Below are 56333 nucleotides of genomic sequence, written 5' to 3' on the forward strand. Positions count from 1 at the left end.
CGGGTCAATCACCGTCATCATCTCGGTGATCTGTTGTCGGCGGCGTTGGCGCACTACCGCGCCCGCCGCGAAACCGAGCTGCGGGAACACCGGCGGCAGTGGATGCGGGTACCTACCGGAGATGTCGACACCGGAGAGGTTCCTTAGTGGCAGATCCGCGGCCGCAGGAAAGGCGTCTCACCCGTTCTGCGCCATGTGCGCGGCGCGTTCCTCGGCATGGAACTCCCACGGCGCCTGAGGCAGCACCTCGCCCGTTTCCAGCAGCGTCTTGAGGTTGGCGAGCACGGCGGGCCAGCCCTGGCCGATCGCGTGCAGATCGTCGGCGTTCCGCAGCTTCCGGTGCACCACGGTGAGTTTGACGATGTCCCGGTGCGGTTCGATCTCGAATGTCACGACGCTCGGCTCGAAGTCCGGGTTATCGACCCGTGCGGGGTCGTCGAAACCGAACGTCAGACGCCGGGGGCGGTCGGCCTCGATCACCCGGCCGGCGCAGTCCGCGATGCCCGAGCCGTCGGTACGGACGTGCTCGACCCTGCTGCCCGGCGTCCAGTCGGAGACCTGGGCGTGCCCCCAGTAGCGCGCGGTCAGGTCGGCGTCGGTGAGTGCGTGCCACACGTCCTCGGCGGTGGCGCGGATGTAGGTGGTGTAGACGTAGTCGGGAATGGTGTGTGCGTCTGTCGAGGTCATCGCGAGCTCCTCCGCGCGTCGAGCGATCGCGTCCAGGGCGAGCACCCGGGGTTCGTCGAACTTCGAGATCCAGCGGTTCCGGATCTCGTGGATGGGAACAGGATTCGGATAGTGCAGCTTGCGGCGGCCGTCCCGGATCGTGGTCACCAGATTCGCGAGCTCGAGAATTTCCAGGTGCTTGCTCACGGACTGGCGGCGCATGTCGAGGCCGTCGCACAACTCGCCCAGGGTGCTCCCCGGATGCGCGCGCAGCGAATCGAGGAGGCTGCGGCGGGTGGGGTCGGCGAGGGCCTTGAACACCGCATCCTCATCCACTCCTCCAATATGCAGCCAATCGGCTGCATATGTCAATGCTCGTCGTAGAGCCGATCGATCACGTCCGCGAACCGCTCGAGGACCACTGCACGCCGCGGCGCGCCGGTCTCGTCCCGATCACCGGCGCCGAGCGGCCGGTCCACGATCGCGACCCGCCGGATGCGTTCCCATCTGTTCAGCTCGCCGTTGAGCTGCTCGACGGCCGCGTGCACGTCGGCGTCAGGGGCACCGGGAAAGTCCGGGTCGCCGGGAAAGACCAGACCGATGCAGTGGGAGCGACCCTCGCCGACCACCACGATCTCCGCGCCCGGACACAACGTGCGGAACCGCTCGGCGATCGCGTTCGGTGCCACGTACTTTCCGGTGGTCGTCTTGAACACGTCCTTCTTGCGGCCACGCATCGAGACGAACCCGTCGGGGTCGACCGTCGCGCAGTCGCCGGTGTGGAACCAGCCGTCGGCGTCGAGCGCGGCCGCGGTCGCCACCGGATCGGCGTGGTAGCCCGTCATCAGGGACGGACCGCGAATGAGAAGTTCGCAGTCGTCGGCGATCCGGACCTCGGTGCCCGGCAACGGCAGACCCACCGAGCCCGGTTTGTGCGCGTCGGGACGGTTGACACACACCGGCCCGGCGGTCTCGGTGATCCCGTATCCCTCGAACACGGGAACGCCGAGATCCTCCAACCGCTTCGCGAGGTCGCGTGGCAACCGCGCCGACCCCGAGATGAGAAACCGCAGCCGGCCGCCGAGCGCCGACCTGTCCGCCGCAGCGGCGGCGCCGATCTTCGCGAGCACGTGCGGCACGGAACCGAGGAACGTCGGGCGCACCGACCGCAGATTCTCCACGACCCGATCGGCCCGGCCGTCCACCGCGGTGGGCAGGCCCACCTGCATCGCCACGAACAGCAGCGCCCGGCCGAACACGTGCGACAGCGGAAGCCACAGCAACTGCAGGTCCCGCGGGCCGATCATGCCCACCTCCGCCATGGCCCGCGCCGTGTACGCGACCGCGCCGTGCGACAGGATCGCGCCCTTGGCGCTTCCGTCGTCGCACGCGGTGTAGATCAGGCACGCGGCCGAGTCGGGGGTGACCTCCGCGATCCGGGCGTCGACGGCGTCCGGGTCGGTGTCGAGCAGCGCATCACCGTCCGCCGCGAGTTCGGCGAGCCGATCGAGGTGCAGCACGCGTGCGTCCACGTCCCGGTCGGTGACGGTCAGCGCCGCGTCGCAGTGCCGTGCCAGGTTGCGGACCTCGTCGTCGCGGGTCGGGGCATACACCGGCACCGAGACCGCGCCCGCGCACGCGACCGCGAGATCGGCGAGGATCGCCCGATAGCTGGTGGCCGCGCGGATCGCTATCCGGGCGCCCGGTGCGACACCCCGCGCGACGAGCCCGGCCGCGAGTGTCGTGACGCGCGAACCGACCTCCGCCCACGTCACACTCGCCCAGCCGCCGGAATCCGGGAATCGGTAGGCCTCGCTGCCCGGAGTGTCGGCCACCCGGTCGAACAGCAGACGGGGCACAGTGCCGCGAGCAGCGTCGTAGTGTGCTGCGGACCCCACGGGCACCTCCTGCTTCCTGCTCCGAAATCGTAGCCGCCGGTGCACGACAGCGGGCCGAGTGCCGGCCCCCGATATCGTGGGGCGGTGAGCACGACGAACCCCGAAGCCGGCCCCCTGATCACCGCGCTGCGCGACGTGCTGGTCGGCCCGCTCACCGACATCGGCCAGCGCTTCTCGGCGCTGCTCACCGATCTCGTCGCGCACGACGCGCTCGTCGTCTTCACCCGGGAATGCACGGGCCGGCCCCGGAAGGTCGCGGGCGACCCCGCCGTAGTGGACCGGGTGACGATCGCCGAACTCGACCGTGTCCGAAGCGAACTCGTCGCCGGTCAGATCAGACGCGGCCCCGCCGTGATCGGCGGCCGCAGCCGGGAGGTGTGCGCGATCCTCGACCGCACCGACACGCTGCTCGTGCTCGTGCCGCGCGGATCATGGCCGCCGGCGCAACGATTCGAACTCGTCCGGGCGTTGTTCACCGTCGTCGCGACCGGGATCCAGCTCCAGGTACAGGAAGCGAGCCCGGCCTATCTCGCCGAGTCGCGCGCGGCGTCCACGGAACGGGCACGCACGGTCGCCGAACTCACCGAGGCGCATGCGGTGACACTCGAGACGATCCTGGCGACGCTCCGGTCGAACGATCTCGACGACACCCGCGCTCGCACGACCGCCCGGGAGACGGCGACGAACGCGCTGATCGGACTTCGTTCGGCGGTGGATCGTCACCGCGAGTTCGCGGAGGAGGCCGTGACCACCGCGTTCGCCAGAATGCACGGTGAACTGCGCGGACTGGTTCGGCACCGGCCGTTGACGCTGGAGATGGTCGAACCCTCGGCGCACGGTCGCGGGATGCCCGGTGAGGTCGCGCACGCGGCGCGGGCCGTCGCACGCGGTGCGGTACTCGCGCTCGCGGAACAGCCCGGGGTCACGCGGATCCGGGTGGCGTGGCATTGCGACGGTGAGAGCCTGTCCATCGACATCCGCGACGACGGAGACGGCCGGCTCGACGCCGCCGAACTCGGGCGCCAGCTCCGTGATCGGGCCGAAACCCTCGGTGGCAGTATCGAATCCGAGGCGACACCCGGCTGGGGTTGCCGGGTCGCGGCACGGCTGCCGCTGGATCTGGCGGCGCCCTCGCCGGGCGGTCCGGCTCTCGACGCACTCGCCGAACTCGGTCCGCGTGAGGTCGAGGTGCTCGAACACCTCGTCGCGGGCCGGCGGAACAAGGCGATCGCCGAACGGCTCGGCGTCAGCGAGTCGACCGTGAAATTCCATGTGGCGAGCGTGCTCAGGAAACTCGGCGCCGGCAGCCGTGGCGAGGCCGCGGCGCTCGGCGCGGAGGCCGGGGTCAAAGCCGCGCTGTAGGGCCGCGTTGGGCGGAACGTCAGCGGTGCAGGGCCGTCCAGCGCCGCGCGCGGCTGGCTGCGTTGGTACGGACCCGGCGTTCGGTTTCGGACAGTCCACCCCACACGCCGTAGGGCTCGCCGACGGACAGGGCGTGCTCGCGGCACATCTCCAGTACGGGGCATCCGGCGCAGACGAGCTTGGCGCGCAGTTCGCGCTGTTCACGGGCGTGTCCGCGTTCGCCGTCGGGGTGGAAGAACGCCGACGACTCGAATCCGCGGCAGGCCGCGTCGCGTTGCCAGTCCCACACGTCGGTGTGGGGGCGGGGGAGGGTCACCGTGTTGACGATCGACATTGCACTCCTCGGGGCCGGGGGCGAACGTGAATCCGACGTTAGCCGAACTTAGAACCGTGCACAACACCACTTAGGTATTTTTGAGGACAAAGTTCGATCTGGTCTTTCGAGTAGGTCGATCAGTCCGTTCGATCAGGTACGCGGGCGGTCCGGGCTGGATACGGTGGGCCCAGGTCGCGATACCGCCTTTACAGCAGGATCGATCCACAGCAGAAGGAGACACCGTCATGCCGCAGACAGTTCGGGGCGTCGTTGCTCGCGCGAAGGGTGCACCCGTCGAGGTCGTGCCCATCGTGATCCCGGATCCGGGACCGGGCGAGGTCGTCGTCGCGGTGGCCGCGTGCGGGGTGTGCCACACCGACCTGCACTACCGGGAGGGCGGCATCAACGACGAATTCCCGTTCCTGCTCGGCCACGAGGCCGCCGGCGTCGTCGAATCGGTCGGCGAGGGTGTCGAGTCCGTCGCGGTCGGCGACTTCGTCGTCCTGAACTGGCGGGCGGTGTGCGGGCAGTGCCGCGCCTGTAAGCGCGGTCAGCCGCAGTACTGCTTCGACACGTTCAACGCGACGCAGAAGATGACCCTCGAGGACGGCACCGAGCTGACCCCGGCGCTGGGCATCGGCGCCTTCGCCGACAAGACCCTCGTGCACGCCGGCCAGTGCACCAAGGTCGATCCGACCGCGGACCCGGCCGTCGTGGGCCTGCTCGGCTGCGGCGTGATGGCCGGTCTCGGCGCGGCGGTGAACACCGGCGGGGTCACCCGCGGCCAGTCCGTCGCCGTGATCGGTTGCGGCGGGGTCGGCGACGCCGCGATCATGGGCGCTCGCCTGGCCGGTGCCGGCACGATCATCGCCGTCGACCGCGACGACAAGAAGCTCGAGTGGGCCACCGACCTCGGCGCCACCCACACGATCAACTCCACCTCGGTCGATGCCGTCGAGGCGATCCAGGAACTGACCGGCGGCTTCGGCGCGGACGTCGTCATCGACGCCGTGGGCCGCCCGGAAACCTGGAAGCAGGCGTTCTACGCCCGCGACCTGGCCGGCACCGTCGTGCTGGTCGGCGTCCCGACCCCGGACATGACCCTCGAGATGCCGCTGATCGACTTCTTCTCCCGCGGCGGCTCGCTCAAGTCCTCGTGGTACGGCGACTGCCTGCCCGAGCGGGACTTCCCGACCTACGTCGACCTCTACCAGCAGGGCCGGTTGCCGCTCGAGAAGTTCGTCACCGAGCGCATCGGCATCGACGACGTGGAGAAGGCGTTCGAGACCATGCACCGCGGTGAGGTGCTGCGTTCGGTGGTGGTCCTGTGAGCGTCTCGCCGATCCGCGTCGACCGGGTCGTCACCTCGGGCACGTTCGCGCTCGACGGTGGCGAGTGGCAGGTCGACAACAACATCTGGCTCGTCGGCAACGACGACGAGGTCGTGGTCATCGACGCCGCGCACACCGCGCAGCCGATCGTCGACGCGGTCGCGGGCCGGAAGGTCGTGGCGATCGTGTGCACGCACGCTCACAACGACCACATCACCGTCGCCCCGGAGCTCTCCGAGCGGCTCGACGCGCCGATCCTGCTCAACCCGGCCGACGACGTGCTGTGGGAGATGACCCATCCGGGCGTCGCGCACGGCACGCTCGAGGACGGGCAGCGGATCGCGGTCGCCGGCACCGAGATCCAGGCGATCGCGACGCCGGGACATTCGCCCGGCTCGACCTGCCTGTATCTGCCGGAGGCGGGGGAGCTGTTCACCGGCGACACGCTGTTCTCCGGTGGTCCCGGTGCGACGGGCCGGTCGTTCTCGGACTTCCCGACGATCATCGGCTCGATCCGCGACAAACTGTTCGCGCTGCCTGCCGAGACGGTCGTGCACACCGGGCACGGTGACGGCACCACGATCGGTACCGAATCCCCGCACCTGGAGGAGTGGATCCGGGCCGGATCCTGACGATACGGGCAGTGCGTCCGCCGGTCGGCCCTCGCAGCCGGACGGACGCACCGCCGTATGATGTCCGGATGGACGAGACCCTGCCGCCGTGCCCCGAATGTTCGTGCGAGTACACCTACGAGATGGGGTCGTTGCTCGTGTGCCCGGAGTGCGCGCACGAGTGGGCGCGTACGTCCGAGTCGGCCGAGGACACCGCCGACGGCGTGATCCGGGACGCGGTGGGCAACGTGCTGGCCGACGGTGACACCGTCACGGTGGTCAAGACCCTGAAGGTCAAGGGCAGCGCCACGGGGATCAAGGCGGGCACCAAGGTCCGCAACATCCGCCTGGTGAACGGCGTGGACGGGCATGACATCGACTGCAAGGTCGACGGATTCGGACCCATGCAGCTCAAGTCGAGCGTGGTCCGAAAGGCCTGACCCGGCGCCGTTACGCTCGATCCATGGCGAACAAGAAGATTCCCGTCATCGTGGTGGCGGGCTTCCTCGGCTCCGGGAAGACGACGCTGCTCAACCACCTGCTGCGCAATACCCGGGGCGCGCGCATCGGCGTGATCGTCAACGACTTCGGTTCCGTCAACATCGATTCGATGATGGTCGCGGGTCAGGTCGACTCGATGGTCTCGCTCAGCAACGGCTGCCTGTGCTGCGCCGTCGACGTCAGCGACATGGACGCGATGCTTGACAAGCTCGCCCACCGGTCCTCGGATCTCGACGTCATCGTCGTCGAGGCGAGCGGTCTGGCCGAGCCGCGCAACATGATCCGGCTCGTCACCGGCTCGGCGAACGAGTACATCACGTACGGGGGACTGGTTCTGGTCGTCGATGCCGCCGAGTTCGACGACGCCTGCGCCCGCCATCCCGAACTGGAACAGCACGTTGCACTCGCAGATCTGTTGCTGCTCAACAAGACCGACCGCATCGACGAGGACGCGCACGACGAACTGCTGGGGCGGCTGTGCGCGCTGAACCGGCGCGCGGCGGTCGTCTCCACCGAGCATTCCCGGATGGATCCGGGCCTGTTGTTCGATATTCCGGACCGTCCGGAACCGCAGCCGGGGGAGCAGCTCACCCTCGACAGCCTGCTCTACGACGAGCACGAGGGTGAACACACGCACCTGCACGACGGATACGACGCCGTCACGTTCACGTCGGCGAAGCCGCTGCATCCGCGGCTGTTCGTGGATTTCCTCGAGGCGCAACCGGCCGGGGTGTTCCGCATCAAGGGATACGTGCACGTGGCCGCGGGCCTGCGCAGCCGCGCCTACCTGGTGCACACCGTCGGCGACTACATCCGGTTCGAACCGGCCCGGAAAGGTGAGGCGCCCGCGACCACCGAACTCGTCGTGATCGGCGCCGACCTCGACGCCGATTCGGTGTGCGAGCGGCTGGAGGGTTGCGTTCCGGTGGAACCGGTGTCGGCGGACGCGATGTACGCCGTCCACCGGTTCACGCCACGCTGACCCGGTCTGCGAAAAAGGTTACCGCGCAGCCGAATTACGCTGCGCGCGACGCCGGGCCGCGCCCTGACCCGAACCGGCCTGGCCGGACCGGCTCTGTCCGGATCCGCCCTGACGCGTGCCGGTGCCCTGACGCGTGCCGGAGCCCTGACGCGTACCACCCTGACGCGATCCACCCTGACGCGATCCACCCTGACGGGAACCTTCGCCGTGGCGGGCGCCTCCGCGACGGCCCTGACCGCCCGAGCGCTGCGGCCGCGACGGGGCGGCAACCGCCTTCGGGGCCGGCGGCACATGTGGTGCGACCTCGCCGACGAGCTTCAGCACGTGCTCCGAGTCCGCGGTCACGCGGATCGGCGACACCGTGATCGCGGCCTTGCGCATGATGATCTGAAGGTCCTTGCGCTGGTCCGGAAGTACGACCGTCACCACGTCACCGGTGCTGCCGGCGCGCGCCGTGCGGCCGGACCGGTGCAGGTACGCCTTGTGCTCGGCCGGCGGATCGACGTGCACGACCAGCTCGACGTCGTCGACGTGCACACCGCGCGCCGCAACGTCGGTCGCGACCAGCACCCGCGCCTCACCCGACGCGAACGCCGCGAGGTTCCGGTCGCGGGCGTTCTGCGACAGGTTGCCGTGCAGATCCACGGCCGGGATACCCGACTCGGTGAGCTGACGGGCCAGCTTGCGGGCCTGATGCTTGGTGCGCATGAACAGGATCCGGCGTCCGGTCCCCGACGCGAGGGTCCGCACCAGTGCCTTCTTCGAGTCGACGCTGTCGACGTCGAACACGTGGTGGGTCATCGCCGCGACCGGCGAATGGGCCTCGTCGACCGAGTGCATCACCGGGTCGTGCAGGAAGCGCTTGACGAGCTTGTCGACACCGTTGTCCAGGGTCGCGGAGAACAGCAGCCGCTGACCGTTCTGCGGGGTCGCGTTGAGGATCCGGGTGACACCGGGCAGGAACCCGAGATCGGCCATGTGATCGGCCTCGTCGAGCACGGTGATCTCGACTGCGTCGAGCGTGACGAAGCCCTGACGCATCAGGTCCTCGAGGCGACCCGGGCACGCGATGACGATGTCGACGCCGCGGCGCAGCGCCTCGACCTGCCGGTTCTGGGACACGCCACCGAAAATGGTGGTGACGCGCAGGCCCGTGGTGTGGGCGAGCGGTTCGACCGTCGCGGCGATCTGGGTCGCCAGTTCGCGGGTCGGAGCCAGCACGAGACCGCGCGGCCGTCCCGCCGCGCGCGACGAACCGCCGGCGAGGCGGGCGGTCAGCGGAATCGAGAACGCGAGGGTCTTGCCGCTGCCGGTGCGGCCGCGACCGAGGACGTCGCGTCCGGCCAGAGTGTCGGGGAGGGTGTCGACCTGGATCGGGAACGGCGCGGTGATGCCGTTGTCGCCGAGGGTCGCGACGAGCGTCCTCGGGACACCGAGATCGGAAAAGGATGTGGTCAAGGTACGGCGCTGCCTTTCGATGCGGCGTGTGTGCACGCGACCGGAAGTTCCGGTGGTGTGCGGTGGATCGCCGCGAGGAAGGCCGATGCTGCATTGCGTGCGGGCCGGGCACGATCCCGGGCCGCCGGTATCCCACGACGGTGAGTGTCGTCGTGACACTCGAACCGGGTCAGCCTACCGCATGTTCAGGACGCCGCCGGACGCGTCTCAGAGTCCGACCCACTCCGACGCGCCGTCGGTGAACGCCTGGCGCTTCCAGATCGGCACTTCCCGTTTGATGCGTTCGACCAGTTCCGCGCAGGTGGCGAACGCTTCCGCGCGGTGCGGGGCCGCGACCGCCGCGACGAGCGCGAGGTCCCCGATGGTGAGATGGCCCACTCGGTGCACCGCGGCGACCGGCAGACCCGATTCGGCGGCCACCTGTTCGCAGCAGTTGCGCAGGAAGGTCTCCGCGTCCGGGTGCGCCTGGTACTCCAGTGCGGTCACGGACTGCCCGCCGTCGTGGTTGCGGACGACGCCGGTGAACACGACGACGGCGCCGTGCTCGGGTCCGGCGACCGCGGCATCCACCGCTGCCGGGTCGAGCGGCTCCGACGAAATCCGTGCCAGCAGTTCACTCATGAGCTCCGCCTCCCGAAACCTGCGCGAGAAGATGATCGAGGATCGGTTCGAGCGCGGCCAGTCCGTCCTTGACCCCGCCCGGCGACCCGGGCATGTTCACCACCACGGTACGGCCGACCAGTCCGGCGACCCCGCGCGAGAGCACCGCGTGCGGGGTGACGTCGAGACCGCGGCGACGGATCGCGTCGGCGACGCCGGGCAGTTCCCGATCGAGCACGGCCAGTGTCGCTTCCGGGGTCGCATCGGTCGGGGACGCGCCGGTGCCGCCGGTGGTCAGCACCAGGGCGGGCGCACCGGTGAGCGCGTCGGCCAGTCCCTCGGCGATCCGCGCGTCCGGGTACACGAGGGGTCCGCGCACCGCGAATCCGCGCTCGCTCAGCCACCGGACGATGACCGGTCCGGTGGTGTCCTCGCGGGTGCCGGCCGCGACCCCGGTCGACGACACCAGCACCACCGCCGAACGTTCCTGTGGTACTGCAGAATCCGCAGCGGGTGACTCGTCGCGGGTCCAGTGTCCGCGCTTGCCGCCCTCCTTCGAGATCAGCCGCACCCCGTTCATCACGGCCGCGGGGTCGACGGCCTTGACCATGTCGTGCAGGGTCAGTCCCGCGACCGCGACCGCGGTCAGCGCTTCCATCTCGACGCCGGTGGGCCCCTTCGTCTTCGCGGTCGCCTCCACGGTGATCGACGTGTCGGTGAATCCGAACGACACCTTCACCGACGACAACGCCAGTTGGTGGCACAGCGGGATGAGTTCCCAGGTGCGTTTGGCGGCAGCGATTCCCGCGATGCGCGCGGTCGCGAGGACGTCGGCCTTGGGCATGTCGTCGGCCCGTACCAGCGCCACCACCTCGGGGGTGGTGACCAGCTCACCGGCGGCGACCGCGACCCGGGTGGTGTCGGCCTTGGCGGAGACGTCGACCATGCGGGCCCGGCCCTGGTCGTCGAGATGACTCAGATCGCTCACAGCGGAAGTACTTTCACGAGATCCCCGGCGCGGAGGGAGGTGGTGTCGGCGGCGACGTCGAGCAGCGCGTCGGCGCCCGACATTCCGGCGATGAGGTGTGATCCGGGTCCGGACACGACGGTCACGCCGTCACCGTCGCGGCGGGCCCGGAAGAACTGGCGCTTACCGGCCACCGAGGTCAGATCGGCGGTGAGCGGCAGCGTCAGCGGCTCGATCGCGGGCAGTCCCGCGGCGGCGCGCAGCAGCGGCCGGGTGAACACCTCGAACGAGATCAGCGCGCTGACCGGATTGCCGGGGAACGCCAGAACCGGAATCCCGTCGACGACCGCGGTGCCCTGCGGACCGCCGGGCTGCATCGCCACCGACACGAACTCGCCGCCGCGGGGACCGAGCACGTCCTTGACGACCTCGAAGTCGCCCTTGGAGACGCCACCGGAGGTGATCACGACTTCGGCGACGTCCGCGGCGTGCGTGAGCTTCAGGGCGAATTCCTCGGCGTCGTCGTCGCTGTGGTCGACGGACACGACCTCGGCTCCGTTGGCGAGCGCGCTGGCCGCGAGCGCCGGCCCGTTGGAGTTGAAGATCTTGCCCGGACCGAGATCGGTGCCGCCGAAGACGAGTTCGCTGCCGGTGGAGATCACGGCGACCCGCGGCAGGGCGCGCACCGGAACCTCGGTCATGCCGACCGCGGCGAGCGCGGCGATGTGCCGGGGCGCGAGGACCTGTCCGGCCGGGAGCAGTTCGGCGCCGGCGGCGATGTCGCTGCCGCGTTCGCGCACATAGGTGCCGGCCGTGACGGACCGGTGCACGGTGACGGTGGCCGGTTGCCCGTCGGTGGAGCTGTTGTCGGTGGTGTCCTCGACGGGGACGACGGCGTCCGCGCCCTCGGGGATCGGAGCGCCGGTCATGATCTTCCGCGCGGTGCCCGCCTCGTGGACGGACATCCCGGCACCGGCGGCGAGCACTCCGCGCACCGGCAGCGTCACCGGCACGGTCGCGACCGCGGCGGCGTCGACGGCGTAGCCGTCCATCTGGGAGTTGCGGAAGGCGGGCAGATCGATGGGTGCGAGGATCGGTTCGGCCAGCACCCGGTTCAGGGCCCGGGCGAGCGGCACCTTCACCGTCGGCCTCGTTCGCAGCGGCGCCAAGAGCGCCGCGACGTGCTCCACGTGTTCCTCCACGGACCGCCTGCCGCCTGTCATGCCCGCAATCCTAGGCACACCGCGCGCGGAGACCGTTGCGGTAGGCCGTGCGACGCGCAGGCGGGGACCCCGGACAGCCTCCGGCGACCGGCCGGGGGAGGTGTCTTCCGCCGCGAATCGGACGGGAGCGGCATACTGGCGTCATGACGGCGGTGATCCGATGACGACGATCGATGTGGGGATTCCGTCCGTGCGAGTCGCCACGGACGACGTGTCCGATCGTCCCGACACACCGGAACTGGTGGACCGCTTCGGTCGCGTGGCCCGCGACCTGCGCGTGTCGATCACGGAGAAGTGCTCCCTGCGCTGCACGTACTGCATGCCGGAGGAGGGGTTGCCCGCGATTCCGCGCGAGAACCTGCTCACCGCGGCGGAGATCGTCCGGCTCGTCGGGATCGGGGTCCACCTGCTCGGCATCGAGGAGGTCCGCTTCACCGGCGGCGAACCGCTCATGCGCCGCGACCTCGAGGAGATCATCGCCGGATGCGCCGAGGTCGCGCCGGGCACTCCGCTGGCCGTGACCACGAACGCGGTCGGGCTCGCGCATCGCGCGGCGGGGCTGGCGGCGGCCGGTCTGACCCGCGTGAACATCTCCCTCGACACCGTCGACCGCGACCACTTCGCGCGGCTGACCCGCCGCGACCGCCTCGATTCGGTGCTCGCCGGCATCCGCGCCGCCAACAGCGCCGGATTCACGCGGGTGAAGATCAACGCGGTGCTCATGCCCGACACGCTCGCCGGCGCCGCCGACCTGCTGCAGTGGTGCCTCGACGAGCAGGTCGAACTGCGGTTCATCGAGGAGATGCCGCTCGACGCCGACCACGCGTGGGCGCGGGAGAACATGGTCACCGCGCAGCGGCTGCTCGACGTCCTCGGGGAACGGTTCGAGCTCACCGAGACCGGCCGGGAGGATCCGTCCGCTCCGGCGGAACGGTGGCTGGTGAACGGCGGTCCCGCCACGGTCGGGATCATCGCGTCGGTCACCCGGTCGTTCTGCTCGGACTGCGACCGCACCCGCCTCACGTCCGAGGGCACGGTGCGGTCCTGCCTGTTCAGCGACACCGAAACCGATCTGCGGGCGGCGTTGCGCGGGGGTGCGAGCGACGAGGAGCTTGCCGCGGTGTGGCGCGGCGCGATGTGGAACAAGTGGGCCGGGCACGGCATCGACGCGGCGGACTTCGCCCCGCCGCAACGCAGTATGGGAGCTATCGGTGGGTGATCAGGTGACCGGCATCGAGGTGCGGTACTTCGCGGCGGCCGTCGACGCGGCGGGCCGGGAGAAGGAAACCGTCGAGCTGGCGTCGCCGGCGGATCTGGGTGCGTTGAAGGCGGCGTTGATCGAGCGGCACGGCCCGGACATGGAACGGGTCCTGAAGGTGGCCGCATTCCTCGTCGGATCGGGTCCGGACGCCGAGCTCACCCGCGACCTCGCCCGCCCCACCGGGGAGCGCGTCGACGTGCTGCCCCCGTTCGCCGGGGGATAACCCACCCGGTCAGCCGGCGGTCCGCTCCGCGAGCCACTGCGTGAAGGTGATCGTGCCGTCCCGGTGGTCGGGGACGAGGTTCTCCCCGGCACGCCAGAAGCGTCCGAGACCACCGGGCAGCCGGATCGGTGCCACCACCCCGCGGACGCCGGCCGCGCGCTTCCACTCCCGCACGAGGTCGTGCATCGGCAGGATCTCCGGACCTCCCACGATCTGCGGGACGCCCGCCCGGCCGGGTTCGTCCGGCGGAGCGTCCGCGGCGTCGGCGAGCGCGCGGGCGACGTCCCGGACGTCGATGGGCTGGAACGCGGTGTCGGTGAACGCGGGTAGCAGCCCGACCCGCGCGGCCGGGCCGCACAGCATCGGCACGAAGCTGTGGAACTGCGTGGCCCGCACGATCCGGGTGTCGAGGCCGGAGTCCCGGTAGCGCCGTTCCTGCTCGCTCTTGGCCCGGTAGTAGGCCAGCGGACCGCGATCGACGTTCACGATCGACAGCAGCACCATCCGCGTCACGTGCGCGGCGCCGGCCGCGGCGAGCAGATTCGCCGCGCCGGTCGTCAGCACGGGCCGCGCCCGCCGCGATTTGCCGTCGGTGGTGTCGACCACGACGTCGACGCCGGTGAGCGCCTCGGCCAGCCCCGACCCGGAGATCAGGTCGGCAGGGGCCGGTTGCGCACCCGCGATCGGGCTGCCGCCGCGCCGGCTGAGCACCCGCACGTCGTGGCCGCGGCCGAGCAGTTCCGCCACCACCGCCGCGCCGGCCTCGCCGGTGCCACCGGCCACCAGTACCGTCGCCATCGTTCCCTCCCGTCGGGCGGGTGCGGGACCCGTCAGCGCCACCAGGTGTCGTACGGCGTGACCGGGACGGTGCGCTTGTGCCGGGTCTTGAGGAAGACCTCCTCGACCTTGGCGGCCAGTTCGTCGGTGACGGGCTTGCCCTCGAGGTAGTCGTCGATCTCGTTGTAGGTCATGCCGAGCGCCACCTCGTCCGGCAGTGCCGGACGGTCGTCCTCGAGGTCGGCGGTGGGAACCTTCTTCCACGTGCTTTCCGGCGCGCCGAGTTCACGCAGGAGTTCCGCGCCCTGACGCTTGGTCAGGCCCGTCAACGGCGTGAGATCGACACCGCCGTCGCCGAACTTGGTGAAGAAGCCGGTGACGGCCTCCGCGGCGTGGTCGGTGCCGACGACGAGATAGCCGAGTTCCCCGGCGATCGCGTACTGCAGCATCATCCGCTCGCGGGCCTTGATGTTGCCGCGCACGAAGTCGCGCAGCCGGATCCCCTCACCGAAGATCTCCGCCATCGCCTCGCCGGCTTCGGCGGCGCTCGCGTCGGCCCCGGGCTTGACGTTGACCCGCAGCGACCGGTCCGGCCGGATGAAGTCGAGCGCGATCTGCGCGTCGTGTTCGTCGGCCTGCTCACCGTAGGGCAGGCGAACGGCGACGAACTCGACGTCGTAGTGTTCGGCGCGCAGTTCCTCGACGGCGAGCTGCGTCAGCCGGCCGGCCAGCGTGCTGTCCTGGCCACCGCTGATCCCGAGGACGAATCCTTTGGCGAACGTGCTGCGCAGGTAGTCCTTGAGGAAGTCCACCCGCAGCCGGATCTCGGCCTGCGGGTCGATCGTCGGCTTGACGCCGAGTTCTTCGATGATCTGGGCGCGAAGGGTCGTCATTCGCAAAACCCTAGCGGTGTCGTTGCGGCGCCGCGCGCCTATGTCCGGCACACCGGGCAGACTCGGTGCGGTGAACAGCGACCGTGTCTTTCGCAAACACGATCCGGATGCGCACCCGGACTTCTACCGCGCCGAGGCGGCCGGTCTGGAATGGCTCGCGCGGGCCGGGCTGCGGGTGCCGCGGGTGCACCGCGTCGACGCCCGGTTCATCGAACTCGAGCGGATCACCGAGACCGCGCCGGATGCGGCGGCGGCCCGGGAGTTCGGGGCACGCCTGGCGATCGCGCACGATGCCGGAGCCGATGGGTTCGGTTGCGCGCCGGACGGATTCGACGGCCAGATCTTCATCGGCAGTCGACCGATGAGCAGCACGGTGCACGCGAGCTGGGGAGAGTTCTACGCGATGGAACGCGTCCTGCCCTTCGTCGGGATCGCGGTCGAGGCCGGTCACGTGACCGCGCGGCAGCTGCCCGACATCGAGCGTGCGTGCGCGCTCGTCGCGTCCGGGGCCTTCGACGACGACGCACCGCCCGCCCGGCTGCACGGCGACCTGTGGAACGGCAACGTGCTGTGGTCGCCCGAGGGGGTGGTGGTCATCGATCCCGCGGCACACGGCGGGCACCGCGAAACCGATCTCGCGATGCTCGCGCTGTTCGGCTGCCCGTACCTGGACGACGTGCTCGCCGGTTACGACTCCGCGCATCCGCTGCGACCCGGGTGGCGCGAGCGGGTGCCGCTGCACCAGCTGCATCCGCTGGCGGTGCACGCCGCAGGATACGGTTCCGGGTACGGGCGAGCGCTGCACCGGGCGGCGCTCGCGACACTCGACATCGGAGAACGCACGTGAACGGGATTCTTGTCGTCGCCGCCACCAAGAGCGAGGCCGCCCATGTGCCGAAGCGCTTCGAGACCGTGATCACGGACATCGGGAAGGTCGCGGCGGCGGTCGCGGTGACCGAGGCGCTGGCCGCGTATCCGCGGGACGCGCGGCCGCTGGTCGTCAACATCGGAACCGCCGGTGCGCTGCATTCGCACCACGGCGGCCTGTACGTGCCGTCGACGGTGATCAACCACGACATCAGCAGCGAGATCCTGCGCAGCCTCGGACATCCCGTGCAGGACGTGCTCGAGCTGCCCGACGGCGACGGCACGGTGCTGGCCACCGGGGACGCGTTCGTCTCCGACGCCGAGGTGCGCGACGCGCTCGCGACCCGCGCCGATCTCGTCGACATGGAGGGGTTCGCGATCGCGTTCGCCGCCGCCCGTATGGGCGCGCGGTGCCGGCTCGTCAAGCACGTCAGCGATCACGCCGACGAGTCCGCGCTGGACTGGCCGGCGCAGGTCGACGAGAGCGCCCGGATTCTCGCGACCTGGCTGGCCGACCGGTACTGAGCCGCTACCGGGCGGTGAAGCCGAGCCCGTCCACGCCGTTGGGGGCGGTGATCCGCATCGTGGCGGCGTCGATCTCGTAGACGGTCTCGCCGGCCAGCACCGCCAGCACGTGGTTCTCGACGGCGGCCACCTCCGGATCCGGGCACGCCATGCGGGTCGTGGCGAGCGGCCCGAACGTCAGGGTGCCGTCGCCGATCTGCGCGGTGCCGGTGAACCGGTTGCATCCGGTGCTGCCGCTGACCGACCCGTCCTCGTCGACGAGCAGGCTGGGCGCGGACCGCTCGAGCGCCACCGACGTGACGGTCGCGTCCGGGGTGTACATCGTGGTGGCGACCCATTCGGTGCCGGTCAGCGGCCGGTCCGGGTCGACGACCTTCTTGTCGGTGAGCGAGACGGTCACCGCGTCGCCGGTGAGGGTGAGCACGTCGCCGTCGACGGACCACTGTGGATCGGCGTCGAACAGTCCGGTCAGCCACGCGTCGGCGCCGTCCTTCGGGGGCGGGCAGGCCATCATCGTGCTCGCCAGCCGATCGGTGCGCAGCACCCCGTCCGCGAGATCGACCTCGCCGACCGCGCGGTTGCATCCGGCGGTGGCCGCGATCCGGCCCGGCTCCGGGAATTCGACGACGAGCGGCCCCTCGCCGGGGATCGGGGTGCCGGTGACCTCGGTGGAGACGAACGTGCGGCCGATCAGGGCGGCGGGGTCCGTCGCGGACGATGTGGCGTCGGCGCCCTCGTCGCTGCTGCAGGCGGTCGCGACGACGGTGAGGGCAAGTGCGGCAAGAACTCCGAAGGTGCGGCTCATGCCGTCACAGTACGGTCCGGATCGTCCGAATCGGGGGAGGCTGCGACGCGGCGCACCAGATCGGACCAGTTGTCGGAGAGCCGGTCGAGGCTGTAGCCGAGGTTGCGCCACTGGTGCAGCACGAGGGTCGCCTCGAGGGATGCGCACAGGGAATGCGCCAGCAGCGGCACGTCGCCGCCGACGTCCGCGGCCCGCAGCAGCGTCTCGATGTGAGTGCGGGTGACCGCCCGGGCGGGTGCGTCGAACCGGTTGGAACTGGACGCCTCCGCCGCGCGCAGCAACTCGCCCTGCACCTCGACGAGGGCGATGCGGGCCCGACCGAACGCGATCAGCCGGTCGACGGGATCGGCGCCGGGACCCAGCGGCGGGGGACCGGTCATGAACGCTTCCTGGAATTCGCGTTCGGTGTGGTCGAGCAGCGCCTGCATCAGGCCGCCGCGCGATCCGAAACGGCGGAACACGGTGCCCTTGCCGACCCCGGCCCGGGCCGCGACGGCTTCCATCGTCACGGCGTCGACACCGCGTTCGCTCACCAGGAGGGTCGCGGCGTCGAGGAGAAGGCGCCGGTTGCGGGCGGCATCGCATCGCTCGGCGGTGTGCTCGTCGTCCGCCCGGGGCAGGGGGATGGTGTTCACGTCATCACAATAGCCGCCCCGGGAATGAAAGTGGACCGCGGTCCGTTTATGCTTGTCGTGGGTAACCGGCCCACCCCTGGATCAAAACGAAGGATGACCCATGTCCCAGACGCGCATTCTCGCTCTCGTCGGCAGCCTCCGCTCCGCCTCCGTCAACCGTAAGCTCGCCGAGGCCGCCGCCGAACTCGCACCCGAGGGCGCCGAGGTCGTCATCTACGAAGGCCTGGCCGACGTTCCCTTCTACAACGAGGACATCGACGGCGAGAACGCCCCGGCCGCGGCGGTCGCGCTGCGTGAAGCCGGTGCCGCCGCCGACGCCGTCGTGCTGTTCACCCCCGAATACAACGGCACCATCCCGGCCGTGCTGAAGAACGCCATCGACTGGCTGTCGCGCCCCTACGGCTCCGGCGCCATCGCCGGCAAGCCCGTCGCGGTCGTGAGCGCCTCCCCGAGCGGCAACGCCGCCAAGTGGGCGCTCGAGGACACCGTCAAGTCCGTCGGCATCGCCGGCGGCAAGGTCGTCGAGGGCGGTTCGCTGTCCGTCGGCGGCACCATCGGCAAGTTCGGTGAGGCGCACCCGAAGGAGCACGCCGAGACCGCCGGCCAGCTCACCGAGGTTCTCGTCAACCTTCTCGCCGCCGAGAAGGCCCTCGTCGACGCCTGACATCTCCGCCGCACGTCACAGGCCCCCGCATCGCATCCGCGATGTCGGGGGCCTGCGTCGTCCGGTACCGCGCCGAGCCGGGTTTCCGGCCCCGAATCGGGGGAACTCCATCCGGAGACACACGGATCGGAGGGAACATGTCGAACGGCGCGGACCACCCGGAGACCGGCGACCACTGGCACACCGTCACCCTGCGCGTCGACGGACACGAACGGCGCATCGTCGTGGACGTGCGCACCACCCTGCTCGACGCCCTGCGCGACCGCATCGGCTGCATGTCCCCGAAGAAGGGCTGCGATCACGGCCAGTGCGGTTCGTGCACGGTCCTGCTCGACTCCCGTCGCGTCGTGACCTGCCTGGCCCTCGCCGTCTCGCACGACGGCGCCGACATCGTCACCGCCGCCGGACTCGCCGAACGGCCGACACATCCGCTGCACGACGCGTTCGTCGATCACGACGCGTTCCAGTGCGGCTACTGCACCCCCGGCCAGATCTGTTCGGCGACAGGCATGCTCGCCGAGTTCGACCGCGGCGACCTCAGTGCCGTCACCTCTCCGGGCGGTTCACCCGAGCTCGACGACGCCGAGATCCGGGAGCGGCTGAGCGGCAACCTGTGCCGCTGCGCCGCCTATCCCAACATCGTCGCCGCGGTGCGCAGCGTCGCCGCGAACCGGGAGGCCAGGCCGTGAGACCACTGCAGTACCTCCGGCCGGAGAATCCCGAGGCGGCGGTCGCCGCCATGCACTCCGCGCCCGGCGGCGCGTACCTCGCCGGGGGGACGAACCTCGTCGACCACCTCAAACTCGGCGTCACCGCCCCCGATCTGCTCGTCGACATCTCCCGCCTGCCGCTCGACGGGATCGAACCGACCGCCGACGGGGGAGTGCGGATCGGCGCGACCGTCTCCAACACCGACCTCGCGGTGCATCCCACCATCCGCGACCTGTATCCCGGACTGTCGCAGGCCCTTCTCTCCGGTGCCTCCGCGCAGATCCGCAACGCCGCCACCGTCGGCGGCAATCTGCTCCAGCGCACCCGCTGCGTGTACTTCCGGGACCCGACCACCCCGTGCAACAAACGAGACCCCGGCAGCGGCTGCGCGGCCCTCGGCGGATTCAACCGCCAGCACGCGGTCCTCGGCGGCTCCGACCGGTGCGTGGCGACCCACCCGTCCGACATGGCCGTGGCGATGGTCGCGCTCGACGCGGTCGTCGTGGTGCTGGGCGCGACAGGGGAGCGGCACATCCCGCTCGAGGAGTTCTACCGGCTGCCCGGTGACGACCCGCAGAGCGACACCGTTCTCGACCACGACGATCTCGTCGTCGCGGTGGAGCTACCCCCGCCGCAGAATGCGGTCGCCTGCTACCGGAAGGTGCGCGACCGGGCGTCGTACGCGTTCGCGCTGGTGTCCGTCGCCGCGGACCTCACCGTCTCGGCCGGCACCGTCACCGGCTGCCGTCTCGCCTACGGCGGCGTCGCAACCCGGCCGTGGCGCGCCCACCGCGCCGAGGAGGTCGTGCTCGGCCACGCACCCGACGACACGACGTTCGCCGCGGCCGCCGACGCCGAACTCGCCGACGCCCGGCCCCTCGACGGCAATGCCTTCAAGGTGCCGCTGCTGCGCCGCACCACCGTGGCGGTGCTGCGCGACCTCACTGCACGAGCGACCCGGGAGGAACGATCGTGACCGCATCGCACACGGCGATCGGAACCTCGACGCCGCGCGTCGACGGCCCGCAGAAGGTCGCGGGCACAGCGCCGTACGCATACGAACATCCCGTCGATCATCCGGCCTACCTGGTTCCGCTGACCGCGGCCGTCGCCCGCGGGACGATCCGGGCCATCGACACCGACGCCGCGCTGGCCGTACCCGGGGTCCTCACCGTGCTCACCCCGCAGAACGCACCCCGGCTCGTCGAACCCGACCGCGGCGAGCACCGCGTGCTGCAGAGCTTCGAGGTCGCGTTCCGCGGGCAGATCGTCGCCGCCGTCGTCGCCGAGACACCCGAGGTCGCACAGGAGGCGTGCGACCTGATCGCCGTCGAGTACGACGAACAGCCCCACGACGTCGTGTTCCGGGCGGACCACCCCGACCGCTACACGCCGGAGAAGGTCAACGGCGGATTCCCGCCGGACACCGCGCGCGGCGACGTCGACAACGCCCTCGCCCATGCGGACGTGGTCGTCGACGAAACCTATTCCACCCCCGAGGAACACAACAATCCGCTCGAGCCGCACACCGCGGTCGCGGTGTGGGCCGACGACCGGCTCACCGTCTACGACTCGACCCAGCACCCGCACGGAGTCGCCGCGGCGCTCGCGTCCGCACTGGGCATCGAGCAGGAGCGGATCCGGGTGGTCGCGCCCTACGTCGGCGGCGGATTCGGGTCGAAGGGCGGCCCGCACGCCCACGACGTGCTCACCGCGATGGCCGCGCGGAAACTGCCCGGCCGCGCCGTGAAGTTCGCGGTGCCGCGCCGCGACATGTTCGGCTACGTCGGCTACCGCGCTCCGACCGTATCGCGGGTGCGCCTGGGCGCCGAGCACGACGGCCGCTTGGTCGCGGTCTCTCACGACAGCGTCGTGCAGTCCTCCCACGTCGACGAATTCGTCGAGCAGGCCGCGGTTCCCGCCCGCACCATGTACGCCACCGGCAACCTGCGCACCACCCACCGCGCCGTCCCCCTCGACGTACCGGCACCGTTCTGGATGCGCGCCCCCGGGGAGGCGCCGGGAATGTTCGCGCTCGAGGTCGCGCTCGACGAACTCGCACACCGCTGCGGCGTGGACCCGATCGAGTTGCGCATCCGCAACGAACCCGAAATCGATCCCGAGTCCGGGAAGCCGTGGTCGTCGCGACGTCTGGTCGAGTGCCTGCGCGAAGGCGCCCGCCGGTTCGGGTGGAACCCCGACGATCGCGAACCCGGGATCCGGCGCGACGGTCGCTGGCTGGTCGGAACCGGGGTCGCCTCCGCGACCTACCCGCACATGGTCGCCCCGGGTTCGGAGGTCACCGTCCGATACCTCGGTGCGGGCCGGTACTCGGTGCGCACCGGCGCCGCCGACATCGGGACCGGCGCCTGGACGGCACTGACCCTCGTCGCCGCCGATGCGCTCGGCTGCCGTCCCGAGGACGTGGACGTCGAGATCGGCGACACCGCACTGCCGAACGCGACGGTCGCGGGCGGGTCGTCCGGCACGTCGTCGTGGGGGAGCGCGATCGTCGCGGCGGCGGACGAGTTCCACAAGCGGTTCGGCGGCGACCCCGAGCCGGGCGCCGAGGCGAGTGCGACCGCGGGCAAGGCTCCGGAACTCGAGCACTACAGCATCCACTCGTACGGCGCGCACTTCGCGGAGGTGCGGGTCGACGTGGACACCGGCGAGATCCGGGTCCCCCGGATGTTCGGGATGTTCTCGGTGGGGCGGGTGGTCAATCCGCGCACCGCCCGCTCGCAGTTCATCGGCGGCATGAGCTTCGGGATCTCGATGGCGCTGTTCGAGGAGAGCCACCGCGACGCCCGGCTGGGCCACATCGTCAACCACGATCTCGCCGAATACCTGATTCCGACCCACGCCGACATCGGCGACGTCGATGCCGCATGGCTCGACGAGGACGATCGGCGCGCCACCCCGATGGGCTCGCGCGGCACGGGGGAGATCGGCATCGTCGGCAGCGCCGCCGCGGTGGTCAACGCGGTCTGGCATGCGACGGGGACGAGGGTGCGAGCACTGCCCGTGCGGCTCGACGATCTGCTGCCGGCACTGCCCTAGAAGAACGCCTCGCGCGACGCCCACGGAACGTGTCGGTGGGCTGCGCCACACTGTCCTCGGACGCGCCTCGCGGTGTGGTCGAACGCACACCCCGACGGACGGCGCGCGACACGCCGAAAGGGGGTGGAAAACGCCCAGGTCGGACATGCGCGACCTGGGAATACCAAGAATGTAGTTCACAACATCCTGGGTTTGGTGAATCTGTCTGCCACAAGGTGTAGTGTCTAGACCGCTGGAAGGCCACAACATCACCGGTCCCTCTGGGGAAGAAGGATCGACTCGATTCGACGGCCGTTCGAGCACCACGCAGCAGTCAGTCGCCAGGCCGTTTCGGCCCGTTGGAACAAAAGGGGCTCCTATGAACATCACCGTCTACACCAAGCCTGCTTGCGTCCAGTGCAATGCCACCTACCGTGCCCTCGACAAGGCCGGTATCGAGTACGACGTCGTCGACATCTCCGAGAACCCGGAGGCTCGTGACTACGTGATGGCCCTGGGTTACCTCCAGGCGCCCGTTGTCGTCGCCGGTGACGACCACTGGTCGGGTTTCCGTCCCGATCGCATCAAGCAGCTCGCGGTCGCGGCCTGATGTTCCCGGTGCCGCTCCGGCGGCACCGGCACAACCCCTTGTGTGTGTGAACCCTTGTGTGTGTGAAGGACCGGGTGTGTGGGGCCGGTCCTTCCGAGCGAGCGAGCAGATGGTGAGTACCGATGAGTTCAGCACCCACAGGAACGCGCCTCGTGTACTTCTCGAGTGCGTCGGAGAACACCCATCGATTCGTCGAGCGGCTCGGGTTGCCGGCGCACCGGATCCCGCTGCACGACCGTGACGGCTCGTTCGAGGTGCACGAGCCGTACGTCCTGATCGTGCCGACCTACGGGGGCGGCACCACCGTGACCGGACGGGACACGAGCTTCGTTCCCAAACAGGTCATCCGATTCCTCAACAACGAACACAACCGCGCACTGATCCGGGGCGTCATCGCCGCGGGAAACACCAACTTCGGCGAGTCGTATTGCTTTGCAGGCGATATCGTTTCGCGAAAGTGCAAGGTTCCGTACCTCTATCGATTCGAACTGATGGGAACCGCCGAGGACGTCGAACGCGTCCGGGCGGGACTCGCGCAGTTCTGGGATCGGTCACTGCAGACCGCCTAGCCGCCCCGCGTGGTCTCCACGCCTCGAACGACCGCGAACCGGCAAGCCGGGTGCGCGGCCGCAGACGTAACTCGCCGTTACCCGATACTCACAGTGGGAGCAAACACCGTGACCATCACCGATCCCGCGCCGACCGCGACGAGCGCCAAGTCGGACGCTTCGCTCGAAGGCCTCGACTACCACGCGCTCAACGCGATGCTGAATCTCTACGGTCCCAACGGCGAGATCCAGTTCGACAAGGACGTGGCCGCGGCCCGGCAGTACTTCCTGCAGCACGTCAACCAGAACACCGTGTTCTTCCACGACCTCGACGAGAAGCTCGACTACCTCGTCGAGGAGAACTACTACGAGCCCGAGGTTCTCGGGAAGTACTCGCGCCCGTTCGTGAAGAAGCTGTTCCAGCACGCGTATTCGAAGAAGTTCCGGTTCCCGACGTTCCTGGGTGCGTTCAAGTACTACACGTCGTACACGCTCAAGACGTTCGACGGCAAGCGGTACCTCGAACGCTTCGAGGACCGTGTGTGCATGGTCGCGCTGACCCTCGCCGACGGTGACGAGATCCTCGCGACGCACCTGGTCGACGAGATCATCTCCGGCCGCTTCCAGCCGGCGACCCCCACGTTCCTCAACTCCGGCAAGAAGCAGCGCGGCGAGCCGGTCTCGTGCTTCCTGCTGCGCATCGAGGACAACATGGAGTCGATCGGCCGCGCGATCAACTCCGCCCTGCAGCTGTCCAAGCGCGGCGGCGGTGTCGCGTTGCTGCTCAGCAACATTCGTGAGCACGGCGCCCCGATCAAGAAGATCGAGAACCAGTCGTCGGGTGTCATCCCGATCATGAAGCTGCTCGAGGACTCCTTCTCGTACGCCAACCAGCTCGGTGCCCGTCAGGGTGCCGGTGCCGTCTACCTGCACGCGCACCACCCGGACATCTACCGGTTCCTCGACACCAAGCGTGAGAACGCCGACGAGAAGATCCGCATCAAGACGTTGTCGCTGGGCGTCGTGATCCCGGACATCACGTTCGAGCTCGCGAAGCGGAACGAGGACATGTACCTGTTCTCGCCGTACGACGTCGAGCGCGTCTACGGAAAGCCGTTCGCGGACATCGACGTCAGCGAGAAGTACTACGAGATGGTCGACGACAAGCGCATCCGCAAGTCGAAGATCAAGGCGCGCGAGTTCTTCCAGACGGTCGCCGAGCTGCAGTTCGAGTCCGGCTACCCGTACATCATGTTCGAGGACACCGTGAACCGCGCGAACCCGATCGCCGGCAAGGTCACCCACTCGAACCTGTGCTCGGAGATCCTGCAGGTCTCGACCCCGTCGACGTACAACGACGATCTGTCCTACAGCCATGTGGGCAAGGACATCTCGTGCAACCTGGGGTCGCTGAACATCGCGAAGACGATGGACTCGCCGGACTTCGCGCAGACCATCGAGGTCGCGATCCGCGCGTTGACCGCGGTCGCCGACCAGACGTCCATCGACTCCGTTCCCTCGATCAAGAAGGCGAACGACGAGGGACACGCCATCGGCCTGGGCCAGATGAACCTCCACGGCTACCTGGCGCGGGAGCGGATCTTCTACGGATCCGAGGAGGGCGTCGACTTCACGAACATCTACTTCTACACGGTGCTGTTCCACGCGTTGCGCGCGTCGAACAAGCTCGCGATCGAACGCGGTACTTACTTCGCGGGATTCCCGGAGTCGAAGTACGCCTCGGGCGAGTTCTTCGACAAGTACACCGACCAGGTGTGGGAGCCGGCGACCGAGAAGGTGCGTCAGCTCTTCGCCGATTCGAACATCGACATCCCCACGCAGGACGACTGGCGCGAGTTGAAGGCGTCGGTGCAGAAGCACGGCATCTACAACCAGAACCTGCAGGCCGTGCCGCCGACCGGGTCGATCTCCTACATCAACAACTCCACCAGCTCCATCCACCCGGTGGCGTCGAAGATCGAGATCCGCAAGGAAGGCAAGATCGGTCGCGTCTACTACCCGGCGCCGTACCTGACGAACGACAACCTGGAGTACTTCCAGGACGCGTACGAGATCGGATACGAGAAGATCATCGACACCTACGCCGCGGCGACGCAGCACGTCGACCAGGGCCTGTCGCTGACGCTGTTCTTCAAGGACACCGTCACCACCCGCGACGTGAACAAGGCGCAGATCTACGCGTGGCGCAAGGGAATCAAGACGCTCTACTACATCCGTCTGCGGCAGATGGCGCTCGAGGGCACCGAGGTGGAGAACTGCGTCTCCTGCATGCTCTGACGAAATCTGCCGACACTCTTCGACATCCAGTAGGGAAAGACCGATGACCACTTCCGCACCCCGCGCACACTCGCCGGCCGACGGCGCCCACGTGAAACTGATCGACCGCGTGTCCGCGATCAACTGGAACCGCGTCCCCGACGAGAAGGACTCCGAGGTCTGGGATCGCCTCACCGGCAACTTCTGGCTGCCGGAGAAGGTGCCGGTGTCCAACGACATCCCGTCCTGGGGCACGCTCACCGCGTACGAGCAGCAGCTCACGATGCGCGTGTTCACGGGTCTGACGCTGCTCGACACCATCCAGGGCACGGTCGGTGCGGTGTCGCTGATCCCGGATGCGGTCACCCCGCACGAGGAGGCGGTGCTCACCAACATCGCGTTCATGGAGTCCGTGCACGCGAAGTCGTACTCGAACATCTTCTCCACGCTGTGCTCGACCCGCGAGATCGACGATGCGTTCCGCTGGTCGGAGGAGAACGAGAACCTGCAGCGCAAGGCGCAGATCGTCCTCGACTACTACCAGGGTGACAGCCCGCTCAAGCGCAAGGCGGCCTCCACGCTGCTCGAGTCGTTCCTGTTCTACTCGGGCTTCTACCTGCCGATGTACTGGTCGTCGCGCGCCAAGCTCACCAACACCGCCGACATGATCCGCCTGATCATCCGCGACGAGGCGGTGCACGGCTACTACATCGGCTACAAGTACCAGAAGGGCCTCGAGCAGATCACCCAGGCCGAGCGCGACGATCTCAAGGACTGGGTCTTCGAGCTGCTGTTCGAGCTGTACGACAACGAAACCCAGTACACCGCAGACCTGTACGACGAGGCGGGTCTGACCGAGGACGTCAAGAAGTTCCTGCGGTACAACGCCAACAAGGCGCTGATGAACCTGGGTTACGAGGCGCTGTTCCCGAAGGACGAGACGGACGTCAACCCGGCGATCCTGTCGGCACTGTCCCCGAACGCCGACGAGAACCACGACTTCTTCTCGGGCTCCGGCAGCTCGTACGTCATCGGCAAGGCGGTCGTCACCGAGGACGAGGACTGGGACTTCTGACCCGACTGTCCGCGTAACCCCCGCGCTCGTGCGCGTTTTCGGTAGCACCCGCTACCGGAAACACGCACGAGCGCAGGCGTTTCCGGGGCGTTTCAGGGGCGGCGGAACCACGCCTCGGGCACGTCGCGCAGCGCCTTGTCGATGCGCAGCGCCGAGGTGTCCGTCAGATCGGCGGGCAGCGCGTCGGGCGCGAACCACGCGACCTCGAGGTTCTCGTCGTCGGCCACGCGCGCCGAGCCGCCGGTCGCGCGCAGCAGGAAGCACACGTCCAGGTACTGCGCGACGTCGCCGTTCGGGTAGGTGATCGGCGCGGTCACGTCCACACTCGTCAGGCGCACGACGTCGGCGACCACCCCGGTTTCCTCCGCGACCTCGCGGACCGCCGCGACCGCAGGTTCCTCACCGGGCTCGAGGATGCCCGACACGATCGCCCAGCGACCGTTGTCGGCGCGACGGGTCAGCAGGAGCCGGCCGTGGTCGTCGCGCACGACGGCGCTCACGCCGGACAGCCACAAGGGGGCGGTACCGACGTGAGCGCGCAGCGCGGCGACGAACTCGGGGACGGGCACGACGGCCGTCAGTAGCGGAAGGTCACGGGTGCGGCCTGCCCACCGGAGTACGGCAGCAGCACCGACGGCTGCAGCGGCACCGAGAAGCGGGCGGGAACGCCGTCCCACTCGGTGCGGCTCGCGTCGGCGGCAGCATCGAGACGTGCGACGGTGATCCGGCTCATCGAGTCGGTCCCGACCTGATCGCCGGTCGACGATTCGGCGGTGAGGTAGGTGCCGTCCTCGGTGAACTCGATCCACGGATCGGCCAGCGCGATCTCGAGGAGATGGAAGCGTGTGAACGAGACGACGGTGCCGCGGTACTCGATCCGGCCGAGTCCGGTATCCGGGTCGATCTGCGCCTCGGCCAGTTCGAATGCGAGCGTGCCGTCCGGGTTGACGGTCGCGCCGTTCTTCCCGACGACCGAACCCTGCGTGGTGTCGGTGACCAGGTCCGTGTAGCCGGGCGCGAATCCCCACAGCAGGTCCTGCGACGCGGGGACGGGAGCGTTCGGGCCGGGGGAGGGATCGAAGTTCACCGGCGCGGACAGTTCCTGCTCGGCGTTGACCGCGTCGGCGGCGCCGTAGGTGTAGATGCCGTACACCGCGTCGGCGGGCACGGTGGCGGGAGCGTCGATCGTGAGGGTCGCGGTGAACGAGCCGTCGTCGGACAGCGGAACCCACTGCTGCCGGACGGTGCGGCGCATGTCGAACGGCACGTTGGGCACCTGGTTCAGTGCGCGTTCGGACAGCACCCACGCGTTGGTGGATCGTACGGTCGCGCGGTTCGCGGTGGGGGCACCCTCGGAAGGACGCCAGTGCTTGGAGAAGCCGCCGAACGAGACGAAGGTGCCGTGCGGCACTCCCGGCGGTACCGGCACCGGCAGGCCACCGGTGCGGTTCGCCTCCGGGTCGAAACCGGTTCCGCGCACGACGACGGTGTCGCCCTCGTGCACCGGCAGGTCGCCGAGCGGGGTGACGCCGTCGGCGGCGAACACCTCGATGGCCGGGGTCTCCGGTTGCGCCGACGCCGGCGCGGCCGCCGGAAGCACGGTTGCGAGCAAGCCTGCGAGGACAGCGCCGACCCGCACGGCGGGTCGGCCGAATTCAGTTCGAATAGCCATTGAGCGCTACCTTCAGGTCGGTGAGGACCGCCCGGGCCGCGACCGGGCCGGGCGTGGACCACACGTCGTCGGTCACCGCGAACAACCGGTGGTCGCTCACGGCGCCGAGATCGAGCCAGCGGTCCGTTTCCATGTATTCGGTGCCCTCCGCGAGGCCGGTGTCGCCGTCGAAGCGGACGAAGAGCACGTCCGCGTCCGCCGCCGCCGGATCGTCGGTGTCGACGGGTTCGAACGACCGGCCGTCGACGACGCCGAAGCGCTGGGCGGGGGGCCGGGCGGCGCCGGCGTCGGCCATCACCTGGCCGGCGAACGACGCGGTGCCTTCCACGACGGGCCCGTCGGCGGTGAACCGGACGATCGACGCCTGCGTCTGGGACGAGGCGAGTTCGCGGCCGACTTCGGCGGCGGCGAGGAGGTAGTCGTCGAGCACCTGCTGCGCGGCTTCCCGGCGGCCGAGGGCGTCGCCGACGCGCAGGAACTGCTCCCGCCAGAACACGGGGTCGGATCCCACGGTCACGGTCGGCGCGATCGCGTCGAGCCGGCCGTACAGATCGGAATCGACCGACGAGCCCAGGATCAGATCCGGCTGCGCCTGCGCGACCAGGTCGAGATCGGGCAGGTCGCCGGAACCGACCGACGGCAACTCGGCGATGCCGGTGCCGAGGTAGTCGAAGTAGCCGGGGTCGATCGGGGTGAACGCCACACCGACCACCCGCTCCCACAAACCGAGCGCGCACACCGCGTCCATCGCCGCGAGGTCGAGAACGACGATGCGCTGCGGGTCCGCGGGAGCCTCTGCGGTGCCCGCGGTGTGCACGACGGTCCGGGTGCCGGTGGCCGGCTGCCCCGCGTCGAGGGGAGAGGGGAGCGGGCACGCGGTCGTGGTGTCGCGATCGACACCGACGACCGCGGCCCCGACGATGCGGGTGGTCGTGCGCACGATGCTGTCCGCCGGATCGTCCGTGGTTTCCCCGCACCCCGCGAGGGCGAGCGTCGCCACGGTGACGGCGGCGAGGACGGCAGTTCGGGACCGGTGCACAACGGGCAATTCGACCACTTCCTGTTTCGGGGACGGTCCAGGTTATCCCTTGTGCGGATCGACCCCGAACGCCTCCGCGAGGTCGTCGAGGATCAGGTGGGCCCCCTGGATGCTGACGGGAGTCATCCACAGGCTGTCGTCGACGTCGATCTTGCGGCCCCGGAGGTTCCCCCACAGCGGGTTGGTCAGGAACGGCTGAGCGGCGCCCTCCGACTTCCCGTCGCCGTCGCGGTACATCGAGACGAAGATGACGTCGGCGTCCGCCTGGGCGATCAGCTCGGGGCTGATGGCGTTCATGATGCTGCTCGGGTCGGCCGGATCCGGACCCTGGCTCTCGGGCCGGGCCAGACCCGCGTCCTCGAGGACGATGCCGCTGAACGAGGTGGTGCGGTACAGGCGCGCGGTCGGCTCACCGGCGAAGCGCACGACCGAGACGGTCGGGTTGTTCGCCGAGGCGTTGATCTCGTCGCCGATCGCCTTCGCTCGTGCCTCGTACTCGCCGATCTTCTGCTCGGCGAGGTCCTCCTTGCCGAGCGCCCGGGCGGCGAGCCGGATGTTGTCCTTCCAGGTCGGTCCGGTGGACTGGGAGAAGACGGTGGGAGCGATCGCCGACAGCTCCTCGTACTGCTCACCGTTGCGCACCTCGGCGGACAGGATCAGGTCGGGCTCGAGGGCGGCGATCTTCTCCAGGCTCACGTCGGCGACCTTGCCGACCGAGACGGCGTTCGCGGCGTACTTCTCCGGGGCGTCTCCGAGGTAGTCGGGCAGTCCTTCGGTGCGGTAGTCGACGTAGCCGACGAGTTCGCTCTCGAGCAGCAGTGTCGCGTCGGCGTAGCTGGTGTCGAGCGCGACGACCCGCAGGGGAGCCTCGTCGAGCGTGGTCGAGCCGCGGAAGTGTTCGACCGTGCGCGGGAAGCCCTCGGTCGACGAGACGGACGTTTCCGGCTCGGTGTTGTCGGCGGAGCAGCCGGCGAGGGTGACTGCGGCGGTGAGTGCCGATGCGAGCGCGACGGTCGCGCGGCGGCGGAATCGAGGGAGCACGTCCATACCTCGGACTTTCGGAGTGGGGCAACAACGACGCAACACTAGCCTGATAAGGTTTCGCTACCCTAAATCCCTGTCCGATGTGACGTACATCATCCGCGCGCGGGGAGGCGTGCGACACGCCGGGGAAGGGGCTCACGAGGGTTCTGCTCACGAACAACACCCTGGTCGTGGCAGCACCTCGAGGTACGCTATCGCACCGAGTACGACACTGAGTAGGACCCGGTGGGCGACCGCTGTGTGCACGGTCTACGATTCGACTCAGCGCAAGCCAGAGACCGCTCGCCTCCAGCCCGAGGTCGAGCGCGCATTCAGGAGGATTAGTGACTGCCGTAGCGCCCCAGCCAGTCCCGATAGCTGCAGCAAGGCCGTACCCGCCGCGGCAGGGACCCAAGGGTTCGTTCATCTACAAGATGATCACGACTACAGATCCCAAGCTGCTCGGGATCATGTACCTCATCACCTCGTTCTCGTTCTTCCTCATCGGTGGCCTCATGGCCCTCCTGATGCGCAGCGAGCTCGCGGTCCCCGGCCTGCAGTTCCTTTCGAACGAGCAGTTCAACCAGCTGTTCACCATGCACGGCACGATCATGCTGCTCATGTACGCGACGCCGGTCGTGTTCGCGTTCGCGAACTACATCGTCCCGCTGCAGATCGGCGCCCCCGACGTCGCGTTCCCGCGTCTGAACTCCTTCAGCTACTGGCTGTACCTGTTCGGCGCGACCATCGTGCTCGCCGGCTTCATCACCCCCGGTGGTGCCGCGGACTTCGGCTGGACCGCCTACACCCCGCTGACGAGCGAGCTGCACTCGCCGGGCGTCGGCGCCGACTTCTGGGTCCTGGGCCTCGGCGTCATGGGTCTGGGCACGATCCTCGGTGCGGTCAACTTCACGACCACCGTCGTCTGCCTGCGCGCCCCCGGCATGACCATGTTCCGGATGCCGATCTTCACCTGGAACATCCTCATCACCAGCCTGCTGATCCTGCTGGTCTTCCCGCTGCTCACCGCCGCGTTCTTCGGTCTGTTCGTCGACCGTCACCTCGGTGGCCACATCTTCGACCCGGCCACCGGTGGCGTCCTGCTGTGGCAGCACCTGTTCTGGTTCTTCGGCCACCCCGAGGTGTACGTCATCGCGCTGCCGTTCTTCGGCATCGTCTCGGAGATCTTCCCGGTCTTCTCGCGTAAGCCGATCTTCGGTTACACCGGCCTGGTCTACGCGACCCTGGCGATCGCGGCCCTGTCCATCGCGGTGTGGGCACACCACATGTACGCCACCGGCGCCGTGCTGCTGCCGTACTTCTCGTTCATGACGTTCCTCATCGCCGTCCCGACCGGCGTGAAGTTCTTCAACTGGATCCTGACGATGTGGAAGGGTCAGCTGACCTTCGAATCGCCGATGCTGTTCTCGGTCGGCTTCATCATCACGTTCCTCTTCGGTGGTCTGACCGGCGTCATCCTCGCGAGCCCGCCGCTGGACTTCCACCTGCACGACTCGTACTTCGTGGTCGCGCACTTCCACTACGTGCTCTTCGGCACCATCGTGTTCGCCACCTACGCGGGCATCTACTTCTGGTTCCCGAAGATGACCGGCCGCATGCTCGACGAGCGTCTCGCCCGCTGGCACTTCTGGCTCACGTTCATCGGCTTCCACACCACGTTCCTGGTGCAGCACTGGCTGGGCAACGAGGGCATGCCGCGTCGCTACGCCGACTACCTGCCCACCGACGGCTTCACCACGCTGAACACCATCTCGACGATCGGCTCGTTCATCCTCGGTGCCTCGACGCTGCCGTTCCTGTGGAACGTCTTCAAGAGCTACCGGTACGGCCAGGTCGTCACGGTCGACGACCCGTGGGGTTACGGCAACTCGCTCGAGTGGGCCACCTCCTGCCCGCCGCCGCGCCACAACTTCACCGAGCTGCCGCGCATCCGGTCGGAGCGTCCGGCGTTCGAGCTGCACTACCCGCACATGGTCGAGCGGATGCGGGCCGAGGCCCACGTCGGCCCGGGCAGCCACAAGCACAACGTGGCCGTGCACGAGGGTGCAGACAGGGAAGCCCTGAAGTAAGTCGGTAACCCGATGTGACGCAAGGCCCCGCCCGATGCTCGGGCGGGGCCTTGCGCGTGACCGGGCGCACCACCCCCAACCTCTGAGGCAGCCGTTCCGATTGGCAGAATGGAAGGGCCCGTGCCGCGAGAGAAACGAAGGATCGGAGACGTAGTGGCGTCTGACACCACCGTGCTGGTGACCGTGACAGGACCGGACCATCCCGGTGTGACCGGTGTGCTCTTCGCGGCGCTCTCCCGCCACGACGTGGATCTGCTCGACGTCGAGCAGGTCGTCATCCGCGGCCGGCTGACACTCGGTGTCCTGGTCGCGTGCCCGAACGACCCGGAGGCCCTCCAGGACGAGATCGAGGCGGCGATGGCCACGGTCGGGATGCACGCGGACGTGCAGATCGGCGTCGAACGCGGCCTCGAGCACTCGGTCTCGACGCACGCCGTCGTCGTGCTCGGCAGCCCCGTCAGCGCCCGCGCGATGCGCTCGGTCGGCCGGGAACTGGCCCGCCAGGGCGCCAACATCGACTCCATCCGCGGCATCGCGGACTACCCCCTCACCGGCCTCGAACTCATGGTGACCGCGGCCGACACCGGCGCCGACGCCGACGCGCAGCTCCGGGCCGGCCTCGCCGAGGTCGCCGCAGGCCTCGAGATCGACATCGCCGTCGAGCGCGGCGGCCTGGCCCGGCGTTCCAAGCGCCTGATCGTGTTCGACGTCGACTCGACCCTCGTGCAGGGCGAGGTCATCGAGATGCTCGCCGCTCACGCCGGTGTCGAGGACAAGGTCCGCGCCGTCACCGAAGCCGCGATGCGCGGCGAGATCGACTTCACCGAATCGCTGAACCAGCGCGTCGCCACCCTGGCGGGCCTGCCCGCGACCGTGATCGACGAGGTCGCCGAGAGCCTGGAGCTGACCCCCGGCGCCCGCACCACCATCCGCACGCTGCGCCGCCTCGGCTTCCGCTGCGGCGTCGTCTCCGGCGGCTTCCGTCAGGTCATCGAGGGTCTCGCGCACGAACTCGAACTCGACTTCGTGCGCGCCAACACCCTCGAGATCGTCGACGGCAAGCTCACCGGCCGGGTCGTCGGCGACGTCGTCGACCGCGCCGCCAAGGCCCGCGCCCTGCGCGAGTTCGCCGACGAGGTCGGGGTGCCGATCGAGCAGACCGTCGCGGTCGGTGACGGCGCCAACGACATCGACATGCTCAGCGCCGCCGGTCTCGGCATCGCGTTCAACGCCAAGCCCGCGCTGCGGGAGGTCGCCGACACCGCGCTGTCCTACCCGTACCTGGACGCGGTGCTGTTCGTGCTCGGCGTCACCCGCGACGAGGTCGAGGCCGCGGACCGGGTGGACGGCACGCTGCGGCGCGTCCCGCTCGACAGCGGTGCCTGACAGCGGTGCCTGACACCGACGCCGGGTTCGGTGCCCGCCACCGGGTGCTCACCCGCGGATACGGGCATCGGCCCGACCCGGACGACCCGGCCGCGGTCCTCGCCATGCCGATCGTGCTGCACATCCCCAAGCAGAACCCGCCGCGGCGCAGCGCACTGCTCGAGGCCGCGGCGACGGCGACGATCGCCCTGTGCCTGGACCCGCGCGTCGGACCGGACGCGGACGGACAGCCCGGTCCGTGGCAGGACGCCTACCTCGCCTGGAACGACGCCCGCATCCGGAAGGTCAGCCGACGCGCCCGGGGCGCGCAGTGGCTCGCCGCGCAGGACGTCGACGGGATCACCGTCGACCACGACGGCGCCCAGGCCCGCGCGCTCGTGCCGGGTCCGGTCGGTGACCTGGACCCGCGCATCTCACGGCTGCAGATCGGTGGCACCGACCTGCCGCACGACGATCCCGGTGACCCGGATCCCGGCATTCCGGTGCTGTGGATCGACGCCGGCCTCGACATGACCGTGGGCAAGGCCGCGGCGCAGGTCGGGCACGCGGTGATGCTGCTCGCCGGGGTTCTCGACGAGGACGCGGTGCGGGCGTGGGCCGCGGACGGCTACCGCTGCGCCGTACGCGACGCGGACCCCGAACGGTGGAAGGAACTGCGCGCCCGCGCCGAGGCGGGCCGGGGCCCGGTCGCCGCGGTCCGCGACGCCGGTTTCACGGAGGTCGCACCGGGTTCGATGACCGTGATCGCGGTCGCCGGCTGACGCCCCGCCGGGCTCAGCCGTCCTTCCGGAACATCAGCACGGTCGGTCCGGTCACCTCCCACTCGGAGCCGACGGGTCGAGGCGACGCGTCGGCGGGTGCACCGTCGGGTGCGCTCGAGTCGAACACGCACACCACCCGACCCCGATACCACTCGGGTCCGGCGAGCACGAGCGTCGCCGGGCCGGCAGCATGCAGCACGATCAGGCCGCTGCTGTCCGCGAGCGGCACCCCGGCCCGCGTGACCGTGCCCAGTTGCGACCCGTCCACCCACGCCTGCAGGGTGCGCCGGTCGTCGTCGTGCCAGCCGGCCTCGTCGAGTTCGAGGCCGTCACCGCCGAACCACACCAGGTCGGGATAGCCGACGGTGCGGGCGCGGCCGTCGAAGAAACGGCGCTGACGCAGCACCGGCACGACCTTGCGCAACTGCAGCAGCTGTCGCACGAATGCGATCCGGGTGGTGTCGGCCGACGACCAGTCCAGCGGCCACGCATCGGTCACCGGGGTGTCCGCCGGGACGCAATAGGCGTTGTTGTTGCCGCCCTGGCTGTGTCCGAATTCGTCGCCGGCGAGCAGCATCGGGGTGCCGGTGGACAGCAGCAGCGTGGCCAGCAATGCCCGCACGTGCCGGTCGCGGGCGGCGACGATCTCCGGGTCGTCCGTCGGCCCCTCCACACCGTGGTTGACCGACTCGTTGTGGTCGGCGCCGTCCCGTCCGTCCTCGCCGTTGGCCTCGTTGTGCTTGCGTTCGTAGGCGACCAGATCGGCCACGGGGAACCCGTCGTGCGCGGCGACGAAATTGATCGACATCCACGGCTGCCGCACGGTCCGGTCGTAGAGGTCCTCGGAACCGGCGAGACGCGAGGCGATCTCGCGGATCCCGGACCGTCCCGCCCAGAACCGGCGGACCGTGTCGCGGTACCGATCGTTCCATTCCGACCACTGCGCGCCGAACTCGCCGAGCCGGTAACCGTGGACGGTCGCGTCCCACGGTTCGGCGATCAGCTTCAGATCCGTCAGCACCGGATCGGTGGTGATCGCGGTGAGCAGCGCGGCCCGCGAGTCGAACGTGCCGCCGCGCGGACGGCCCAGCGCGCTGGCCAGATCGAACCGGAACCCGTCGACCCCCATCTCGGTGGCCCAGTAGCGCAGGCTGTCGCACACCATCCGCACCGCGATCGGCGAGGTGGCGTCGACGGTGTTGCCGCAGCCGGTCAGGTCGATGTCGAGCCCCTGCTCGTCCAACAGGTAGTAGCCGCGCGCGTCGAGTCCGCGCCAGGACAGGCTCGGCCCGGCCACCGACCATTCGCACGTGTGGTTGTAGACGACGTCGAGGATCACCTCGATCCCGGCGGCGTGCAGCGCCGCCACCATGGCCCGGAACTCGTCGATCTCCGCGCCGGGCACGCTCGCGTACCCGGGGTGCGGCGCGAAACAGGCGGCGGTCGAATAGCCCCAGTGGTTGCGCATCCCGCGTGCCCGTACCGGGGGTTCGGTGAGGAACGCGTGCACCGGCAGCAGTTCGACGGCGGTCACCCCGAGCCCGACGAGATGCTCGAGGACGGCCGGCGCGGTCAGCCCGAGATAGGTGCCGCGGTGTTCGGGCGGCACCCCGGGATGGCGTGCCGTGTAGGACCCGACGTGCAGTTCGTAGAGCACCGTCTGCTCCCACGCGGTGCCGGGGCGGTCGTGCCGGACCGTTCCGGCCGGTTCGGTGACCACCGACAACGGGACGTGGCCGAGGGAATCGACGGTCGAGGGTGCGCCGAAGGGATCGTCGTCGTAGGCGAGCAGGCGTCGCGGATCACCGATGGCGCCGGTCAGGCGGCGGGCCCACGGGTCGAGCAGCAGCTTGTGCGGGTTGGTGCGCAGCCCGGTGCCCGGCTGCCACGGGCCGTGCGCCCGGTAGCCGTAGCGCTGCCCGGGACCGACCCCGGGCACCGTGCCGTGCCAGATTCCGAAGGTCCGGTCCGGCAGGTCGATCCGCTGTTCCCGCCCGTCGTCGTCGATCAGGCAGACCTGCACACGGTCGCTGTGCGGGGCGTGCACCGAGAAGTGGGTGCCCGCGTGGGGGTCGTCGGCTTCGAGGGCGGTCGCCCCGAGCGGGAACGGACCGCGGTCGGCGCGCGCCACCGGCGGCGCGGTGGGATCGGTGGGGGAGAGCGACACGAAACGATCCTGCCGGTGAATCGGCTGCCGGGGTAGTCCAAGATGGACGGCGTGGCACAACCTGATCCCGATCTGCTCATCGAATTCGACGACGTGTTGGTGCGGCGGGGCGGCAACGTCCTGGTCGGACCCGTGACCTGGAAGGTGGAGCTGGACGAACGCTGGGTGGTGCTGGGGCCGAACGGCGCCGGCAAGACCTCGTTGCTGCGGGTCGCGGCCGCGGAGACGTTCCCGACCTCCGGCACGGCGAGCGTGCTGGCCGAGCGGTTCGGGCGCACCGACCTGTCCGAACTGCGACCGCGCATCGGTATGTCGTCGTCGGCGCTGGCCAACCGCGTTCCGGCCGACGAGAAGGTCTCCGATCTGGTGGTTTCCGCCGGGTACGGCGTGCTCGGCCGGTGGCGGGAGAAGTACGACGCGATGGACACCGAGCGGGCTACGGAGATGCTCGAGAGCCTCGGCGCCGAACACCTCGCCGACCGCATGTACGGCACCCTGTCGGAGGGGGAACGCAAGCGGGTCCTCATCGCCCGGGCGTTGATGACCGATCCGGAACTGCTGCTGCTCGACGAACCCGCGGCGGGTCTGGACCTCGGTGGCCGTGAGGAACTCGTCGCGCGTCTGGCGACGCTCGCCGCGGACCCGGATGCCCCCGCGACGGTGCTGATCACCCATCACGTCGAGGAGATCCCGCCGGGCTTCACCCACGCGATGCTCCTCAAGGAGGGGCAGGTGGTCGCGCAGGGGCTGATCGACGACGTGATCACCTCCGAGAACCTGAGCACCGCGTTCAGCCAGTCGATCACGCTCGATCGGGTGGACGGGCGCTTCTTCGCGCGCCGCACCCGGGAGCCGGGCCGGCACCGCGTGCACGTCTGATTCCGGATCGGGACCGGCGTCTCGATGCCGGTCCCGATGCGACGCGGATCACCCCGTCACGTAGTTTGTACGCATGTCTACCGAACGCTCTGCAGCCCCCTTCGATCCGGCCGCGGTGCCGATCAAGGACGCCTCCACCGTCCTTCTGCTCCGCGATTCCGACCGTGGTATCGAGGTATTCCTGCAGCGCCGCGTCGTCGGCATGGACTTCGCCGGCGGCATGACGGTGTTCCCGGGCGGTGGCGTCGACCCCTCCGACAGCGCCGCGTCCGTGCGCTGGGCCGGCCCGACCATCGCCTGGTGGGCCGAGCGGTTCACGACCACCGAGGGACGCGCGCAGGCACTCGTGCTGGCCGCGGTCCGCGAGACGTTCGAGGAGTGCGGCCTGCTGCTGGCCGGACCCAGCGAGGACACCGTCGTCGCCGACACCGCGCAGTACGCGCAGGCCCGTCGTCTCCTCGAGGCGCGGGAACTGTCGTTCGGCGACTTCCTCGCCGCCGAAGGACTCGTGGTTCGCACCGATCTGCTGCGCCCCCGCGCGAACTGGATCACCCCGCTCGGTGAACGCCGCCGTTACGACACCCACTTCTTCGTCGCGGCCGTCCCCGAAGGGCAGCGCGCCGACGGCGACACCAGCGAAGCCGAGCACGTGCAGTGGCGCACGGCGGCCGAAGCACTCGACGACTGGCAGGCGGGTGCGTCGATCCTGCTGCCGCCGACCTGGGCCCAGCTCACCTCGCTCGCCGCATACGCCACCGTCGCGGACGTGCTCGCGGACGAGGTCGTGATCGAACCGATCCTGCCGATCCTGTCGCGCAACGACGAGGGACAGATCCGCGTCTCGTTCGGCGGCGACGAGGGCTACTACACCCGCGGGGGGCCGCACCCCTGGGCGAAGCGCACCGACATCTGATCTAGCCTGAGCGGCATGGCTGAATTCGTCACTCTCGAGGTGTCCGACGGCATCGGGACCATCCGGCTCGACCGCCCGCCGATGAACGCACTGAACCGGCAGGTGCAGGAGGAGATCCGTGCCGCCGCCCGGGAGGCGACGGTACGCAAGGACGTCAAGGCCGTGATCGTCTACGGCGGCGAGAAGGTGTTCGCCGCCGGTGCCGACATCAAGGAACTCGCCGAGATCGGCTTCGTGCAGATGAGCGAGATCATCGGGGACCTGCAGTCCGCGCTCGGGTCGATCGCCGACATCCCGAAGCCGACGGTCGCGGCGATCACCGGCTACGCGCTCGGCGGTGGCCTGGAACTCGCGCTCGGCGCGGACCGCAGGATCATCGGCGACAACGTCAAGCTCGGGACGCCGGAGATCCTGCTCGGCATCATCCCCGGGGGCGGCGGCACGCAGCGGCTCGCGCGGCTCGTCGGTCCGTCGAAGGCGAAGGACATCGTGTTCACGGGCCGGTTCGTCGGACCGGACGAGGCGCTCGCGATCGGGTTGGTCGACGAGGTCGTCGCACCCGATGACGTGTACAACGCAGCGCGGAGGTGGGCGTCGCAGTTCACCGGAGCGGCCTCGCGTGCGCTCGCGGCGGCGAAGGCTGCGATCGATCAGGGCCTGGACACGGATCTCGACACCGGACTGAAGATCGAGCAGCATGTGTTCGCGTCGCTGTTCGCGACGGCCGACCGCACGATCGGGATGGAGTCCTTCATCGCGAACGGCCCGGGCAAGGCCGCGTTCACCGGCGAATAGCCCGCCGAAACTGGAACTTGTTCCATGCTTACCGATGGGTAGGATCACACCTATGACTGCAAGCAGGACCGACGGGACCGATCCCGCGCCCAACCCGCACGCCACCGCCGAAGAGGTCGCCGCTGCGCTCGAGGACACCAAACTCGCCCAGGTGCTCTACCACGACTGGGAAGCCGAGACGTACGACGAGAAGTGGTCAATCTCCTACGACGAACGTTGCATCGACTACGCCAAGGGCCGCTTCGACGCGGCGGCGGGTGAGCAGCCCCTTCCGTACGGGAAGGCGCTCGAACTCGGCTGCGGCACCGGTTTCTTCCTGCTCAACCTCATGCAGGCGGGCGTCGCGAAGTCCGGTTCGGTGACGGACCTGTCGCCCGGCATGGTCAAGGTCGCCCTGCGCAACGCCGCGAATCTCGGACTCGACGTCGACGGCCGGGTCGCCGACGCCGAGACCATCCCGTACGAGGACGACACCTTCGACCTCGTCGTGGGTCACGCCGTGCTACACCACATCCCGGATGTCGAGCAGTCGCTGCGCGAGGTCCTGCGCGTTCTCAAGCCCGGCGGCCGGTTCGTCTTCGCCGGTGAGCCCAGCACGATCGGCAACTTCTACGCGCGGTGGCTCGGTCGCATCACCTGGGAGGCGACCACCAACATCACCAAGCTGCCGTTCCTGAGCGACTGGCGCCGTCCGCAGACCGAACTCGACGAGTCCTCCCGGGCCGCGGCCCTCGAAGCCGTCGTCGACCTGCACACCTTCGATCCGTCCGATCTCGAGAAGATCGCGACCTCGGCCGGTGCCGTCGAGGTGAAGGCGTCGAGCGAGGAGTTCGCCGCGGCGCTGCTCGGCTGGCCCGTGCGCACCTTCGAGGCCGCCGTGCCGGAGGAGAAGCTCGGCTGGGGCTGGGCGAAGTTCGCGTTCGGTGGCTGGAAGACGCTGAGCTGGGTCGACGAGAAGGTGCTCAAGCACGTCGTGCCGCGCAGCTTCTTCTACAACGTCATGATCACCGGTGTGAAGCCCGGCAAGTAGTTGGGATACGAGTTCACCCTCGCCGACGTCGCCTATCTGGCGTCGGACGAGGCGGCGTCCGCCTTGACCGAGGTGGACGGCCGGGAACTGTCCGCGCGTACACGCCTGGCCGACATCGGCTGGGTGCGTACGCGTTTCGGCGACCGTGCCGGCCTGCTCGTCGAGACCGTGCTGGCGCGCCGCAAGGCTGTCGCGAAACTGCCGGAGGCCGGGGGATGGCTGCTCACCGACGACGCGGTGCAGCAGGCCACCCCCGCCGTGGTCGCCACGCATCGGGCGCGGCGCCTGGCCGGGCGGCGCGTGCACGACGTGACATGTTCGATCGGCGCGGAACTGGCGGCGCTCGTGGGTGTCGCCGACCTCGTGATCGGCAGCGATCTGGACCCGGTGCGGTTGGCGATGGCCGCGCACAACGTGCCGGGCACATCGCTGATCCGGGCCGACGCGCTGCGGCCCGTCACCCGCGGGACCACCGTGATCGCCGATCCCGCACGCCGCGCCGGCGGCCGGCGCACGCACGATCCGGCGGCGCTGCAACCACCGCTGCCGGACCTGCTCGACGTCTATGCCGGACGCGATCTCGCGGTGAAGTGCGCGCCGGGCCTGGATTTCGACGCGATCGACTGGGCGGGGGAGGTCGAGGTCGTCTCGCTCGACGGCGGTGTCCGCGAGGCGTGCCTGTACTCGCCGGGCCTGTCGAGCCCCGGTGTCCGACGCCGGGCAAGCGTGTTGCGTTCGGATGGAACGGGATTCGAGGTCACCGACGCGATGCCCGACGACATCGACGACCGTCCTCCGGGGCAGTGGATCGTCGATCCCGACGGCGCGATCGTGCGGGCCGGCCTGGTCCGGCACTGGGCGGCATATCACGGTCTGTGGCAACTGGATCCGCGCATCGCCTATCTCACCGGCGACACCCTGCCCGAGGGCGTGCGCGGCTTCCGCATCCTCGATCGGTTCAAGTACACCGAGAAGGCCTTGAAACAAGCGCTCGCGCAGCACGACTGCGGGGTCGCCGAGATCCTCGTCCGCGGAGTCGACGTCGACCCCGCGGTGCTGCGGCCACGTCTGAAGCTCCGGGGTTCGCGGTCGTTGTCGGTGGTGCTGACCCGGATCGGGCGCACCGCGGAGGCTTTCGTGTGCGAGGCGTCGTTCTAGATGTAGTCGACGACCACCTTCTCGATGGTGCCCTCGAACGGGAACGGTGCGCGGTCGTAGTAGTCGAGCGACACCGGGGATCCGAGACAGGTACCGATGTCGAGACAGTCGTTCGCCGTGAACAGCAACGGCGCGCTGATCGGCACGGTCGTCTCGCCGACCTTCTGCCCGTCGACACACATTTGGACGTTCAGCGGGCCGCCGGGACGGGTCTCGGCGTACTCGGTGAACACCTCGAGTTTGTGCTCACCGGGCGGAATCGGCTCCGCCGAGCGCATCTTGGTGCGCATCAGGATGAACAGGTTGTACTCGTAGCAGAGGTAGCCGTCGTCCATGAAACAGGTCAGCCCGCCGCCGTTGCCGCCGAGAGCGTAGAGGACACCGCCGGCCCGCTCGGGGACGGTCAGCTCGACGGCAACGCGGTTGTTCCTGTTTCCCAGTGCGGGAGCACAGAATTCGGGCATACGGGTGACGTCGCCGGTGAACTCCCAGCTGGTGTACGGCGTGGTGATCCGCTGCTCGGGGTGAAGTGCCACCACCCAAAGCCCCCCGCCGATCGGCAGGGCGTTGTTCTTGGCCGCCTCGATCGCGAACAACTCCCGCAGCTGGGCCAGCTTCTCGGGATACTGCGCCGCGAGGTCGCGGTTCTGGGTCCAGTCCTCGTCGAGATTGTAGAGCTCCCAGGTGTCGTCGTCGGGGTTCCAGTCGCGGATCCCGCCGGGCATGCCCTGCAGCCACGGTGCCCGGGGTCCGAATGCGGACGCCATCCAGCCGTCGTGGTAGATCGCGCGGCTGCCCATGATCTCGAAGTACTGGGTGAGCTTGCCCGCCTTAGCATCCCGGTCGACGAAGGTCTCCGCGAAGCTGGCACCGTCGATGGGGTCCTGCGGAATCCCGTTCACGGAGCGGGGCGGGGTGATTCCGAGCAGGTCGTAGAAGGTCGGCACCAGATCGTTGCAGTGCAGGAACTGGGTTCGCGGGGTCCGATCGGGGGTGATCTTCGCGGGCCACCGCGCCACCATCGGATTGCGGGTTCCCCCGAGATGCGACGCGAGGAGTTTCATGCCCTTGTAGGGCGTGCTGCCCGCCCACGCCCATCCCGCGTGGTACATGTTGTCGGTCTTCGGAGAGCCGAGGACGTCGAGTCCGCCGAGTTCCTCGAGAGCGGCGATGTGCTGCGCCGGGGTCGTCGGAATCCCGTTCTGCGCCAACAGTTCGCTGATGGTCCCTTCCTGGCCCTCCCCGGACGAGCCGTTGTCGCCCCAGATGTAGAGGACCAGGGTGTTGTCGCGGTAGCCGAGCCGGTCCAGCTCGTCGAACAACCGCCCGACCTGCACATCACAGTGCTCGGCGTACCCGGCCGCCACCTCCATGAGGCGACGCTGGAACGGCTTCTCCTCGTCGGGGATGTCGTCCCACGCCGCCATGGTGGGATCGCGGTCGGTGAGCTCGGCCTCCGGTGGGATCCAGCCCTTCTCCTTGGCCCGGGCGAACACGCGCTCGCGGTAGGCGTCCCAGCCGTCGTCGAACTTGCCCGCATACCGGTCGGCCCAGTCCTTCATGATGTGGTGCGGGCCGTGCAGGCAGCCGCTGGCCCAGTACATGAAGAAGGGCCGGTCGGCGTCGAGCGCCTTGTGGCGGCGCAACCAGCCGATGGCGTCGTCCGCGAGGTCCTCACTGAGGTGGTAGCCCTCCTCGGGGGTCTTCGGCGGCAGGACGACGGTGGTGTTGCGGACCAGGTTCGGCTCGTACTGCGATGCCTCACCCGCGAGGAAGCCGTAGAAGTAGTCGAAACCGACGCCGGTGGGCCAGTTGTCGTAGGGCCCGGCGGCCGTGGTCTCCTCGGCCGGGGTGTTGTGCCACTTGCCGAACGCCGCGGTGGTGTACCCGTAGTGCCGCAGGACCTCCGCTCCCGTCGCACTCGACTTCGGGATGTGGCCGGAATACCCGTCCCAGTCGTTGGCCAGTTCGGCGATCTGCCCGTTTCCGACGCGATGGTGGTTGCGGCCGGTGAGCAGCGACGCGCGGGTCGGCGAACACATCGCGGTGGTGTGGAAGCGGTTGTAGCCGATGCCCTCGTCGAGCATGCGGTCGAGGGTGGGGGTGTTCACCTCGCCGCCGAACCCTGTCGGCAGACCCGGACCGGCGTCGTCGATCAGCACGACGAGGATGTTCGGGGCGTCGGCGGGCAGCCGGCGCTGCTTCGGGTGTGGGCTGTACACCGATTCCTGCATGGTGCGGCCCGCGATACTCCCCGACGGCGTCGGGGGAAACGGCAGGGTATCCCCGCCGGGTATCGGTGCTGCCCGGAGTTCCTTGCCCATGACCGTGTGCCCCCTTCTCCGTCCACCCGTTCCAGTACAGCACCGGTTCGTCGTCGCGGAGACGGGTTTGCGAGATGGAAGTCACGGCCGGAGGATGCACCGGAAGCCGATGTGGCAGGTCGACGTCTCCTCGGTTTCACCCTGCCGGGCAGCGGGGCGGTAGCGAAGACAGTAGTTCGGCGCGCACAGGTGCGAGCCGCCCTTGATCACGCGGCGCGCATACGGTTCGTTCGGGTCGTGGACCACAGCAGCGTCGACGCGGGGATTCGCCGGAATGCAGCACGACGACGCCGGGGCGACGTTCTTGCCGCTCGCCGAGTGGTCGGGGGAGAAGTGGTCGCTCGTCCACTCCCACACGTTGCCGGCCATGTCGTCGAGCCCATACCCGTTGGGCCGGAAATGCCCGACGGGGGAGGTTCCGGCGAACCCGTCCTCGAGGAGGTTCTGCCACGGGAACTCGCCCTGCCAGACGTTCCCGCCGGGGCGGCCGCCCGGCTCGTGCTCGTCACCCCACACGAAGATCTTGCGATCGAGGCCGCCGCGCGCGGCGAACTCCCACTCCGCCTCGGTCGGCAGTCCCTTGCCGGCCCACTCGGCGTACGCCCTGGCGTCGAACCACGACACGTGCGTGACCGGATGCCGTTCCCTGCCTCCGACATTGCTGTCGGGACCCTCGGGGTGACGCCAGTCGGCGCCGGGTGTGAAGGACCACCAGCGGGTGTAGTCGTCGAGGGGAACAGGGCCCCGGGGCGGCGTGAACACCAGTGACCCGGGAACGAGCAGTGCCGGGTCCGCCCCGGGGTACCGGTCCGGGTCGGGCGCGACCTCCGCGGTCGTGACATATCCGGTCGCTTTCACGAAGCGGCGGAACTCGGCGACCGTCACCGGGTGCTCGTCCATCCAGAACCCCCCGACCGTTACCTGGTGGACCGGTCGTTCCTCGGGATAGAAGTCCTCCGAGCCCATCCAGAACGTGCCTCCCGGAATGAAGACCATGTTCTTCGGCACTGCGTTCTTCGGTAGCGCCCTTGTCATGGGGATCAGCGTCGCACGGTCCGTGCGCCCGTCGGTGGGATTCCCGACTAGCGCGCCGCCATGGCAGAAATGCGGATATCGCGGGTGCGCTCCTGGTGAGCGGTCATCAGGGCGCGCGCCCGCTCGCCGTCCCCCGCGACGATCGCGTCGAGGATGTGGCGGTGCTCCGTCTCGATCGCGTCGAGATTGTCGGGAGCCGCGGACGCCTCGGCGTCGTAGACGGCCAGTTGCGCGTCCAGGCGTTCCATCAGCTCGGCGATGGTCGGGTTGTGGGCGGCGGAGCGCAGCGCGGCGTGCCAGTCGTTGTGCAGGCGGAGTGCGCTCTTCGGATCCGGCGCCGCGACGGCGCGCTCGAACAGGCTCGTCAGCCGGGCCAGATCGATCTCGGATCGTCTGGTCGCCGCGGCGAACGCGGCAGCGGATTCCAGCGCGATCCGGGCGTCGCAGATCGCGAGTACCTCCTCCTCGGTGCGCTCACGCACCATGTAGCCGCGGGTGACCTTGATCACCAGACCGTCGAACTCGAGCCGCTGCAACGCTTCCCGCACGGGTGTCCGCGACAGCCCCATCTCCGCGCCGACGCCGGCCGGCACCAGCATGGAGCCGGGCGCATATTCGCCGTTCGTAATGCGTTCGCGCAGTTGTGCGTACGGCGATCTGTCGACGTCCAACGGTCGGTTCCCTCCTCGAGACGCGCAGAAAAGTGGACGAACCAACCCATACCAGGACAGCGCGCGGATGGGAAGGGTTTGAATCCATGTGTATACAGTTGTCGTCGGTTGTTGTCGTTTGTATTTATAGTGCTCCTCGCACTGCTGTCCGCGAGGAGAACGATGAACACGACCACCCCCACACCGACGGCGACCGGCGATGTCTGATCTCACGGTCTCCGCAGCACCGGCTACCCCTGCGCCAACCGCCGAGCCGCCGCGCACCCGCCGCGTCATCCGGACGCCGCGGGCGACCGCGCTGTTGCCGTGGGTCGTTCCGGCCCTCGTGCTGCTCGGCTGGCAGTGGGCCTCGTCCACCGGAGTGATCTCCGCGTCGATCCTGCCGCCCCCGAGCAAGGTGCTCGACACCGCCCGAAACCTCTGGGCCGCGGGAGAACTGCAGACCCACTTGCTGGTGAGTGTGCGACGCATCGTCATCGGCTTCACCATCGGCGCCGGGATCGGTCTCGTCCTCGGCTTCGCCGTCGGCCTCTCGCGCATCGCCGAAGGACTCGTCGACCGGACCCTGCAGATGCTGCGTGCGCTGCCGCATCTCGCCCTCGTCCCGCTGCTCATCGCGGCGTTCGGCATCGGCGAGCTGCCGAAGGTCCTGCTCGTGACCCTCGGCGTCATCTTCCCCGTCTACCTCAACACCGTCGCGGGTATCCGCACCGTCGATCCGAAGCTCGTGCAGCTCGGCCGCTCGTACGGACTCGGGCGCGGCGAGCTGATCCGGCAGGTCATCGTCCCCGGCGCGATGCCGATGATCCTGACCGGCATCCGCTACGCGCTCGGCGTGGCCTGGCTGACGCTCGTGATCGCCGAAACCATCGCGACCAGCGAGGGCATCGGCTTCCTCGCCCAGAACGGCCGCGACCTGCTCCGCAACGACCGGATCGTCCTCGCGATCGTGCTCTACGCGCTCGCCGGCCTCCTGGCCGATCAGCTCATCCGGCTGGTCGAGGCGCGAGTCCTCCGCTGGAACCCCAACTACCGGAAGGGAACTCGCTGATGTCCCGTGACGACCTCGTCGGACTCGACCTGCTCGGCGTCGGACACCGCTACCAGGACAAGCGCATCCTGAACAACATCGACCTGTCGATCGCGCCGGGCGAGTTCGTGACGTTCCTCGGACCGAGCGGCGTCGGCAAGTCCACCCTGCTCCGGATCCTCGCCGGGCTCGAGCAGCCGACCGAGGGCCGCGTCGAGCCGACCGTCGACCGGCCCGTCGTCTCGCGCATGATGTTCCAGGAGGACCGGCTCCTGCCCTGGCGCAACGTCCTCGACAACGTCCAGCTCGGCACCAAGGGACGACGCGACGAAGCGGCCGCGCTGCTCCGCGAGGTCGGACTCGCCGGTCGGGAGAACGCCTGGCCCTCCGAACTGTCCGGCGGCCAGCGGCAGCGCGTCGCGCTCGCCCGCGCCCTGCTGCACCACCCCGACGTGCTGCTCCTCGACGAACCGTTCGGTGCACTCGACGCGATCACCCGGGTCACGATGCAGCAACTGCTCGAACGGATGCTCGCCGAGCGGCCCCGGACCGTCCTGCTCGTCACCCACGACGTCGAGGAAGCGTTGATCCTCTCCGACCGGGTGCTGCTGCTCACCGAATCCGGGATCACCCGTGAACTCCGGATCGACCAGGCCCGCCCCCGGCACCGCGGTGACGCCCGCCTCGCAGCCTGGAAGGAGGAGTTCCTCGACGGGCTCCTCGAGGCCGACCGCGCCCTCCATTCCTGACACTGCCCCTCCGATCCACCCGATCCACCCGTAGGAAGGTTTCACCCCCGCTATGTCACCCCTGACCTCTTCGTCGCTGAGCCGACGCGGCTTCCTCAAGGCCACCGGCGCCGGTGTCCTCGGCCTGACCGCCCTGTCCCTCGCCGGGTGCAGCACCGACGCCGCAGCAGACGAAGACGGCCCGCTCACCCAGGTCCGGTACGCGCTGATCGGCGACGGCAACGCCGAACCGGGCACCGTGCTGCGCAACAGCCTCGGTGGGTTCGACGTCGCCGCCGACCTCGGCGTGCCGGTGGAATGGCCCACCGGATTCCCGGCGTCCCTCCCGGTGATGGAGGCGATCAAGTCCGGCAGCGTCGACTTCTCCTTCGCCACCGCGACCGCCGTCATCTACGCGATCGGCGGTGGCGTTCCCATCGTCCCGCTGGTGGCGTACCCGCTGCCGAGCAACGAGGTGGACGTCCTGGTCCCGCAGGGCTCCACCATCCGGTCCGCCGCAGATCTGAAGGGCCGCAAGGTCGCCGACCACCGCGGCACGACCGGCACGTACAGCCTGGTCAAGTACCTCGAGACCGCGGGCCTGACGCTCGACGACATCGAGTACGTCAACCTCACCGCCGCGGACGCCGAGGCCGCGTTCGCGCAGGGCAAGGTGGACGCCTGGATCACGTGGCAGCCGATGGCCGAGCTGGCCAAGCGCAAGCACAACGCCGCGACCCTGCCCGACGTGAAGACCTACGACTATGCCTTCTTCGTCGCGAGCGAATCGTTCGCGAACAACCACCCCGAGGTCGCGGCGAAGCTGGTGCGCAACGTCCGCGACGCACAGCGCTGGATCGAGGCCAACCCCGCCGCGGCCGTCGACGAGTTCACCCGGCTCGGCGGCTTCGGCGGCAACGCGATGGAAGCCGAGGTGTACCGCGACCTCGTCGAGACGAAGCGGCTCTCGTACTCCGGTGCGGGACAGTTCACCTCGGTCGGTGCCGACGCGATCGCCGGCTCCCAGGATCTCGCCGACAACTTCCACCGGCTCGGCATCTACCCCGAGCAGGTCGATGTCACGTCGTGGCTGCAGGATTCGCGGTTCGACTCGATCAAGTCCGTCATCGACAAAGAACTCTCGAACGTCCAGTAACTCTCGAAGTAGGTATCAGCACCGTCATGTCCGACTCCCAGATGCATCTCGCCGCGTTCATCACCGCCGGCCCCGGCCGCCCCGGTGGCTGGCGCTACCCGGCCTCGGTCCCCGGGTGGTTGTCCGCGGAGTACTACCAGAACATCGCCCGCACCCTCGAGGACGGCAGGTTCGACCTCGCGTTCTTCGCCGACATCCTCTCGGTGCCCGACCGGTTCGGGTCGAGCACCGACACCCAGTTGCGCAACGGCGCGCTCGGCTCGTTGCGTCTCGATCCGCTGCACGTGCTGTCGTCGATGGGTGCCGTGACCCGGCACCTCGGTCTCGCCGCGACGGTGTCCACCACGTACGCGCAGCCGTTCACCGTGGCCCGCTCGTTCGCGAGCCTGGACCACCTCACCGCCGGCCGCGCTGCCTGGAACGTGGTGACCTCGTTCCAGGAGTCCGAGGCGCGCAATTTCAACCTCGACGAGCAGTTCCCCCGCGAGAAGCGCTACGAACGCGCCGACGAGTTCCTCGAGGTGGCGGCGAAGCTCTGGGACAGCTGGGAGGACGACGCGCTGGTCCTGGACACCGAGGCGCCGTTGTTCGCCGACCCCGCCAAGGTGCACGCGATCGGCCACAAGGGCGAGTGGTTCACCGTTCAGGGACCGCTCAACGTGCCGCGGCCGCCGCAGGGATACCCGGTGGTGATCCAGGCCGGCGCCTCCGCCAAGGGCAAGGACTTCGCCGCCCGCTGGTCCGACGTGATCTTCTGCAGCCACGCGTCGCTCGAGTCGGCGCAGGACTTCTACCGCGAGATCAAGGAGCGGGCCGCCGCGCACGGCCGCGACCCCCGTCAGGTGAAGATCCTGCCGTCGATCGCCCCGGTCATCGGTGCCACCAGCGCGATCGCGCAGCAGACCTTCGAGGAGCTGTTCGAACTGGTGCCGCCACTGGGCGGGCTCTCGACCCTCGCCTACCACCTGGACGTGGACCTGTCGACGTTCCCCCTCGACGAGCGGCTGCCCGACGTCGAGGTTCCCGGCGTCGAGGGCCACTACCGCGAGGTCCGCGAGATCACCGAACGCGAGGGGCTCACGCTGCGGGAGCTCGGCAAGCAGTACGGTGGCCGCGTCGAAGGCGGATTCATCGGTACCGCAACGGAAGTCGCAGACGGCCTGGAGGAGTGGTTCACCGGAGGCGCGTGCGACGGCTTCATGGTGCAGGCTCCCTACCAGCCCGGGGGATTCGAGGACTTCACCCGGCAGGTCGTCCCCGAGCTGCAGAAGCGCGGCCTGTTCCGAACCGAATACGAGGGATCCACCCTGCGCGAGAACCTCGGACTCGAGCGTCCCGCTGCGCGTGAATGGGAGAACCGGATCCCCAAGCCCGCGAGCGCCGCCCGATGAGCGCCGGCACCGCGCCCGCGTCGAACATCGCGGCCGTCTCGGGGCACACCATCGCCGGGGTACCCGGCCGGTTCGTGATCGACGCCCGCGCCAATCATCTGGTGACCGACTCGCGATTCGGTCCCGGTGAGTCCATCCAGGCCGGGGAGCTGCTCCTGTCGGCGCTCGCCTCGTGCGCGATGGCGAACTTCGAGGCGAACGCGACGGAACTGGAGTTGCCGCTCGCCGGGATCCGGGTCGAGGCCTCGCACGCCCGCGGCAGCGAGGATCCGACCCGGTACGACTTCACCCGGGTCACGATCACCACGACCGGGGTGGATCAGGCTGCGGCGGACGTCCTGCGCGAGCGGTTCGTCGCGACCTGCCCGATCTACAACACGATCCGGCGGGGCAGCGGGATCGAGTTGACGGTCCTCGCCTCCTGAGATGACCGGCCTACGGCCACACCACCGGTGCCTGCGCCCCGGTGGTGTGGCCGTTCGGCACTCTCAGCGCAGCGTGTAGAGATCCCCGAGCAGCGTGGTCGCCAGCAGTTCGCCGTCCGGTCCGATCGCGGTGCCGACCGCGAAACCTGATGCCCCCGGCAGGGATTCCTGATCCAGCGTGCTGCCGTCGGAGGTGTCGAAGACCAGCGCGGCGAGGCCGTCCGGAACCCGCACCACCGTGTACCCCACTCCGTCCGCGGCGACGGCCGGTGCGCCGAGCTGACGCACGTCGTCGCGTTCCCACAGGGATTCGGGGTGATCCCCGGCGTCGCGCAACGCCACGAGCGGACCGTCCGCGCCGCCCCCGGCGAGCAGGATCGTCCCGTCGGCCGTCACCGCCGGTCCCGTCGAGGTGACGAAACCCGGATCGTGGCTCCAGCGCGGCGAGCCCGTCGCGGCGTCGATCGCCCAGAGGGTGCCGTCGCCGTCGTGCACGTACACCGTCGCGCCGTCCGCGGAGAGCACCGGGCTCGTCACCGCCCCGCCCGGAAGGTCCGCGAGCGACCACTCCTCGGCGATGCGCGCGTCGTCACCGCCGGTGTAGCGCAACGCGACCAGTGCCGCCTGGTCCGTCCCCGGGCGCCACAGGGTGGCGAAGATGCGGTCCGTCGCCACGTCCACCGCGGGCGTCGTCGCGACCGGGCAGTCGGGGGAGCCGCCGAAGCACGCGGCCAGTCCGTGGTCGGGGGCCTGCCGGGGCACGTTCGTGCCGTCCTGCACACCCGGGATCGGCACCATGTCGTAGATCGGGGCGACGAGCCTGCCCGTCTGCGTATCGACGACGTTGACCTGACCGAAGTGCGTGACCACCAAGAGGTTTCCGTCACCGGTGAACTGTGCGCTGCGCGGTGTGCCGCTCACCGGGATACGCCAGCGGCGCTGCCCGTGCTCGTTGAACGAGTACAGACCGCCCTCCTCGCCGACATAGACGTTGGCGACGGTGTCGGCGACCGGCGTGACCACGCCGACGCCCGGCGCGAGACGCGTACACCAGCGTTTGCGGCCGGTGTCGATCTGGAACGCGAACAGATTGCAGCCGGCGTCGGTGGATGCGCTGACGAAGATCTGCCCGTTGGCGGCGATCGACGGCGGTGATCCGACCGCGCCGCCGACCGATCGGGTCCAGGCGACCGACACGTCCGAGAGTCCGTCCGCGACCGCGGTGCTGCTGTTGCGGGCGTCGGAATAGCGGCCCGGCCACGCTCCTTCGGAGAGGATGTCGATGGGTTCGTCCCCGCTTCCGCATCCGCTCAACGCGAGTGCTGCCGTCGTCGTCAGCACTGCAGTCCGCAGGACACCCCGCATCACACATCTCTCCTCAGGCCCGAAGGATACGGTCGGTCAGCCTATCGGGCCGGGCCCCGTGCTTTCCTCACGAGGCTGACCGTAGGCTGGCATGTTATGACGAGCATGTGGGGCGCACCGTTGCGCACGAGGTGGCGTGGTTCACGTCGCCGGGACGCCGACCAGGCGAAATTCCTGACCGTCGACTCGCTGCGGTGGGTGCTGGCCAACAAGGCGTACACACCCTGGTACCTGGTGCGGTACTACCGACTCGCGAAGTTCAAGCTTGCGAACCCGCACGTGATCCTGCGCGGCATGGTCTTCCTCGGCAAGAACGTCGAGATCCACTCGACGCCGGAACTGTCGCGGCTCGAGATCGGCAGATGGGTGCACATCGGTGACGGCAACGCCATCCGCTGTCACGAGGGGTCGCTGCGCATCGGCGACAAGGTCGTCTTCGGCAAGGACAACGTCGTCAACACCTACCTCGACATCGAGATCGGTGCGTCGACCCTCGTCGCGGACTGGTGCTACATCTGCGACTTCGACCACCGCACCGAGGACGTCACCTACCCGATCAAGGATCAGGGCATCGTCAAGAGCCCGGTGCGGATCGGGCCCGACACCTGGATCGCCGCGAAGGTCACCGTGCTGCGCGGTACCCGCGTCGGCCGCGGCTGCGTGCTCGGTGCGCACGCCGTGGTCAAGGGCGACATCCCGGACTACAGCATCGCCGTCGGATCCCCGGCCAAGGCCGTGAAGAACCGGAAGGCCGACTGGGAGGCCGGCGCTGCGCAGCGCGCCGAATACATCGCGGCGCTCGAGGACATCGCCCGCAAGAAGGCGGGCGACCTGCCGGAAGGCGCGGACGCCGGAGCCTGATCCGGTATCCGTCGTCGACGAGGGATGGTCGACGAGGGTGAGGGGAGCTGCGGGATGGACTACTGCGAGTACCGCCGTTACGACGCGGTGGGGTTGGCCGAACTCGTCGCCACCGGCCAGGTCGGCGCCGAGGAGCTGCTCGAGACGGCGATCGCGCGCCTGGACGCGGTCGAACCGGTCCTGAACACGGTGGTGTACCGGCTCGACGAGCGGGCCCGCACCCGCGCCAACGGCCGGCTCACCGGGCCGTTCGCCGGGGTTCCGTTCCTGGTGAAGGACCTCGCACAGGACGTGGTGGGCACACCGACCGGAAGCGGTAGTCGTGCCCTCGCCGCGCTGCCGGCCGCGCGCAACGCGCTCGTCGTCGACCGCTGGATCGACGCGGGGCTGGTCGTGTTCGGGAAGACGAACACCCCGGAGTTCGGGGCGAAGAACATCACCGAACCGGAGGCGAACGGGCCGACGCGCAATCCGTGGAACCCGGAGCACACGCCCGGCGGATCGTCGGGTGGTTCGGCCGCCGCGGTCGCGGCGGGGGTGGTGCCCGCCGCCGGCGCGAACGACGGCGGCGGGTCCATCCGGATCCCCGCCGCCTGCTGCGGACTCGTCGGGCTCAAACCGGGGCGCGGTGTGGTGCCCAGCGGCCCGGCCGTCGGCGAGTTGCTGCACGGCGCGGTGTCCAACGGGGTCGTCACTCGCACGGTCCGGGACGCGGCGGGGATGCTCGACGTCGTCGCCGGCCCCGACCCGACCGGTCCGTACCTCGGTGCCCGCGCCGAGGAGTCGTATGCGGCGATCGCGAGCCGCCCACCGCGGCAACTGCGCATCGGCTACGCGACCGCCTCGCCGCTCGGCACTCCCGTCGACCGGGAAGCGGTCGCGGCCGTCGACGACGCGATCGCGCTGCTCGACGAGCTCGGGCACCACGTCGAACCCGCCGAGACCGGTATCGACGAGCGGCGCCTCGCGACGGACTTCCTGACGATGTGGTTCGCCTCGCTCGCGCAGGATGTCGACGATGCTCGTCGCCGGACCAATTGCGGCCCGGACGGATTCGAACTCGACACCCGTGTCCTCGCGGCCGTCGGCCGGTCGGTGTCGGCACCGGATTACCTTGCGGCCCTTCAGCGGTGGAACGGTTACACGCAGCAGCTCGTGGCCTTCCACGAGCGCTACGACCTGCTCCTCACACCGACGCTGGCGTCGCCGCCGATCCGCATCGGCGAACTGACCACCCCGCCGATGGTCCGGATTCTGAGCCGGCTGATCGTCGCGGGCCGGCTCGGCCGTCTCGCGCGGCTCGGTGGTCTCCTGGACTCGATCGTCGACGACAACCTGGGTCGGACCCCCTACACGCAGCTGGCGAACATCACCGGGCGCCCGGCGATCTCGGTGCCGCTGTACATGACGCCCGACGGTCTACCGCTCGGGGTGCAGTTCGTCGCGCCGCTCGGTGGGGAAGGGTTGCTGCTCGCGCTCGCAGCGCAATTGGAACAGGCCCGGCCGTGGGCCGACCGGCAGCCGCCGCTCGCCCCGGCCTGACGGCCTCGTGCGCGGTTCCGGTGGCGGGGGCTACCGAAATCGCGCACGAGGCGCGGGTCATCCGCGGTCCGGGAGGGGACGTTGCGGGATGCTCGGCCGCGCCAGCGGATGCCGCACCCGCCGCTTCGCGCCTGCGTACACCTGGGCCGTCTCCTCGGCGACCTGCCGCCAGTCGAAATCGTCGGTGAGCCGCGCGCGGGCCGCGCGGGCGCGTTCCTGAGCGGCGTCGGGTTCGTCGAGCAGTTCCCGTACCGCCGAGACGAGCCCGGCCACATCGCCCGGCTGGAACGACAGCCCGGTGACACCGTCGACGACGGCCTCGCCGAGACCACCGGCGGTGGACGCGACGAGCGGGGTGCCGGCGGCCGCGGCCTCGAGCGCAATGATCCCGAACGGCTCGTAGCGGCTCGGCAGCACGATCGCGTCGGCCCCGTGCAGCCAGCCGAGCAGTTCGGTGTGGTCGAGGTTGCCGAGGAAGGTCACCGACCGCGCGACCCGGTGGACGCGGGCCTGCTCGCGCAGCCATTCGAACTGGGTGCCTTCACCGGCGACGACGAGTGTCGTCCCCGGATGCGACCGCCGGATCTTCGGCAGCGCCGCGATCGCGTCCTGCACACCCTTCTCGTATTCGAGCCGTCCGACGAACAGCAGCCGCGCCGGACCGGTGCGGGGTTCGCGGTCGCGGTACGACCAGGTGGTGACGTCGATGCCGTTGCGGATCACCGAGATCGACGGCAGATCCGGCCCGTACAGCTCCGCGACCTCGTCGCGCATCGAGGCGGAACACGTGATGAGCCAATCGGATTCGTTCGCCAGCCACCACTCGACCGAGTGCACCTGGCGGTTCATTTTCCCGGACAGCCAGCCGCTGTGCCGCCCGGCCTCGGTGGCGTGCAGGGTGGACACGAGCGGCACGTCGAAGTATTCGGCGAGCGCGATCGCGGGGTGCGCGACCAGCCAGTCGTGCGCGTGCACGACGTCGGGCGTCCAGCCCTCGCCGATGCCGCCCTTGCTCAGGCCGACACCCGCACGGACCATCGCGTGACCCATCGCCAGGGTCCAGCCGAGCATGTCCTCGCCGAAGTCGAAGTGCGGCGGGTCCTCGGCGACCGCGACCACCAGGACGCCCTCCGCGATGTGCGTGAGGGTGGGGTGGGTGGACGCGTCGCTTCCGGTGGGACGCCGGGACAGGACGACGACCTCGTGACCGGCCGCGGCGAGTTCGGTGGCCAGGTGGTGGACGTGGCGACCGAGTCCGCCGACGACGACCGGCGGGTACTCCCACGAGACGATGAGAATTCTCATGTCGGCTCTCCGTTCGGCAGTCGGCGTGCGTCGAGTGCGGGGAACAGGTTGTCGGCGCGGTTCCAGCCGTCGGCGAGGCGCGTGGCCGCGTCGTGGCGGCCGGACGCGACGGCGTCGGCGATCTCGCGCAGGGCGTGCGCGTGCTTGTGCGCGCGGTCGCGGGCGTATCCGGCGGCGGTGTCCTTGCTGACCATGAACGCCCAGTCGCTCGAGACCGCCATCAGCGCCTCGCGCAGCATCTGGTCGTGGACGCGGTTGCGCAGCGCGGGCAGACCGGGCGCGGCGGTGGCGCGGTCCTTGTCGAGGGTGTCGAGGGTGGTGCGGACGACCTCGTCGTTGAGTTGCACCAGGTCCTGGACCTGTTCGCCGGCCCACACCCGCCAGTCCTTGCCGGATCCCCACGACGAGTCGGGGAGTTCGACGGGGGTGCCGACGTAGCCGCGGTCGCGGGCGTCGGCGAGGGTGCCGACCCCGATGCCGGCCTCGGGCAGCGCCCGCAGCAGCCGTTCCAGGAACAGCGGGCCCTCGTACCACCAGTGCCCGAACAGTTCGGTGTCGAACGCGGCGACGACGAGCGCGTCCCGGCCGATCCGGGCCGACTCGTTGCGCAGCCGCTTGCGGACGGTCTCGACGAAGTCGGCGACGTGCTTGTCGACGGTCGCGGACGCGAGATCCGGGTCGTAGGGCGCCTTTTCGTGCGAGGGCACGGTGCGGCCGGTGACCCGGGCGGGCTTGAGTCCGGTGTCGTGGCAGTAGGTGTGG

At 69.5% G+C, this 56333-nt stretch carries 54 protein-coding genes (1 of these 54 running past the window's edge); 32 read left to right on the forward strand and 22 right to left on the reverse strand.

Annotated elements, in window-relative coordinates; genetic code table 11:
- Positions 1-177: 177 nt before the first annotated feature.
- Entirely contained in the window at positions 178-1002 is an 825-nt protein-coding gene (locus tag ACWDUD_RS00005; RefSeq protein ID WP_197254376.1) for an ArsR/SmtB family transcription factor, read from the reverse strand.
- Between the two features lie 32 nt (positions 1003-1034).
- Positions 1035-2564: an AMP-dependent synthetase/ligase gene (locus tag ACWDUD_RS00010; protein WP_450107975.1), complete on the reverse strand. Its 1530-nt coding sequence runs from the start codon at positions 2562-2564 to the stop codon at positions 1035-1037.
- Between the two features lie 84 nt (positions 2565-2648).
- Here ACWDUD_RS00010 and ACWDUD_RS00015 point away from each other — a divergent pair, with 84 nt between their 5' ends.
- The gene (locus ACWDUD_RS00015; RefSeq protein ID WP_450107976.1) at positions 2649-3926 is read left to right on the forward strand and encodes a helix-turn-helix transcriptional regulator; all 1278 of its coding nucleotides are present in this window, start codon (positions 2649-2651) and stop codon (positions 3924-3926) included.
- Positions 3927-3945: 19 nt separating this feature from the next.
- Here ACWDUD_RS00015 and ACWDUD_RS00020 read toward each other — a convergent pair whose 3' ends face one another.
- The gene (locus ACWDUD_RS00020) at positions 3946-4260 is read right to left on the reverse strand and encodes a WhiB family transcriptional regulator (RefSeq protein WP_450107977.1); all 315 of its coding nucleotides are present in this window, start codon (positions 4258-4260) and stop codon (positions 3946-3948) included.
- Positions 4261-4487: 227 nt separating this feature from the next.
- Between ACWDUD_RS00020 and ACWDUD_RS00025 the strand changes: the two genes are divergently transcribed.
- The 4 genes from ACWDUD_RS00025 (at position 4488) to ACWDUD_RS00040 (ending at position 7667) form a co-directional block, all read left to right on the forward strand.
- The gene (locus ACWDUD_RS00025) at positions 4488-5573 is read left to right on the forward strand and encodes an S-(hydroxymethyl)mycothiol dehydrogenase (RefSeq protein ID WP_197255324.1); all 1086 of its coding nucleotides are present in this window, start codon (positions 4488-4490) and stop codon (positions 5571-5573) included.
- Complete coding sequence (locus tag ACWDUD_RS00030; protein ID WP_197255326.1) at positions 5570-6205, forward strand: MBL fold metallo-hydrolase; 636 nt, start codon at positions 5570-5572, stop codon at positions 6203-6205. The genes ACWDUD_RS00025 and ACWDUD_RS00030 overlap by 4 nt, the downstream gene beginning before the upstream one ends.
- Before the next feature lie 68 nt (positions 6206-6273).
- A complete protein-coding gene (locus ACWDUD_RS00035) occupies positions 6274-6624 on the forward strand; it encodes a zinc ribbon domain-containing protein YjdM (protein ID WP_197255328.1) in 351 nt (116 codons plus the stop codon).
- Positions 6625-6647: 23 nt separating this feature from the next.
- A complete protein-coding gene (locus ACWDUD_RS00040; protein ID WP_450107978.1) occupies positions 6648-7667 on the forward strand; it encodes a CobW family GTP-binding protein in 1020 nt (339 codons plus the stop codon).
- Positions 7668-7685: 18 nt separating this feature from the next.
- Here ACWDUD_RS00040 and ACWDUD_RS00045 read toward each other — a convergent pair whose 3' ends face one another.
- The 4 genes from ACWDUD_RS00045 to ACWDUD_RS00060 all read right to left on the reverse strand — a co-directional run bounded on the left by ACWDUD_RS00045 (position 7686) and on the right by ACWDUD_RS00060 (position 11915).
- The gene (locus ACWDUD_RS00045) at positions 7686-9125 is read right to left on the reverse strand and encodes a DEAD/DEAH box helicase (RefSeq protein ID WP_450107979.1); all 1440 of its coding nucleotides are present in this window, start codon (positions 9123-9125) and stop codon (positions 7686-7688) included.
- A gap of 207 nt (positions 9126-9332) precedes the next feature.
- Positions 9333-9746, reverse strand: coding sequence for a molybdenum cofactor biosynthesis protein MoaE (locus ACWDUD_RS00050; protein ID WP_420750008.1), 414 nt, complete (start codon positions 9744-9746; stop codon positions 9333-9335).
- The gene (moaCB, locus tag ACWDUD_RS00055) at positions 9739-10713 is read right to left on the reverse strand and encodes a bifunctional molybdenum cofactor biosynthesis protein MoaC/MoaB (RefSeq protein ID WP_450107980.1); all 975 of its coding nucleotides are present in this window, start codon (positions 10711-10713) and stop codon (positions 9739-9741) included. Before moaCB ends, ACWDUD_RS00050 begins: the two co-directional genes overlap by 8 nt.
- Positions 10710-11915, reverse strand: a complete 1206-nt coding sequence (locus ACWDUD_RS00060; RefSeq protein ID WP_248673354.1) for a molybdopterin molybdotransferase MoeA — start codon at positions 11913-11915, stop codon at positions 10710-10712. Before ACWDUD_RS00060 ends, moaCB begins: the two co-directional genes overlap by 4 nt.
- 160 nt (positions 11916-12075) lie before the next feature.
- On the opposite strand from ACWDUD_RS00060, the gene moaA reads away from it, so the two are divergent.
- Together moaA and ACWDUD_RS00070 are read left to right on the forward strand one after the other, a co-directional pair.
- Positions 12076-13134, forward strand: a complete 1059-nt coding sequence (moaA, locus tag ACWDUD_RS00065; protein WP_197255335.1) for a GTP 3',8-cyclase MoaA — start codon at positions 12076-12078, stop codon at positions 13132-13134.
- The gene (locus tag ACWDUD_RS00070) at positions 13127-13399 is read left to right on the forward strand and encodes a MoaD/ThiS family protein (protein ID WP_450107981.1); all 273 of its coding nucleotides are present in this window, start codon (positions 13127-13129) and stop codon (positions 13397-13399) included. Before moaA ends, ACWDUD_RS00070 begins: the two co-directional genes overlap by 8 nt.
- A 9-nt stretch (positions 13400-13408) precedes the next feature.
- On the opposite strand, the gene ACWDUD_RS00075 is transcribed toward ACWDUD_RS00070, so the two are convergent.
- Together ACWDUD_RS00075 and nadE are read right to left on the reverse strand one after the other, a co-directional pair.
- Positions 13409-14197 carry an SDR family oxidoreductase gene (locus ACWDUD_RS00075; protein ID WP_450107982.1) on the reverse strand — a complete coding sequence of 263 codons (789 nt, stop codon included), beginning with the start codon at positions 14195-14197 and terminating at the stop codon, positions 13409-13411.
- Positions 14198-14229: 32 nt separating this feature from the next.
- Positions 14230-15069, reverse strand: a complete 840-nt coding sequence (gene nadE, locus ACWDUD_RS00080) for an ammonia-dependent NAD(+) synthetase (protein ID WP_450107983.1) — start codon at positions 15067-15069, stop codon at positions 14230-14232.
- 40 nt (positions 15070-15109) lie between these two features.
- On the opposite strand from nadE, the gene ACWDUD_RS00085 reads away from it, so the two are divergent.
- Both ACWDUD_RS00085 and ACWDUD_RS00090 read left to right on the forward strand, forming a co-directional pair.
- Complete coding sequence (locus tag ACWDUD_RS00085) at positions 15110-15916, forward strand: fructosamine kinase family protein (RefSeq protein ID WP_450107984.1); 807 nt, start codon at positions 15110-15112, stop codon at positions 15914-15916.
- Complete coding sequence (locus ACWDUD_RS00090) at positions 15913-16461, forward strand: nucleosidase (protein WP_197255352.1); 549 nt, start codon at positions 15913-15915, stop codon at positions 16459-16461. Before ACWDUD_RS00085 ends, ACWDUD_RS00090 begins: the two co-directional genes overlap by 4 nt.
- Positions 16462-16465: 4 nt before the next feature.
- On the opposite strand, the gene ACWDUD_RS00095 is transcribed toward ACWDUD_RS00090, so the two are convergent.
- Complete coding sequence (locus ACWDUD_RS00095; protein WP_450107985.1) at positions 16466-17266, reverse strand: META domain-containing protein; 801 nt, start codon at positions 17264-17266, stop codon at positions 16466-16468.
- Positions 17263-17901, reverse strand: a complete 639-nt coding sequence (locus ACWDUD_RS00100) for a TetR/AcrR family transcriptional regulator (RefSeq protein WP_197255356.1) — start codon at positions 17899-17901, stop codon at positions 17263-17265. Before ACWDUD_RS00100 ends, ACWDUD_RS00095 begins: the two co-directional genes overlap by 4 nt.
- Before the next feature lie 100 nt (positions 17902-18001).
- On the opposite strand from ACWDUD_RS00100, the gene ACWDUD_RS00105 reads away from it, so the two are divergent.
- The 8 genes from ACWDUD_RS00105 to nrdF all read left to right on the forward strand — a co-directional run bounded on the left by ACWDUD_RS00105 (position 18002) and on the right by nrdF (position 26825).
- A complete protein-coding gene (locus tag ACWDUD_RS00105; RefSeq protein WP_450107986.1) occupies positions 18002-18565 on the forward strand; it encodes an NADPH-dependent FMN reductase in 564 nt (187 codons plus the stop codon).
- A 137-nt stretch (positions 18566-18702) separates the two neighbouring features.
- Complete coding sequence (locus ACWDUD_RS00110) at positions 18703-19254, forward strand: (2Fe-2S)-binding protein (RefSeq protein WP_450107987.1); 552 nt, start codon at positions 18703-18705, stop codon at positions 19252-19254.
- Positions 19251-20252 (forward strand): FAD binding domain-containing protein, encoded by a 1002-nt coding sequence (locus tag ACWDUD_RS00115; protein WP_450107988.1) that lies wholly within the window; start codon positions 19251-19253, stop codon positions 20250-20252. Before ACWDUD_RS00110 ends, ACWDUD_RS00115 begins: the two co-directional genes overlap by 4 nt.
- The gene (locus ACWDUD_RS00120) at positions 20246-22336 is read left to right on the forward strand and encodes a xanthine dehydrogenase family protein molybdopterin-binding subunit (RefSeq protein WP_450108136.1); all 2091 of its coding nucleotides are present in this window, start codon (positions 20246-20248) and stop codon (positions 22334-22336) included. The genes ACWDUD_RS00115 and ACWDUD_RS00120 overlap by 7 nt, the downstream gene beginning before the upstream one ends.
- 358 nt (positions 22337-22694) lie before the next feature.
- Positions 22695-22925: a redoxin NrdH gene (locus ACWDUD_RS00125; protein WP_197255364.1), complete on the forward strand. Its 231-nt coding sequence runs from the start codon at positions 22695-22697 to the stop codon at positions 22923-22925.
- A gap of 122 nt (positions 22926-23047) precedes the next feature.
- On the forward strand, positions 23048-23494 hold the full coding sequence (nrdI, locus tag ACWDUD_RS00130; protein WP_197255366.1) for a class Ib ribonucleoside-diphosphate reductase assembly flavoprotein NrdI: 447 nt from the start codon (positions 23048-23050) through the stop codon (positions 23492-23494).
- A gap of 108 nt (positions 23495-23602) precedes the next feature.
- Positions 23603-25771: a class 1b ribonucleoside-diphosphate reductase subunit alpha gene (gene nrdE / locus ACWDUD_RS00135; RefSeq protein WP_450107989.1), complete on the forward strand. Its 2169-nt coding sequence runs from the start codon at positions 23603-23605 to the stop codon at positions 25769-25771.
- Between the two features lie 43 nt (positions 25772-25814).
- Positions 25815-26825, forward strand: coding sequence for a class 1b ribonucleoside-diphosphate reductase subunit beta (nrdF, locus tag ACWDUD_RS00140; RefSeq protein WP_197255371.1), 1011 nt, complete (start codon positions 25815-25817; stop codon positions 26823-26825).
- A gap of 92 nt (positions 26826-26917) precedes the next feature.
- Here nrdF and ACWDUD_RS00145 read toward each other — a convergent pair whose 3' ends face one another.
- The 4 genes from ACWDUD_RS00145 to ACWDUD_RS00160 are packed head-to-tail and all read right to left on the reverse strand — an operon-like array spanning position 26918 to position 30583.
- Positions 26918-27394 (reverse strand): NUDIX hydrolase, encoded by a 477-nt coding sequence (locus ACWDUD_RS00145; protein ID WP_450107990.1) that lies wholly within the window; start codon positions 27392-27394, stop codon positions 26918-26920.
- Positions 27395-27402: 8 nt separating this feature from the next.
- Positions 27403-28497 carry an HtaA domain-containing protein gene (locus ACWDUD_RS00150; RefSeq protein ID WP_450107991.1) on the reverse strand — a complete coding sequence of 365 codons (1095 nt, stop codon included), beginning with the start codon at positions 28495-28497 and terminating at the stop codon, positions 27403-27405.
- Positions 28481-29545, reverse strand: coding sequence for an ABC transporter substrate-binding protein (locus tag ACWDUD_RS00155; RefSeq protein WP_450107992.1), 1065 nt, complete (start codon positions 29543-29545; stop codon positions 28481-28483). Before ACWDUD_RS00155 ends, ACWDUD_RS00150 begins: the two co-directional genes overlap by 17 nt.
- A gap of 33 nt (positions 29546-29578) precedes the next feature.
- Positions 29579-30583, reverse strand: a complete 1005-nt coding sequence (locus tag ACWDUD_RS00160; RefSeq protein ID WP_450107993.1) for an ABC transporter substrate-binding protein — start codon at positions 30581-30583, stop codon at positions 29579-29581.
- Between the two features lie 320 nt (positions 30584-30903).
- Here ACWDUD_RS00160 and ctaD point away from each other — a divergent pair, with 320 nt between their 5' ends.
- From ctaD to ACWDUD_RS00175, 3 genes are all read left to right on the forward strand, one after another.
- On the forward strand, positions 30904-32649 hold the full coding sequence (gene ctaD, locus ACWDUD_RS00165; RefSeq protein ID WP_248673351.1) for an aa3-type cytochrome oxidase subunit I: 1746 nt from the start codon (positions 30904-30906) through the stop codon (positions 32647-32649).
- 108 nt (positions 32650-32757) lie between these two features.
- Complete coding sequence (gene serB, locus ACWDUD_RS00170; protein ID WP_248673350.1) at positions 32758-34035, forward strand: phosphoserine phosphatase SerB; 1278 nt, start codon at positions 32758-32760, stop codon at positions 34033-34035.
- Complete coding sequence (locus ACWDUD_RS00175; RefSeq protein WP_450108137.1) at positions 34032-34796, forward strand: peptidyl-tRNA hydrolase; 765 nt, start codon at positions 34032-34034, stop codon at positions 34794-34796. Before serB ends, ACWDUD_RS00175 begins: the two co-directional genes overlap by 4 nt.
- A gap of 13 nt (positions 34797-34809) precedes the next feature.
- Here the strand turns inward: ACWDUD_RS00175 and glgX are convergent, their stop codons facing one another.
- Positions 34810-36963, reverse strand: coding sequence for a glycogen debranching protein GlgX (gene glgX / locus ACWDUD_RS00180; protein WP_450107994.1), 2154 nt, complete (start codon positions 36961-36963; stop codon positions 34810-34812).
- A 42-nt stretch (positions 36964-37005) separates the two neighbouring features.
- Here glgX and ACWDUD_RS00185 point away from each other — a divergent pair, with 42 nt between their 5' ends.
- The 5 genes from ACWDUD_RS00185 (at position 37006) to ACWDUD_RS00205 (ending at position 41738) form a co-directional block, all read left to right on the forward strand.
- A complete protein-coding gene (locus ACWDUD_RS00185) occupies positions 37006-37842 on the forward strand; it encodes an ABC transporter ATP-binding protein (RefSeq protein WP_197251325.1) in 837 nt (278 codons plus the stop codon).
- A gap of 73 nt (positions 37843-37915) precedes the next feature.
- The gene (locus ACWDUD_RS00190) at positions 37916-38755 is read left to right on the forward strand and encodes an NUDIX hydrolase (RefSeq protein ID WP_450107995.1); all 840 of its coding nucleotides are present in this window, start codon (positions 37916-37918) and stop codon (positions 38753-38755) included.
- Between the two features lie 15 nt (positions 38756-38770).
- Positions 38771-39550 carry an enoyl-CoA hydratase-related protein gene (locus ACWDUD_RS00195; RefSeq protein ID WP_197251323.1) on the forward strand — a complete coding sequence of 260 codons (780 nt, stop codon included), beginning with the start codon at positions 38771-38773 and terminating at the stop codon, positions 39548-39550.
- 52 nt (positions 39551-39602) lie between these two features.
- Complete coding sequence (locus ACWDUD_RS00200) at positions 39603-40580, forward strand: class I SAM-dependent methyltransferase (protein ID WP_197251322.1); 978 nt, start codon at positions 39603-39605, stop codon at positions 40578-40580.
- Complete coding sequence (locus ACWDUD_RS00205) at positions 40581-41738, forward strand: THUMP-like domain-containing protein (RefSeq protein ID WP_450107996.1); 1158 nt, start codon at positions 40581-40583, stop codon at positions 41736-41738.
- Here the strand turns inward: ACWDUD_RS00205 and ACWDUD_RS00210 are convergent.
- The 3 genes from ACWDUD_RS00210 to ACWDUD_RS00220 form a co-directional block, all read right to left on the reverse strand.
- Positions 41735-44062: an arylsulfatase gene (locus tag ACWDUD_RS00210; protein ID WP_450107997.1), complete on the reverse strand. Its 2328-nt coding sequence runs from the start codon at positions 44060-44062 to the stop codon at positions 41735-41737. The two genes, ACWDUD_RS00205 and ACWDUD_RS00210, sit on opposite strands and share 4 nt — an antisense overlap.
- Positions 44063-44143: 81 nt before the next feature.
- Positions 44144-45058 carry a formylglycine-generating enzyme family protein gene (locus ACWDUD_RS00215; protein ID WP_450108138.1) on the reverse strand — a complete coding sequence of 305 codons (915 nt, stop codon included), beginning with the start codon at positions 45056-45058 and terminating at the stop codon, positions 44144-44146.
- Positions 45059-45144: 86 nt separating this feature from the next.
- Positions 45145-45768: a GntR family transcriptional regulator gene (locus tag ACWDUD_RS00220; RefSeq protein WP_248673347.1), complete on the reverse strand. Its 624-nt coding sequence runs from the start codon at positions 45766-45768 to the stop codon at positions 45145-45147.
- A 199-nt stretch (positions 45769-45967) separates the two neighbouring features.
- On the opposite strand from ACWDUD_RS00220, the gene ACWDUD_RS00225 reads away from it, so the two are divergent.
- Genes ACWDUD_RS00225 through ACWDUD_RS00245 form a run of 5 tightly spaced genes read left to right on the forward strand, consistent with a single transcriptional unit; the run spans position 45968 to position 50498 of the window.
- Complete coding sequence (locus ACWDUD_RS00225; protein WP_450107998.1) at positions 45968-46819, forward strand: ABC transporter permease subunit; 852 nt, start codon at positions 45968-45970, stop codon at positions 46817-46819.
- Positions 46819-47547 carry an ABC transporter ATP-binding protein gene (locus ACWDUD_RS00230; RefSeq protein WP_197251317.1) on the forward strand — a complete coding sequence of 243 codons (729 nt, stop codon included), beginning with the start codon at positions 46819-46821 and terminating at the stop codon, positions 47545-47547. The genes ACWDUD_RS00225 and ACWDUD_RS00230 overlap by 1 nt, the downstream gene beginning before the upstream one ends.
- A gap of 52 nt (positions 47548-47599) precedes the next feature.
- Positions 47600-48682: an NrtA/SsuA/CpmA family ABC transporter substrate-binding protein gene (locus ACWDUD_RS00235; protein WP_450107999.1), complete on the forward strand. Its 1083-nt coding sequence runs from the start codon at positions 47600-47602 to the stop codon at positions 48680-48682.
- Between the two features lie 26 nt (positions 48683-48708).
- The gene (locus ACWDUD_RS00240) at positions 48709-50073 is read left to right on the forward strand and encodes an LLM class flavin-dependent oxidoreductase (RefSeq protein ID WP_450108000.1); all 1365 of its coding nucleotides are present in this window, start codon (positions 48709-48711) and stop codon (positions 50071-50073) included.
- Positions 50070-50498, forward strand: coding sequence for an OsmC family protein (locus tag ACWDUD_RS00245; RefSeq protein WP_248673344.1), 429 nt, complete (start codon positions 50070-50072; stop codon positions 50496-50498). The genes ACWDUD_RS00240 and ACWDUD_RS00245 overlap by 4 nt, the downstream gene beginning before the upstream one ends.
- Before the next feature lie 63 nt (positions 50499-50561).
- On the opposite strand, the gene ACWDUD_RS00250 is transcribed toward ACWDUD_RS00245, so the two are convergent.
- On the reverse strand, positions 50562-51863 hold the full coding sequence (locus tag ACWDUD_RS00250; RefSeq protein ID WP_248673376.1) for an outer membrane protein assembly factor BamB family protein: 1302 nt from the start codon (positions 51861-51863) through the stop codon (positions 50562-50564).
- A 96-nt stretch (positions 51864-51959) separates the two neighbouring features.
- Here ACWDUD_RS00250 and ACWDUD_RS00255 point away from each other — a divergent pair, with 96 nt between their 5' ends.
- Positions 51960-52724, forward strand: a complete 765-nt coding sequence (locus ACWDUD_RS00255) for an acyltransferase (protein ID WP_197251313.1) — start codon at positions 51960-51962, stop codon at positions 52722-52724.
- Between the two features lie 54 nt (positions 52725-52778).
- On the forward strand, positions 52779-54266 hold the full coding sequence (locus ACWDUD_RS00260) for an amidase (RefSeq protein ID WP_450108001.1): 1488 nt from the start codon (positions 52779-52781) through the stop codon (positions 54264-54266).
- Between the two features lie 57 nt (positions 54267-54323).
- Here ACWDUD_RS00260 and ACWDUD_RS00265 read toward each other — a convergent pair whose 3' ends face one another.
- The gene (locus tag ACWDUD_RS00265) at positions 54324-55571 is read right to left on the reverse strand and encodes a glycosyltransferase family 4 protein (protein ID WP_450108002.1); all 1248 of its coding nucleotides are present in this window, start codon (positions 55569-55571) and stop codon (positions 54324-54326) included.
- Positions 55568-56333: the 3' portion of a 1,4-alpha-glucan branching protein domain-containing protein gene (locus tag ACWDUD_RS00270; protein ID WP_450108139.1), read on the reverse strand. Its footprint extends 752 nt past the window's final position; the window shows 766 of its 1518 coding nt (coding positions 753-1518); the start codon falls outside the window, past its right edge; it ends in the stop codon at positions 55568-55570. Before ACWDUD_RS00270 ends, ACWDUD_RS00265 begins: the two co-directional genes overlap by 4 nt.

Source organism: Rhodococcus sp. NPDC003382 (genome assembly GCF_053589135.1).

What these genes read in the sequence shown, in the direction of transcription:
- ACWDUD_RS00020 (WP_450107977.1), bottom strand. Translation starts at nt 4,260, where the DNA reads ATGTCGATCGTCAACACGGTGACCCTCCCCCGCCCCCACACCGACGTG.
- ACWDUD_RS00025 (WP_197255324.1), top strand. Translation starts at nt 4,488, where the DNA reads ATGCCGCAGACAGTTCGGGGCGTCGTTGCTCGCGCGAAGGGTGCACCC.
- ACWDUD_RS00035 (WP_197255328.1), top strand. Translation starts at nt 6,274, where the DNA reads ATGGACGAGACCCTGCCGCCGTGCCCCGAATGTTCGTGCGAGTACACC.
- ACWDUD_RS00040 (WP_450107978.1), top strand. Translation starts at nt 6,648, where the DNA reads ATGGCGAACAAGAAGATTCCCGTCATCGTGGTGGCGGGCTTCCTCGGC.
- ACWDUD_RS00050 (WP_420750008.1), bottom strand. Translation starts at nt 9,746, where the DNA reads ATGAGTGAACTGCTGGCACGGATTTCGTCGGAGCCGCTCGACCCGGCA.
- ACWDUD_RS00060 (WP_248673354.1), bottom strand. Translation starts at nt 11,915, where the DNA reads ATGACAGGCGGCAGGCGGTCCGTGGAGGAACACGTGGAGCACGTCGCG.
- moaA (WP_197255335.1), top strand. Translation starts at nt 12,076, where the DNA reads ATGACGACGATCGATGTGGGGATTCCGTCCGTGCGAGTCGCCACGGAC.
- ACWDUD_RS00075 (WP_450107982.1), bottom strand. Translation starts at nt 14,197, where the DNA reads ATGGCGACGGTACTGGTGGCCGGTGGCACCGGCGAGGCCGGCGCGGCG.
- nadE (WP_450107983.1), bottom strand. Translation starts at nt 15,069, where the DNA reads ATGACGACCCTTCGCGCCCAGATCATCGAAGAACTCGGCGTCAAGCCG.
- ACWDUD_RS00085 (WP_450107984.1), top strand. Translation starts at nt 15,110, where the DNA reads ATGTCCGGCACACCGGGCAGACTCGGTGCGGTGAACAGCGACCGTGTC.
- ACWDUD_RS00095 (WP_450107985.1), bottom strand. Translation starts at nt 17,266, where the DNA reads ATGAGCCGCACCTTCGGAGTTCTTGCCGCACTTGCCCTCACCGTCGTC.
- ACWDUD_RS00105 (WP_450107986.1), top strand. Translation starts at nt 18,002, where the DNA reads ATGTCCCAGACGCGCATTCTCGCTCTCGTCGGCAGCCTCCGCTCCGCC.
- ACWDUD_RS00110 (WP_450107987.1), top strand. Translation starts at nt 18,703, where the DNA reads ATGTCGAACGGCGCGGACCACCCGGAGACCGGCGACCACTGGCACACC.
- ACWDUD_RS00125 (WP_197255364.1), top strand. Translation starts at nt 22,695, where the DNA reads ATGAACATCACCGTCTACACCAAGCCTGCTTGCGTCCAGTGCAATGCC.
- nrdI (WP_197255366.1), top strand. Translation starts at nt 23,048, where the DNA reads ATGAGTTCAGCACCCACAGGAACGCGCCTCGTGTACTTCTCGAGTGCG.
- nrdF (WP_197255371.1), top strand. Translation starts at nt 25,815, where the DNA reads ATGACCACTTCCGCACCCCGCGCACACTCGCCGGCCGACGGCGCCCAC.
- ACWDUD_RS00150 (WP_450107991.1), bottom strand. Translation starts at nt 28,497, where the DNA reads ATGGCTATTCGAACTGAATTCGGCCGACCCGCCGTGCGGGTCGGCGCT.
- ACWDUD_RS00160 (WP_450107993.1), bottom strand. Translation starts at nt 30,583, where the DNA reads ATGGACGTGCTCCCTCGATTCCGCCGCCGCGCGACCGTCGCGCTCGCA.
- serB (WP_248673350.1), top strand. Translation starts at nt 32,758, where the DNA reads ATGGAAGGGCCCGTGCCGCGAGAGAAACGAAGGATCGGAGACGTAGTG.
- ACWDUD_RS00185 (WP_197251325.1), top strand. Translation starts at nt 37,006, where the DNA reads ATGGACGGCGTGGCACAACCTGATCCCGATCTGCTCATCGAATTCGAC.
- ACWDUD_RS00190 (WP_450107995.1), top strand. Translation starts at nt 37,916, where the DNA reads ATGTCTACCGAACGCTCTGCAGCCCCCTTCGATCCGGCCGCGGTGCCG.
- ACWDUD_RS00195 (WP_197251323.1), top strand. Translation starts at nt 38,771, where the DNA reads ATGGCTGAATTCGTCACTCTCGAGGTGTCCGACGGCATCGGGACCATC.
- ACWDUD_RS00200 (WP_197251322.1), top strand. Translation starts at nt 39,603, where the DNA reads ATGACTGCAAGCAGGACCGACGGGACCGATCCCGCGCCCAACCCGCAC.
- ACWDUD_RS00210 (WP_450107997.1), bottom strand. Translation starts at nt 44,062, where the DNA reads ATGGGCAAGGAACTCCGGGCAGCACCGATACCCGGCGGGGATACCCTG.
- ACWDUD_RS00215 (WP_450108138.1), bottom strand. Translation starts at nt 45,058, where the DNA reads ATGGTCTTCATTCCGGGAGGCACGTTCTGGATGGGCTCGGAGGACTTC.
- ACWDUD_RS00225 (WP_450107998.1), top strand. Translation starts at nt 45,968, where the DNA reads ATGTCTGATCTCACGGTCTCCGCAGCACCGGCTACCCCTGCGCCAACC.
- ACWDUD_RS00230 (WP_197251317.1), top strand. Translation starts at nt 46,819, where the DNA reads ATGTCCCGTGACGACCTCGTCGGACTCGACCTGCTCGGCGTCGGACAC.
- ACWDUD_RS00235 (WP_450107999.1), top strand. Translation starts at nt 47,600, where the DNA reads ATGTCACCCCTGACCTCTTCGTCGCTGAGCCGACGCGGCTTCCTCAAG.
- ACWDUD_RS00240 (WP_450108000.1), top strand. Translation starts at nt 48,709, where the DNA reads ATGTCCGACTCCCAGATGCATCTCGCCGCGTTCATCACCGCCGGCCCC.
- ACWDUD_RS00245 (WP_248673344.1), top strand. Translation starts at nt 50,070, where the DNA reads ATGAGCGCCGGCACCGCGCCCGCGTCGAACATCGCGGCCGTCTCGGGG.
- ACWDUD_RS00250 (WP_248673376.1), bottom strand. Translation starts at nt 51,863, where the DNA reads ATGCGGGGTGTCCTGCGGACTGCAGTGCTGACGACGACGGCAGCACTC.
- ACWDUD_RS00255 (WP_197251313.1), top strand. Translation starts at nt 51,960, where the DNA reads ATGACGAGCATGTGGGGCGCACCGTTGCGCACGAGGTGGCGTGGTTCA.
- ACWDUD_RS00260 (WP_450108001.1), top strand. Translation starts at nt 52,779, where the DNA reads ATGGACTACTGCGAGTACCGCCGTTACGACGCGGTGGGGTTGGCCGAA.
- ACWDUD_RS00265 (WP_450108002.1), bottom strand. Translation starts at nt 55,571, where the DNA reads ATGAGAATTCTCATCGTCTCGTGGGAGTACCCGCCGGTCGTCGTCGGC.